Annotated in this window: 53 protein-coding genes (2 of these 53 running past the window's edge); 47 read left to right on the top strand and 6 right to left on the bottom strand. The window is 70.0% G+C overall.

The annotated features are described in order from the left end of the window. Window positions 1-510, top strand: partial view of an HIT domain-containing protein gene (locus ACH4YP_RS24115; RefSeq protein ID WP_327394906.1) — the 3' portion only. 51 nt of this gene lie to the left of the window's left edge; the window shows 510 of its 561 coding nt (coding positions 52-561); its start codon lies off the left edge, out of view; the stop codon is at window positions 508-510. A 143-nt stretch (window positions 511-653) separates the two neighbouring features. Here the strand turns inward: ACH4YP_RS24115 and ACH4YP_RS24110 are convergent, their stop codons facing one another. Then, window positions 654-2321 (bottom strand): hypothetical protein, encoded by a 1668-nt coding sequence (locus ACH4YP_RS24110; protein WP_398492396.1) that lies wholly within the window; start codon window positions 2319-2321, stop codon window positions 654-656. Window positions 2322-2490: 169 nt separating this feature from the next. Next, window positions 2491-4689: an elongation factor G-like protein EF-G2 gene (locus ACH4YP_RS24105; protein WP_398492394.1), complete on the bottom strand. Its 2199-nt coding sequence runs from the start codon at window positions 4687-4689 to the stop codon at window positions 2491-2493. A 217-nt stretch (window positions 4690-4906) separates the two neighbouring features. Here ACH4YP_RS24105 and pgsA point away from each other — a divergent pair, with 217 nt between their 5' ends. The 16 genes from pgsA (at window position 4907) to ACH4YP_RS24025 (ending at window position 20979) form a co-directional block, all read left to right on the top strand. Next, complete coding sequence (gene pgsA / locus ACH4YP_RS24100) at window positions 4907-5698, top strand: phosphatidylinositol phosphate synthase (RefSeq protein ID WP_361067759.1); 792 nt, start codon at window positions 4907-4909, stop codon at window positions 5696-5698. A gap of 5 nt (window positions 5699-5703) precedes the next feature. Then, window positions 5704-6630, top strand: a complete 927-nt coding sequence (locus ACH4YP_RS24095) for a phosphatidylinositol mannoside acyltransferase (RefSeq protein WP_398492605.1) — start codon at window positions 5704-5706, stop codon at window positions 6628-6630. Continuing rightward, window positions 6627-7796: a glycosyltransferase family 4 protein gene (locus ACH4YP_RS24090; RefSeq protein ID WP_361067734.1), complete on the top strand. Its 1170-nt coding sequence runs from the start codon at window positions 6627-6629 to the stop codon at window positions 7794-7796. Before ACH4YP_RS24095 ends, ACH4YP_RS24090 begins: the two co-directional genes overlap by 4 nt. A gap of 20 nt (window positions 7797-7816) precedes the next feature. Next, on the top strand, window positions 7817-8167 hold the full coding sequence (locus ACH4YP_RS24085; protein ID WP_398492392.1) for a hypothetical protein: 351 nt from the start codon (window positions 7817-7819) through the stop codon (window positions 8165-8167). A 107-nt stretch (window positions 8168-8274) separates the two neighbouring features. Further along, window positions 8275-8820 carry a hypothetical protein gene (locus tag ACH4YP_RS24080; protein ID WP_361067729.1) on the top strand — a complete coding sequence of 182 codons (546 nt, stop codon included), beginning with the start codon at window positions 8275-8277 and terminating at the stop codon, window positions 8818-8820. 233 nt (window positions 8821-9053) lie between these two features. Beyond that, window positions 9054-9977: a pyridoxal 5'-phosphate synthase lyase subunit PdxS gene (pdxS, locus tag ACH4YP_RS24075; protein ID WP_143635429.1), complete on the top strand. Its 924-nt coding sequence runs from the start codon at window positions 9054-9056 to the stop codon at window positions 9975-9977. A 6-nt stretch (window positions 9978-9983) separates the two neighbouring features. Beyond that, window positions 9984-10592: a pyridoxal 5'-phosphate synthase glutaminase subunit PdxT gene (pdxT, locus tag ACH4YP_RS24070; protein ID WP_398492390.1), complete on the top strand. Its 609-nt coding sequence runs from the start codon at window positions 9984-9986 to the stop codon at window positions 10590-10592. Between the two features lie 48 nt (window positions 10593-10640). Further along, window positions 10641-11393, top strand: coding sequence for a YebC/PmpR family DNA-binding transcriptional regulator (locus ACH4YP_RS24065; protein ID WP_361067722.1), 753 nt, complete (start codon window positions 10641-10643; stop codon window positions 11391-11393). Between the two features lie 164 nt (window positions 11394-11557). Continuing rightward, entirely contained in the window at window positions 11558-12175 is a 618-nt protein-coding gene (gene ruvC, locus ACH4YP_RS24060; RefSeq protein ID WP_398492387.1) for a crossover junction endodeoxyribonuclease RuvC, read from the top strand. Continuing rightward, the gene (ruvA, locus tag ACH4YP_RS24055) at window positions 12172-12780 is read left to right on the top strand and encodes a Holliday junction branch migration protein RuvA (RefSeq protein WP_361067716.1); all 609 of its coding nucleotides are present in this window, start codon (window positions 12172-12174) and stop codon (window positions 12778-12780) included. Before ruvC ends, ruvA begins: the two co-directional genes overlap by 4 nt. 157 nt (window positions 12781-12937) lie before the next feature. Then, window positions 12938-14008, top strand: coding sequence for a Holliday junction branch migration DNA helicase RuvB (gene ruvB, locus ACH4YP_RS24050; RefSeq protein WP_361067713.1), 1071 nt, complete (start codon window positions 12938-12940; stop codon window positions 14006-14008). 164 nt (window positions 14009-14172) lie between these two features. Then, on the top strand, window positions 14173-14670 hold the full coding sequence (gene yajC, locus ACH4YP_RS24045) for a preprotein translocase subunit YajC (protein WP_361067710.1): 498 nt from the start codon (window positions 14173-14175) through the stop codon (window positions 14668-14670). Between the two features lie 141 nt (window positions 14671-14811). Further along, on the top strand, window positions 14812-16581 hold the full coding sequence (gene secD / locus ACH4YP_RS24040; protein WP_361067707.1) for a protein translocase subunit SecD: 1770 nt from the start codon (window positions 14812-14814) through the stop codon (window positions 16579-16581). 1 nt (window position 16582) lies between these two features. Further along, window positions 16583-17713 (top strand): protein translocase subunit SecF, encoded by a 1131-nt coding sequence (gene secF, locus ACH4YP_RS24035; protein ID WP_398492384.1) that lies wholly within the window; start codon window positions 16583-16585, stop codon window positions 17711-17713. After that, a complete protein-coding gene (locus ACH4YP_RS24030; protein WP_361067701.1) occupies window positions 17710-18249 on the top strand; it encodes an adenine phosphoribosyltransferase in 540 nt (179 codons plus the stop codon). The genes secF and ACH4YP_RS24030 overlap by 4 nt, the downstream gene beginning before the upstream one ends. A gap of 204 nt (window positions 18250-18453) precedes the next feature. After that, window positions 18454-20979 carry a RelA/SpoT family protein gene (locus tag ACH4YP_RS24025; RefSeq protein WP_398492382.1) on the top strand — a complete coding sequence of 842 codons (2526 nt, stop codon included), beginning with the start codon at window positions 18454-18456 and terminating at the stop codon, window positions 20977-20979. Window positions 20980-21048: 69 nt separating this feature from the next. Here the strand turns inward: ACH4YP_RS24025 and ACH4YP_RS24020 are convergent, their stop codons facing one another. Together ACH4YP_RS24020 and ACH4YP_RS24015 are read right to left on the bottom strand one after the other, a co-directional pair. Beyond that, on the bottom strand, window positions 21049-22278 hold the full coding sequence (locus ACH4YP_RS24020; RefSeq protein ID WP_361073168.1) for a DUF349 domain-containing protein: 1230 nt from the start codon (window positions 22276-22278) through the stop codon (window positions 21049-21051). A gap of 135 nt (window positions 22279-22413) precedes the next feature. Continuing rightward, on the bottom strand, window positions 22414-23253 hold the full coding sequence (locus ACH4YP_RS24015) for a peptidylprolyl isomerase (RefSeq protein WP_361073171.1): 840 nt from the start codon (window positions 23251-23253) through the stop codon (window positions 22414-22416). Window positions 23254-23422: 169 nt separating this feature from the next. Here ACH4YP_RS24015 and ACH4YP_RS24010 point away from each other — a divergent pair, with 169 nt between their 5' ends. From ACH4YP_RS24010 to rpsD, 5 genes are all read left to right on the top strand, one after another. Next, window positions 23423-24139: an MBL fold metallo-hydrolase gene (locus tag ACH4YP_RS24010; protein WP_398492379.1), complete on the top strand. Its 717-nt coding sequence runs from the start codon at window positions 23423-23425 to the stop codon at window positions 24137-24139. Window positions 24140-24150: 11 nt separating this feature from the next. Continuing rightward, entirely contained in the window at window positions 24151-25413 is a 1263-nt protein-coding gene (gene hisS / locus ACH4YP_RS24005) for a histidine--tRNA ligase (RefSeq protein WP_398492377.1), read from the top strand. A gap of 416 nt (window positions 25414-25829) precedes the next feature. Then, window positions 25830-26477 (top strand): vitamin K epoxide reductase family protein, encoded by a 648-nt coding sequence (locus ACH4YP_RS24000; RefSeq protein WP_361069811.1) that lies wholly within the window; start codon window positions 25830-25832, stop codon window positions 26475-26477. A gap of 92 nt (window positions 26478-26569) precedes the next feature. Beyond that, a complete protein-coding gene (locus tag ACH4YP_RS23995; protein ID WP_398492375.1) occupies window positions 26570-27922 on the top strand; it encodes a replication-associated recombination protein A in 1353 nt (450 codons plus the stop codon). A 355-nt stretch (window positions 27923-28277) separates the two neighbouring features. Next, the gene (gene rpsD, locus ACH4YP_RS23990) at window positions 28278-28892 is read left to right on the top strand and encodes a 30S ribosomal protein S4 (protein WP_306940983.1); all 615 of its coding nucleotides are present in this window, start codon (window positions 28278-28280) and stop codon (window positions 28890-28892) included. A 33-nt stretch (window positions 28893-28925) separates the two neighbouring features. On the opposite strand, the gene ACH4YP_RS23985 is transcribed toward rpsD, so the two are convergent. Next, a complete protein-coding gene (locus ACH4YP_RS23985) occupies window positions 28926-31112 on the bottom strand; it encodes an ATP-binding protein (RefSeq protein WP_398492373.1) in 2187 nt (728 codons plus the stop codon). 126 nt (window positions 31113-31238) lie between these two features. On the opposite strand from ACH4YP_RS23985, the gene ACH4YP_RS23980 reads away from it, so the two are divergent. The 14 genes from ACH4YP_RS23980 to nusB all read left to right on the top strand — a co-directional run bounded on the left by ACH4YP_RS23980 (window position 31239) and on the right by nusB (window position 44738). After that, window positions 31239-31706 (top strand): DUF948 domain-containing protein, encoded by a 468-nt coding sequence (locus tag ACH4YP_RS23980; RefSeq protein WP_143635401.1) that lies wholly within the window; start codon window positions 31239-31241, stop codon window positions 31704-31706. 7 nt (window positions 31707-31713) lie between these two features. Beyond that, window positions 31714-32064, top strand: coding sequence for a DUF6167 family protein (locus tag ACH4YP_RS23975; RefSeq protein ID WP_143635400.1), 351 nt, complete (start codon window positions 31714-31716; stop codon window positions 32062-32064). Further along, window positions 32064-34736, top strand: a complete 2673-nt coding sequence (gene alaS / locus ACH4YP_RS23970) for an alanine--tRNA ligase (protein WP_398492371.1) — start codon at window positions 32064-32066, stop codon at window positions 34734-34736. Before ACH4YP_RS23975 ends, alaS begins: the two co-directional genes overlap by 1 nt. Before the next feature lie 17 nt (window positions 34737-34753). Continuing rightward, the gene (gene ruvX / locus ACH4YP_RS23965; RefSeq protein WP_266742349.1) at window positions 34754-35218 is read left to right on the top strand and encodes a Holliday junction resolvase RuvX; all 465 of its coding nucleotides are present in this window, start codon (window positions 34754-34756) and stop codon (window positions 35216-35218) included. Between the two features lie 125 nt (window positions 35219-35343). Next, the gene (mltG, locus tag ACH4YP_RS23960; RefSeq protein WP_398492369.1) at window positions 35344-37200 is read left to right on the top strand and encodes an endolytic transglycosylase MltG; all 1857 of its coding nucleotides are present in this window, start codon (window positions 35344-35346) and stop codon (window positions 37198-37200) included. Continuing rightward, window positions 37178-38029: a shikimate dehydrogenase gene (locus tag ACH4YP_RS23955; RefSeq protein ID WP_398492367.1), complete on the top strand. Its 852-nt coding sequence runs from the start codon at window positions 37178-37180 to the stop codon at window positions 38027-38029. Before mltG ends, ACH4YP_RS23955 begins: the two co-directional genes overlap by 23 nt. Window positions 38030-38098: 69 nt before the next feature. Then, a complete protein-coding gene (locus ACH4YP_RS23950; RefSeq protein ID WP_266741751.1) occupies window positions 38099-38368 on the top strand; it encodes a hypothetical protein in 270 nt (89 codons plus the stop codon). A 163-nt stretch (window positions 38369-38531) separates the two neighbouring features. Further along, entirely contained in the window at window positions 38532-39716 is a 1185-nt protein-coding gene (aroC, locus tag ACH4YP_RS23945) for a chorismate synthase (RefSeq protein WP_055618429.1), read from the top strand. 29 nt (window positions 39717-39745) lie between these two features. Then, window positions 39746-40228 (top strand): shikimate kinase, encoded by a 483-nt coding sequence (locus ACH4YP_RS23940; protein WP_361069814.1) that lies wholly within the window; start codon window positions 39746-39748, stop codon window positions 40226-40228. Next, window positions 40225-41316 carry a 3-dehydroquinate synthase gene (gene aroB, locus ACH4YP_RS23935; RefSeq protein ID WP_361069787.1) on the top strand — a complete coding sequence of 364 codons (1092 nt, stop codon included), beginning with the start codon at window positions 40225-40227 and terminating at the stop codon, window positions 41314-41316. The genes ACH4YP_RS23940 and aroB overlap by 4 nt, the downstream gene beginning before the upstream one ends. A gap of 184 nt (window positions 41317-41500) precedes the next feature. Further along, the gene (locus tag ACH4YP_RS23930; protein WP_361069785.1) at window positions 41501-42418 is read left to right on the top strand and encodes a Pro-rich N-terminal domain-containing protein; all 918 of its coding nucleotides are present in this window, start codon (window positions 41501-41503) and stop codon (window positions 42416-42418) included. A gap of 151 nt (window positions 42419-42569) precedes the next feature. Then, window positions 42570-43676, top strand: coding sequence for an aminopeptidase P family protein (locus tag ACH4YP_RS23925; RefSeq protein ID WP_361069782.1), 1107 nt, complete (start codon window positions 42570-42572; stop codon window positions 43674-43676). Window positions 43677-43734: 58 nt separating this feature from the next. Further along, window positions 43735-44301: an elongation factor P gene (gene efp, locus ACH4YP_RS23920; RefSeq protein WP_398399563.1), complete on the top strand. Its 567-nt coding sequence runs from the start codon at window positions 43735-43737 to the stop codon at window positions 44299-44301. A gap of 2 nt (window positions 44302-44303) precedes the next feature. After that, entirely contained in the window at window positions 44304-44738 is a 435-nt protein-coding gene (nusB, locus tag ACH4YP_RS23915) for a transcription antitermination factor NusB (protein ID WP_398492364.1), read from the top strand. Between the two features lie 270 nt (window positions 44739-45008). On the opposite strand, the gene bldD is transcribed toward nusB, so the two are convergent. Then, window positions 45009-45509: a transcriptional regulator BldD gene (gene bldD, locus ACH4YP_RS23910; protein ID WP_027751102.1), complete on the bottom strand. Its 501-nt coding sequence runs from the start codon at window positions 45507-45509 to the stop codon at window positions 45009-45011. Between the two features lie 243 nt (window positions 45510-45752). Here bldD and pyrR point away from each other — a divergent pair, with 243 nt between their 5' ends. The 11 genes from pyrR to rpoZ all read left to right on the top strand — a co-directional run. After that, window positions 45753-46343 carry a bifunctional pyr operon transcriptional regulator/uracil phosphoribosyltransferase PyrR gene (pyrR, locus tag ACH4YP_RS23905; protein ID WP_189839872.1) on the top strand — a complete coding sequence of 197 codons (591 nt, stop codon included), beginning with the start codon at window positions 45753-45755 and terminating at the stop codon, window positions 46341-46343. Between the two features lie 137 nt (window positions 46344-46480). Further along, window positions 46481-47458: an aspartate carbamoyltransferase catalytic subunit gene (locus ACH4YP_RS23900; RefSeq protein ID WP_361058219.1), complete on the top strand. Its 978-nt coding sequence runs from the start codon at window positions 46481-46483 to the stop codon at window positions 47456-47458. A 5-nt stretch (window positions 47459-47463) separates the two neighbouring features. After that, a complete protein-coding gene (locus ACH4YP_RS23895; protein ID WP_398492361.1) occupies window positions 47464-48750 on the top strand; it encodes a dihydroorotase in 1287 nt (428 codons plus the stop codon). Further along, complete coding sequence (locus ACH4YP_RS23890; RefSeq protein ID WP_398492359.1) at window positions 48747-49349, top strand: hypothetical protein; 603 nt, start codon at window positions 48747-48749, stop codon at window positions 49347-49349. Before ACH4YP_RS23895 ends, ACH4YP_RS23890 begins: the two co-directional genes overlap by 4 nt. Continuing rightward, window positions 49346-50530, top strand: a complete 1185-nt coding sequence (carA, locus tag ACH4YP_RS23885) for a glutamine-hydrolyzing carbamoyl-phosphate synthase small subunit (RefSeq protein ID WP_359944545.1) — start codon at window positions 49346-49348, stop codon at window positions 50528-50530. Before ACH4YP_RS23890 ends, carA begins: the two co-directional genes overlap by 4 nt. Next, window positions 50523-53831 carry a carbamoyl-phosphate synthase large subunit gene (gene carB / locus ACH4YP_RS23880; protein WP_398492357.1) on the top strand — a complete coding sequence of 1103 codons (3309 nt, stop codon included), beginning with the start codon at window positions 50523-50525 and terminating at the stop codon, window positions 53829-53831. Before carA ends, carB begins: the two co-directional genes overlap by 8 nt. An 81-nt stretch (window positions 53832-53912) precedes the next feature. Further along, complete coding sequence (locus ACH4YP_RS23875) at window positions 53913-55022, top strand: quinone-dependent dihydroorotate dehydrogenase (protein ID WP_361058227.1); 1110 nt, start codon at window positions 53913-53915, stop codon at window positions 55020-55022. Then, window positions 55019-55867, top strand: a complete 849-nt coding sequence (gene pyrF / locus ACH4YP_RS23870; RefSeq protein WP_398492355.1) for an orotidine-5'-phosphate decarboxylase — start codon at window positions 55019-55021, stop codon at window positions 55865-55867. The genes ACH4YP_RS23875 and pyrF overlap by 4 nt, the downstream gene beginning before the upstream one ends. Before the next feature lie 256 nt (window positions 55868-56123). After that, window positions 56124-56447 (top strand): integration host factor, encoded by a 324-nt coding sequence (locus tag ACH4YP_RS23865; protein WP_005319887.1) that lies wholly within the window; start codon window positions 56124-56126, stop codon window positions 56445-56447. A 38-nt stretch (window positions 56448-56485) separates the two neighbouring features. Beyond that, window positions 56486-57079: a guanylate kinase gene (gene gmk, locus ACH4YP_RS23860; protein WP_361058207.1), complete on the top strand. Its 594-nt coding sequence runs from the start codon at window positions 56486-56488 to the stop codon at window positions 57077-57079. 49 nt (window positions 57080-57128) lie between these two features. Then, window positions 57129-57287 carry the 5' portion of a DNA-directed RNA polymerase subunit omega gene (rpoZ, locus tag ACH4YP_RS23855; RefSeq protein ID WP_030610454.1) on the top strand. 114 nt of this gene lie beyond the right edge of the window, so only the first 159 of its 273 coding nucleotides appear in the window; its start codon is at window positions 57129-57131; the stop codon falls past the right edge of the window.

Here is a 57287-nt window from a genome sequence, read left to right as displayed (position 1 = left end):
CAGGACGCGTTCCAGCGCCTGTGGACGCCCCACCGGATGGCGTACATCCAGGGCGAGAACAAGCCCACCGGTCCCGGGGCCGACGACGGCTGCCCGTTCTGCTCGATCCCGGCCAAGTCCGACGAGGACGGCCTCGTCATCAAGCGTGGCGAGCAGGTCTACGCGGTGCTCAACCTGTACCCGTACAACGGCGGGCACCTGATGGTCGTGCCCTACCGGCACGTCGCGGACTACACCGACCTGACCGTGGCGGAGACCGCCGAGCTCGGCGAGCTGACCAAGCAGGCGATGACCGCGCTGCGGGCCGCCTCCGGCGCGCACGGGTTCAACATCGGGATGAACCAGGGCACGGTCGCGGGCGCCGGTATCGCCGCGCACCTGCATCAGCACCTCGTGCCCCGCTGGGGCGGCGACACCAACTTCATGCCGGTGGTCGGGCACACACGAGTGCTGCCCCAACTGCTCGCGGACACACGGAAGATGCTCGCGGAGGCCTGGCCGACGGCCTGATCCCCGCCCCGTAAGGGGCGCGGAGAACCGCGCGGTCAACCCCCACGGCCCGCACGATCTTCACGACCGCACGATCCACGACGCACCGGCCTCAACGACCCGCACGAACCGCCCACCCGCACGTCCGCCGAACCGCCGGGGGCTCACGCGTCGTACACGTCCGCCTTCCTGGGCGACGCGTCCTGGATCGCCGTGCTCAGGAACGACGAGCGGTTGCCGAACTTCTCGGTGTCGACGCCGTTCTCCTTGAGGACCTTGATGGACGCCGCGTGCACCACACGCAGCACGGGTGTGGCGGCCCGCAGCGCGTCGTCGGCCATGAAGCGGTGCCGCCAGGGCTGATCGGCCCACGCGTGCCGCAGACCGAACGGCTCCGGGAGCGCGAGGCTGCCGCCGAGCCAGTTGAGCAGCGGCGGGTACCAGGTGATCGGGGCGCGCACCGCGAGGCGCACCACCTCGTCCGTTTCGACGAGGGGCAGCTTCTTCGCGCGGGTCTCCCAGGGCTTGAAGGGCTTGGCGATCGGCTTCGTCTTCGCCGAGGGCTTGGTCGTGAACAGCGTGTGCACGGGCCCGAGCGCGTGGCCGGTGACCTCGATGCGCAGGGTCTCGTGCAGCACGGTCACCGTGATCAGCATGGTGATGACCAACTGGCCGTCCCAGAGCGTCCACTGGATCCCGAGGTAGTGCCGGTCGCCGCTGCCGAACTGCTGCTTGTTGCAGATGTCCTGGATGGCGTGGTTCTTCACCTGGTACGCGTCCACGTCCGTGCCGCCCGGCCGGGACACCGAACCCGCGTTCTCCCCGATCGGGGTGACCACCCAGTGCTTTATCGAGGGGCGCGGGAAGCCGCCGGTGTTGAGCGGGCCGCGCTCCAGCATGCGCAGTTGGTCGTGGATCGACCGGATGACGTCCCAGCTGCGGAAGGGGTGGATCTCCTTGCTCTCGTCGAGCGGCACCAGATCCTCGGCGAGCTGCCAGCTGCCCCAGCGTGTGCCCATGCCGAGTATGCCCTTGGGGCCCGCGTAGAAGACGGAGTTGGACTGCTGCTCGGCGCTCAGCTTGGCCAGGTTCTGGCGGAGCGACTCCGCCGCCGTCTCGCCGGGGCTGCCGGGCACCGCCTCGGGGATCTTGGCGCCCACGCCGCCGCCCGACAGCAGGCCCTCCCATCGGGCGCGCAGGTCCTTGGCCGTGCGCTCGCAGATCTGCTGGGCCCAGAACCAGCCGACGACCGGCATGACGATCGCCGCGCGTGCGTACCAGGCCCAGAAGCCGCCGAACGGCAGCCGGAGCAGGAAGACCACGGCGAGCGCGCCGAAGGCGATGAGGAGGGTGGTCGCGAGGGCGGAGGCGCGCTTGTCCTCACGCTTGGCGATCATCGTGCGGATCTGGAAGACCAGCAGCCAGGCGATGAGCCCGGGCAGGAAGATCAGCCCGCACAGCACCGTCACCGCCGTCAGCCAGTTGTCGCGCTCCCTGCGGATGCGGTTCGCGGCCAGGCAGTGCTCGACGACGACCTGCGGTTCGGTGCCGAACGACTGGATGAGCGCGCTCCGGCCGCTGCCCAGCATCCGGTCGTGCACGGCCCGCGAGAACGCCTCGCCGAGGTTGGGCACGAAGAGCTTGAGCTTGCCCTCCTTGACCGTCGACTTGTGCCGGTCGTTGTTGGCTTTGAGGATCTCCCCGATCTCGTTGTCCCGGTACGCCGCCGAGGCCAGGGCGAACGTCGCCGCTGTCTGGCCCGCGGCACCAGAGAGCGGGACCTGCGCTCCGGGCCTGAAATCGAATCCGTCGTCCGCCACTGCCGCCCCCATCGCCGCCGTGCTCCGCTCCTGCGGCTTTTCCCGACTTCCGTGCTCCGCACACCTGTTGATCAGGTCATCGTCTTGATCAGGTTCTCAGAGTATCCGCCGGGACCGACATCCGTCGGCGGACAGCCCAAGCTGCCCGCCGACCCGGAGGGGCTGTCGACCCGTGTCCCAACTAGGGATTTCCCTGCGCCTGTTCGCGGATCTTCTCCGCCAACTGTGCCGGCATCGGCTCGTGTCGGGCGTATGTGCGGTGGAAGCGCGCGGTGCCGTGCGAGAGGGACCGCAGGTCCACCCCGTACCGCCCGATCTCGATCTCGGGGACCTCGGCCCGTACGCGCGTGCGGTTGCCGCCGGCCTGCTCGGTGCCGACGACGCGACCGCGCCGCCCCGACAGGTCGCTCATCACCGCGCCCACGTACTCGTCGCCGACCAGGACCGTCACCTCGGCGACCGGCTCCAGAAGATGGATCCGGGCGTCGACCGCGGCCTCCCGCAGGGCGAGCGCTCCCGCCGTCTGGAACGCGGCGTCCGAGGAGTCCACCGAGTGCGCCTTGCCGTCGAGCAGCGTGATCCGGATGTCGATCAGGGCGTAGCCCGCGGCCACGCCCCTGGCGGCCTGCGCGCGCACGCCCTTCTCGACGGACGGGATGAACTGCCGGGGCACGGCCCCGCCGACGACCTTGTCGACGAACTCGATGCCGGAGCCCCCGGGCAGCGGCTCCACCTCGATCGCGCAGATCGCGTACTGCCCGTGCCCGCCCGACTGCTTCACATGACGGCCGCGCCCGGCCGACCTGTCGGCGAACGTCTCCCGAAGGGAGACCTTGTGCGGTACGACATCGACCTGGACGCCGTAGCGGCTGCGCAGCCGTTCCAGGGCGACGTCCGCGTGAGCCTCGCCCAGACACCACAGGACGACCTGGTGGGTGTCCTGGTTCTGTTCGAGCCGCATCGTCGGGTCCTCGGCGACCAGCCGGCCCAGGCCCTGCGACAGCTTGTCCTCGTCCGCCTTGCTGTGCGCCTGGATGGCGAGGGGCAGCAGCGGGTCGGGCATCTCCCACGGCTCCATGAGCAGCGGGTCGTCCTTGGAGGAGAGCGTGTCGCCGGTCTCGGCGCGGCTCAGCTTGGCCACGCAGGCGAGGTCGCCCGCGATGGCGTGCGTGAGGACGCGCTGCTGCTTGCCGAACGGCGCCGACAGGGCGCCGATGCGCTCGTCGACGTCGTGGTCCTCGTGGCCGCGGTCGGCGAGCCCGTGTCCGGAGACGTGCACCGTCTCGTCGGGGCGCAGCGTCCCGGAGAACACGCGGACCATCGACACCCGGCCGACGTACGGGTCGGACGCGGTCTTCACGACCTCGGCGACCAGCGGCCCGTCGGGGTCGCAGGCCTTCACCTGGCGTGCCCTGCCGTCCGGGGTGGTGACCGTCGGGGCCTCGCGCTCCAGCGGGGTCGGGAAACCCCCGGTGATCAGCTCAAGGAGCTCCACCGTGCCGAGGCCCTGTTTGGCTCCCTCGGCGGCGGGCGCGGCGGCCAGCACCGGGAAGAAGATCCCGCGCGCGACGGCCCGTTCCAGGTCCTGCACGAGTGTCGTGAAGTCGAGTTCCTCGCCGCCGAGGTAGCGGTCCATGAGGGTCTCGTCCTCGCTCTCGGCGATGATCCCCTCGATCAGCCGGTTGCGGGCCTCCTCGATGAGCGGCAGCTGCTCGGGGCCCGGCTCGGACTCCTTGCGCTCCCCGGAGGAGTAGTCGAACAACCGCTGCGACAGCAGCCCGGTCAGTCCCGTCACGTGAGCGTGCCCGTCGGGACCCTGCGGGCCGTGCAGCGGCAGGTACAGCGGCAGTACGGCGTCCGGGTCGTCGGCCCCGAAGGCCTCCGCGCAGGTCCGCGTCATCTGGTCGAAGTCCGCCCTGGCCGACTCCAGGTGCGTGATCACGATGGCCCGCGGCATACCGACCGCCGCGCACTCCTCCCACACCATGCGCGTCGAGCCGTCCACCCCGTCCGAGGCCGAGACGACGAAAAGGGCCGCGTCCGCCGCTCGCAGACCGGCCCTCAACTCGCCGACGAAATCGGCGTATCCAGGTGTGTCGAGAATATTGATCTTGTATCCGTCCCAGTCGACGGGTACCAGGGAGAGCTGTACCGAGCGTTGCTGCCGGTGCTCGATCTCGTCGTAGTCGGAGACGGTGCCGCCGTCCTCCACACGGCCCGCCCTGTTCACCGCCCCCGCCGTCAGCGCGAGAGCCTCCACCAGAGTCGTCTTGCCCGATCCGGAGTGGCCGACCAGCACCACATTCCGTACGGACGCGGGGTGGTCGGCCGCCGTAGCCCTGCCGGCGGCTCCGGGGTGTGCGTTCGCCTTGTCGCCCATGGCCTTGCCTCCCGTGCACGGTGAGGTCACTGTGGGCGCGGACGCGCGGCGCCGCGTGCGGTGGCGGCTCCGATGACGCCCGCGGTGTCTTCGAGCTTTGCACTCGTGTCACGGTGCGTCCATACAACGGACGCGATCGCGCCGTCCCACGGATGTCATCAGGACGTGACCCGGGGCGCGGGTGCCCGACCGTCGCACAAGCGCACGCGTGGCTACGATGGGCCAGCCGGTGGCCAGCAGGGGCCGCGCGGCCACACCGACCCTCGGGAAGGCCATGCTGAACAAGTACGCGCGTGCATTCTTCACGCGTGTCCTCACACCGTTCGCCGCGTTTCTCATCCGCCGGGGGGTAAGCCCCGACACGGTCACCATCCTGGGCACGGCCGGAGTGATGGCGGGCGCGCTGGTCTTCTTCCCCCGGGGAGAGCTCTTCTGGGGCACGATCGTCATCACGCTGTTCGTGTTCTCGGACATGGTCGACGGCAACATGGCCCGCCAGCTGGGCCGCTCCAGCCGCTGGGGCGCCTTCCTCGACTCGACGCTCGACCGGGTCGCCGACAGCGCGATCTTCGGCGGATTCGCACTCTGGTACGCGGGCGGGGGCGACGACAACGTCCTGTGCGCCGTCTCGATCTTCTGCCTGGCCAGCGGCCAGGTGGTCTCGTACACCAAGGCCCGCGGCGAGTCGATCGGACTGCCCGTCGCCGTCAACGGCCTCGTCGAGCGCGCCGAGCGCCTGGTGATCTCGTTGGTTGCGGCCGGTCTGGCGGGCTTCCACAAGACTTTCGGCGTGCCCGGTATCGAGATCCTGCTGCCCATCGCGCTGTGGATCGTCGCCGTCGGCAGTGTCGTCACGCTGATCCAGCGCGTCGTCACGGTCCGCCGGGAGTCCGCCGAGGCGGATGCCGCGGCCGACACCTCAGCCTCCGCCTCTCCATCACCTTCACCTTCTCCCTCCGCCACCGCCTCGCCGGACAACGCCTCGCGGAGCAGCGAGGCCACACCGTGAGCGGTCTGAGCGGTCTGAAGGGCCAGCTGACGTACGCGGCGTACGCGGCGGGCTGGGGAGCCGTCAAGAAGCTCCCCGAGCCCGTCGCCGTACGCCTGGGCCGGACCATCGCCGACATCACCTGGAAGCGGCGCGGCAAGGGCGTACGACGCCTCGAATCCAACTACGCGCGCGTGCTGCCCGACGCGAGCCCGGAGCGGCTCACCGAGCTCTCCAGGGCCGGCATGCGCTCGTACCTGCGCTACTGGATGGAGTCCTTCCGGCTGCCCGCCTGGAGCAGGGAGCGCATCAAGGGCGGCTTCGTCGCGAAGGACATCCACTACCTCACCGACGGGCTCGCCTCCGGCAAGGGCGTCATCATCGCGCTGCCGCACCTGGCCAACTGGGACCTCGCCGGCGCCTGGGTCACCACCAAGCTGGAGACGCCGTTCACGACGGTCGCCGAGCGGCTGGAGCCGGCGAAGCTGTACGACCGGTTCGTCGCCTACCGCGAGAGCCTCGGCATGGAGGTCCTGCCGCACAGCGGCGGCACCGCGTTCGGCACGCTGGCCCGGCGGCTGCGCGACGGCGGCCTCGTCTGTCTGGTCGCCGAGCGCGATCTGTCGGCCTCCGGGGTCGAGGTCAAGTTCTTCGGAGACGCCACCCGGATGCCCGCGGGCCCGGCGCTGCTCGCCCAGCAGACCGGTGCGCTGCTGCTGCCGGTGACGCTCTGGTACGACGACTCGCCCGTGATGCGGGGCCGGATCCATCCGCCCGTCGACGTCCCCGAGTCAGGTACCCGGGCCGAGAAGACGTCTGCCATGACACAGGCGATGGCCGACGCCTTCGCCACGGGTATCGCCGACCATCCGGAGGACTGGCACATGCTGCAGCGCTTGTGGCTCGCCGACCTGGAGCCCCGCTCCGGGCCGGCAGAGGGGGAACAGCCGTGAGAATCGGCATCGTCTGCCCGTACTCCTGGGACGTGCCCGGGGGAGTCCAGTTCCACATCCGCGATCTGGCGGACCACCTCATCGGCCTCGGGCACGACGTGTCCGTCCTCGCCCCGGCCGATGACGACACCCCCCTTCCGCCGTACGTCGTCTCGGCGGGCCGTGCTGTCCCGGTGCCGTACAACGGGTCGGTCGCCCGCCTCAACTTCGGGTTCCTGTCGGCCGCGCGGGTGCGGCGCTGGCTGCACGACGGCACGTTCGACGTGATCCACATCCATGAGCCGGCCTCGCCGTCGCTGGGCCTGCTGGCCTGCTGGGCCGCACAGGGGCCGATCGTGGCCACCTTCCACACGTCGAACCCGCGGTCCCGGGCGATGATCGCCGCGTACCCGATCCTGCAGCCCGCCCTGGAGAAGATCAGGGCACGCATCGCGGTGAGCGAGTACGCGCGACGCACCCTCGTCGAGCACCTGGGCGGTGACGCCGTCGTCATCCCGAACGGTGTCGACGTGGACTTCTTCGCGAAGGCGGAGCCCAAGGCCGAGTGGCAGGGGGACACGATCGGCTTCATAGGGCGCATCGACGAGCCCCGCAAGGGCCTGCCGGTCCTCATGAAGGCGCTGCCGAAGATCCTCGCCGAGCGGCCGGGGACGCGGCTCCTGGTCGCCGGTCGCGGTGACGAGGAGGAGGCCGTCGAGAAGCTCCCCGCGGAGCTGAGGTCGCGCGTCGAGTTCCTCGGCATGGTGAGCGACGAGGACAAGGCACGGTTCCTGCGCAGCGTCGACCTGTACGTCGCGCCCAACACCGGCGGCGAGAGCTTCGGGATCATCCTCGTCGAGGCCATGTCGGCGGGCGCGCCCGTGCTCGCCTCCGACCTCGACGCGTTCGCGCAGGTACTCGACCAGGGCGCGGCGGGCGAGCTGTTCGCCAACGAGGACGCCGACGCGCTGGCCGCCTCGGCGCTGCGGCTGCTCGGCGACCCGGCACGCCGCGCGGAACTGCGCGCGCGGGGGAGCGCGCATGTGCGGCGCTTCGACTGGTCGACGGTCGGCGCGGACATCCTGTCCGTCTACGAGACGGTCACCGACGGCGCCGCAGCGGTCGCCGCCGACGAGCCCCACGAGCCGGGCGGGCTGCTGGCCCGACTCGGCCTGGTACGGGACTGAGAGCGGGAGGGAAACGCGCGGTGCGGGACGCGAATGGCGCGGAGGGTGTACGTGATGTCCGGGAGGTGTCCCTGGAGGCATCCAGGGACACCTCCCGGACGCCTCTGACGGCCGACGAGGAGCTCCGCTGCCGTTCGGTCTTCGCCACCGAGATCGGCGCGCAGCTGGCCCGCCAGGGCTGGGCCGTCTTTCCGGCGCACACGCCGGAGGAGCGCATCCGGCTCTTCGCGGTGGCGCGGATCATCGAGCAGCGGCTCGGGTGCCGGGTCGAGGCCGTACCGCAGGACATCGTGTCCATGCGGTTCACGGTGGCGGGCGCTGCCCCTGAGGTCGGTCGGGCGGCCGACGCCTCCGGGCAGTTGCCCGACTGACGCCCGCGGCGACGCCCGGTACCGCCTTTGTGCGGTTCGGCCCCTGATCGTCGTGCGGGGCCGTGCCGGGGCGGGCGGTCGGGTGCGCACCGGTAGCGTGTGCGCCCGTGACCTCCACACTGATCTGGATCGTGGTCGCCCTCGTGGCGATCGGCCTCTACCTGAGCTGGACCGCGGGACGGCTCGACCGGCTGCACTCGCGGATCGACGCGGCGCGGGCCGCGCTCGACGCGCAGTTGCTCCGCAGGGCGTCGGTGGCACAGGAACTGGCCACCTCCGGAGTGCTCGACCCGGCCGCCTCGATCGTGCTCTACGAAGCGGCGCACGGGGCCCGCCAGGCCGAGGAGGACAACAGGGAGGTCGCCGAGAGCGACCTCAGCCAGGCACTGCGGGCCGTGTTCGGAGAGGTCCAGCAGGTCGAGGCGGTGCAGGCGGTCCCCGGCGGCGAGGACGCGGCGCGTGAACTCGCCCAGGCCGTCCGCCGGGTGCCGATGGCCCGGCGCTTCCACAACGACGCCGTACGGGCGGCCCGCGCCCTGCGCCGCCACCGCAAGGTGCGCTGGTTCCGGCTGGCCGGCCACGCGCCCTTCCCGCTGGCCTTCGAGATGGACGACGAGGCTCCGGTCGCCCTCGCGGACCGCCCGGGAACGTAGTCCACGCGCGCGTGGACCCCGGACAACCCTTCCGGCCACGGGATCCGACGCTGCCGGGCACAGCACACGACGTCGCTGGTCACAGCCCCGGCCGCCCCGACCTGGCCACGGGAAACCCGCCCGCAGGCCCCGAAAATGAGCCACCGCCTCCCCATTGGCCCTTGCAGTGGCCTGGTCCTCAAGCGTTTCCTCGGTATCTGCAGAAGCCCTCTTTCACCGAGTGAGGTCAACCCTTGTCCAGCACGCTCTCCACTCCCGCCCAGCCCACCGACACCCCTGCCACCGGCACCGCGCGTGTGAAGCGCGGCATGGCCGAGCAGCTCAAGGGCGGCGTGATCATGGACGTCGTCACGCCGGAGCAGGCGAAGATCGCCGAGGACGCGGGCGCCGTGGCCGTCATGGCCTTGGAGCGGGTGCCCGCCGACATCCGCAAGGACGGCGGCGTGGCGCGCATGTCCGACCCCGACATGATCGAGGGCATCATCGAGGCCGTCTCGATCCCGGTGATGGCCAAGTCGCGCATCGGCCACTTCGTGGAGGCCCAGGTCCTGCAGTCCCTCGGCGTCGACTACATCGACGAGTCCGAGGTCCTCACCCCCGCGGACGAGGTCAACCACTCCGACAAGTGGGCCTTCACGACCCCCTTCGTCTGCGGCGCCACCAACCTGGGCGAGGCCCTGCGCCGGATAGCCGAGGGCGCCGCCATGATCCGCTCCAAGGGCGAGGCCGGCACCGGCAACGTCGTGGAGGCCGTTCGTCACCTGCGCCAGATCAAGAACGAGATCGCCCGGCTGCGCGGCTACGACAACAACGAGCTGTACGCCGCCGCCAAGGAGCTGCGCGCCCCGTACGAGATCGTCAAGGAGGTCGCCGAGCTCGGCAAGCTCCCGGTCGTGCTGTTCTCCGCCGGTGGCGTGGCCACCCCGGCCGACGCCGCGCTGATGCGCCAGCTCGGGGCCGAGGGCGTCTTCGTCGGCTCCGGCATCTTCAAGTCCGGCGACCCGGCCAAGCGCGCCGCCGCCATCGTGAAGGCCACCACCTTCTACGACGACCCGAAGATCATCGCGGAGGCGTCCCGCAACCTCGGCGAGGCCATGGTCGGCATCAACTGCGACACCCTCCCCGAGGCCGAGCGCTACGCGAACCGCGGCTGGTAACCACCCATGACCGATGTACCTGTCGTAGGTGTCCTGGCTCTCCAGGGCGACGTACGGGAGCACCTGGTCGCCCTGGCCTCGGCGGACGCCGTGGGCAGGGCGGTGCGGCGCCCCGAGGAACTCGCCGAGGTCGACGGACTCGTCATCCCCGGCGGCGAGTCCACCACCATCTCCAAACTGGCCGTCCTCTTCGGCCTGATGGAACCCCTCCGCGCGCGCGTGCGGGCCGGTATGCCCGTCTACGGCACCTGCGCGGGCATGATCATGCTCGCCGACAAGATCCTCGATCCGCGCTCGGGCCAGGAGACCATCGGCGGCATCGACATGATCGTGCGCCGCAACGCCTTCGGACGGCAGAACGAATCCTTCGAGGCGACGGTCGACGTGAGGGGCGTGGAGGGCGATGCTGTAGAAGGCGTCTTCATCCGCGCCCCCTGGGTCGAGTCGGTGGGCGCGGAGGCGGAGGTGCTGGCCGAGCACGAGGGCCACATCGTCGCCGTACGTCAGGGCAACGCGCTCGCCACGTCGTTCCACCCGGAACTGACCGGCGACCACCGCGTGCACGGCCTGTTCGTCGAGATGGTGCGCGCGAACCGGGCGGCGGAGTCCTTGTAGGATCTCTGGCGTTCGTATCTGGATGGGTTACGCGAGGGAGACAGGCAGATGTCCGGCCACTCTAAATGGGCTACGACGAAGCACAAGAAGGCCGTGATCGACGCCAAGCGCGGGAAACTCTTCGCGAAGATGATCAAGAACATCGAGGTCGCCGCCCGTACGGGCGGCGCCGACGTGTCCGGTAACCCGACGCTCTTCGACGCCATCCAGAAGGCCAAGAAGAGCTCGGTCCCGAACAAGAACATCGACTCCGCGGTCAAGCGTGGCGCCGGTCTCGAAGCCGGTGGCGCCGACTACGAGACGATCATGTACGAGGGTTACGGCCCGAACGGTGTCGCGGTGCTCATCGAGTGCCTCACCGACAACCGCAACCGCGCCGCCTCGGACGTACGCGTCGCCATGACCCGCAACGGCGGCAACATGGCCGACCCGGGTTCCGTCTCGTACCTCTTCAACCGCAAGGGTGTCGTCATCGTCCCCAAGGGCGAGCTGGGCGAGGACGACGTCCTGGGTGCCGTGCTCGACGCGGGTGCCGAGGAGGTCAACGACCTGGGCGAGTCCTTCGAGGTCATCTCCGAGGCCACCGACCTGGTCGCGGTGCGCACCGCCCTCCAGGACGCGGGCATCGACTACGACTCCGCCGACGCCAACTTCGTCCCGACCATGCAGGTCGAGCTGGACGAGGAGGGCGCCAAGAAGATCTTCAAGCTCATCGACGCCCTCGAGGACAGCGACGACGTGCAGAACGTCTTCGCCAACTTCGACGTGAGCGACGAGGTCATGGAGAAGGTGGACGCGTAGCGCTGCCGCGAGCCGCACGGGTTCAACGGGCCGACGGGACACACTCCGTCGGCCCGTCGCTTTGTCGGGCGTCGCTGGCGGTCGATGTCGGTGGCACCCGATAGCCTGCACGAACTGGGGGCACCTCCCAGCGGTGGCTGGGGGAGAACGAAGGAGGGGCAGGGGTGCGGGTACTGGGCGTTGACCCCGGACTGACCCGATGCGGTGTCGGTGTCGTCGAGGGCGTGGCGGGCCGGCCGCTCGCCATGCACGGCGTCGGTGTCGTACGGACGCCCGCCGACGCGGAGTTGGGGCAGCGCCTCGTCGCCATCGAGCAGGGCATCGAGCAGTGGCTCGACGAGTACCGGCCCGAACTCGTCGCGGTGGAGCGGGTGTTCAGCCAGCACAACGTGCGTACGGTGATGGGCACGGCCCAGGCCAGCGCGGTCGCCATGCTGTGCGCGGCCAGGCGCGGGATTCCCGTGGCCCTGCACACGCCCAGCGAGGTCAAGGCAGCCGTCACTGGGAACGGCCGGGCGGACAAGGCCCAGGTCGGCGCCATGGTCACCAGGCTGCTCCGGCTCGACGCGCCCCCGAAGCCCGCCGACGCGGCGGACGCCCTCGCCCTCGCGATCTGCCACATCTGGCGCGCACCCGCCCAGAACCGCCTGCAGCAGGCGGTCGCGCAGAACCGGTTCCAGCAGGCCGCCGCCCTGCACGCGTCGAAAGCCGCGGCGCAACAAGCACCGAGCCAAGCACCGAAACCGGCACCGAACCACGCACCGAAAGGCCGTACCGCATGATCGCCTTCGTCAGCGGCCCCGTCGCCGCCCTCGCGCCAGACTCCGCGGTGGTCGAGGTGGGCGGCATCGGCATCGCGGTCCAGTGCACGCCGAACACGCTCTCCGGACTCCGCATGGGCCGGCAGACCAAGCTCGCCACCTCCCTCGTCGTACGGGAGGACTCGCTGACGCTGTACGGCTTCGCCGACGACGACGAGCGGGGGACCTTCGAGCTGCTGCAGACCGCGAGCGGCGTCGGCCCGCGGCTGGCCCAGGCCATGCTCGCGGTGCACAGCCCCGACGCCCTGCGCCGCGCGGTGTCCACCGGCGACGAGAAGACCCTCACCGCCGTACCGGGCATCGGCAAGAAGGGAGCCCAGAAGCTCCTCCTGGAGCTCAAGGACCGTCTCGGCGAGCCGCTCGGCACCGGGGGCCCCGCCATCGGCACACCCGTCACGGCCGGGTGGCGCGAGCAGCTGCACGCCGCGCTGATCGGCCTCGGGTACGCGACCCGCGAGGCCGACGAGGCGGTCTCCGCGGTGGCACCGCAGGCCGAGGCGGCCGGGACGCCTCAGGTGGGCCAGTTGCTGAGGGCGGCCCTCCAGACCCTCAACAGAGCGCGCTGAGCGCTCTACCGGAGGCGTCGGTGATGAACCTGCGGGTCCGTTGTGGCTGGTCGCGCCCACGCGGCGGAGCCGCAGTCGACACAGCCCCGCGCCCCCACGGGGCACCGCCCACCCCATGCCCGTACGACCCCGACCCACCACACCGCGAGGCACACCGATGAACTGGGACGACACGGCCGACGACGACACCGCCGAGCGGCTCGTCGGTGCGTCCGCCGACCACGAGGAGCAGGCCGTCGAGGCCGCCCTGCGCCCCAAGGACCTCGACGAGTTCATCGGCCAGGAGAAGGTCCGCGAGCAGCTCGACCTGGTCCTGCGGGCCGCACGCGCGCGTGGCGCCACCGCCGACCACGTCCTGCTCTCCGGCGCCCCCGGCCTCGGCAAGACCACCCTCTCGATGATCATCGCCGCCGAGATGGAAGCCCCCATCCGCATCACCAGCGGCCCCGCCATCCAGCACGCGGGCGACCTCGCCGCGATCCTCTCCTCCCTCCAGGAGGGCGAGGTCCTCTTCCTCGACGAGATCCACCGCATGTCGCGGCCCGCCGAGGAGATGCTCTACATGGCGATGGAGGACTTCCGCGTCGACGTGATCGTCGGCAAGGGGCCGGGCGCCACCGCCATCCCGCTCGAACTGCCCCCTTTCACGCTCGTCGGCGCCACCACGCGCGCGGGCCTGCTGCCGCCCCCGCTGCGGGACCGCTTCGGTTTCACCGCCCACATGGAGTTCTACGAGCCCGCCGAGCTGGAGCGCGTCATCCACCGCTCGGCGAACCTGCTGGACGTCGAGATCGACACCGCGGGCGCCGCCGAGATCGCGGGCCGCTCCCGAGGCACACCCCGTATCGCCAACCGGCTCCTGCGCCGCGTCCGCGACTACGCCCAGGTCAAGGCCGACGGCTTCGTCACGCGAGAGATCGCGGGCGCCGCCCTCGCCGTCTACGAGGTGGACAGCCGCGGCCTCGACCGTCTGGACCGAGGGGTCCTCGAAGCGCTGATCAAGCTCTTCGGCGGCGGCCCGGTCGGTCTGTCGACGCTCGCCGTCGCCGTGGGGGAGGAGCGCGAGACCGTGGAGGAGGTCGCCGAGCCCTTCCTCGTCCGTGAGGGACTACTGGCCCGTACGCCCCGCGGGCGGGTGGCCACACCGGCGGCGTGGGCCCATTTCGGCCTCGCCCCGCCCCGCCCGTCAACCGGTGGAAACGGACAACAGGACCTGTTCGGGGCGTGACGGCGAGGGGGCTCGCGGGGTCAGGAACCCCGGTGCCATGCTGAGCGTTGTTCCTTGACGGCGGACTCGCTTAGACTCCGCCGATGCCGCCTTTGTCGGCGGCGTACATACCCCCATCCATCAGGCCGCTCACCATCGCGGTCGAATGAAGGAAGTTCCGTCCCGTGAGTCTCGTGACCCTCCTCCCGTTCATCGTGCTCATCGGGGCCATGTTCCTGATGACCCGGTCGGCCAAGAAGAAGCAGAATGCGGCCGCGCAGATGCGCAACGACATGCAGCCCGGCTCCGGCGTCCGCACGATCGGTGGCATGTACGCAACGGTGAAGGAGGTCAACGAGGACACGGTCCTCCTTGACGCGGGCCCGGGCGTCGACCTGCTCTTCGCGAAGAACGCGATCGGCGCGGTCCTCAGCGACGACGAGTACAACCGCCTTGTTCACGGCATCGAGCACGACCTGAAGGAAGACGAATCCGTCGTCCCGGACGACGCCTCCTCCCTCACCGAGACCGACGAGCCCGCCGACGCTTCCGACGACAAGCCCATCGACCTCGGCAAGAAGGACGCGGCCGACGAGCCCGTCGAGGAGTCCGCCGACGCGGAGCCGAAGAAGGCCGATCAGGCTGACCTGAAGAAGTCCGACGGCGAGCCCGACGCGAAGTAGTCATGACCGGGGACCGCGGAGTGCGCCGCTCGCGCGCCGCGGTCCCCGGGACGTGTGGCTTCGCACGGAATCTCGACACCATTCATGCCCGTCCGCGCAGGTACTTCGGTCACCGGGCGGACGAAGAGGGAGAACGAGAAGGTGGCAGCACCTAAGAAGGGCCGACAGGGCACCCAGGGCAGGCCGGGGCGCACCTTGGCCCTGATCCTGATCGCCATCGTGGCGCTCACCGGCGGCATGTTCGCCTCCGGACACACGACGCCGCGCCTCGGCATCGACCTCGCCGGCGGTACGAGCATCACGCTCCAGGCGAAGAACGAGCCGGGCCAGAAGAACGCGATCAACCCGACCAACATGAACACCGCGGTCGACATCATGAACCGCCGTGTCAACGGTCTGGGCGTCACCGAGGCGGAGGTGCAGACCCAGGGCGAGAGCAACATCATCGTCAACATCCCCAAGGGCACCAACTCCGAGCAGGCCCGGGAACAGGTCGGCACCACCGCCAAGCTCTACTTCCGTCCCGTCCTGACCACCGAGGTTTCCGGTGGGGACCCGGCGGCCAGCCCCTCGCCGAGCGCCTCCAGCAGCGCCTCCTCGGGTTCGGGCAAGGACAGCGACAAGGACAAGGCCACCGACAAGGCCACCTCGTCCTCGTCACCCTCCACGTCCCCCTCGGCCAGCTCCAGCACGCAGGGCCGCGCGGTCACCGACGCGCTGAAGGCCGACCCCACCCCGTCCGGGAGCGGTTCCGCCGCGTCCAGCCCGTCCGCCTCGCCGTCCGCGAGCACCGACCCGGCGACCGCCAAGCTCCAGGCGGCGTACACCGCGCTCGACTGCTCCAAGAAGACGGTCCGCGCGAAGGCCGGTGACGGCGTCAAGGCCACCGACCCGACCGTGGCCTGCGGTCAGAACTCCCAGGGCCAGTGGCAGAAGTACATCCTCGGCCCGGCCGAGGTCGAGGGCACCGACGTCGACAAGGCCTCGGCCCTGTTCGACACCCAGGGTGCCGCGGGCTGGAAGGTCACCATGGACTTCACGTCCAAGGGAGCCAAGAAGTTCGCGAGCATCACGGGCAAGCTGGCGCAGAACCAGTCCCCGCAGAACCAGTTCGCCATCGTCCTCGACGGTGAGGTCGTCTCCGACCCGTACGTCAGCCAGGCGCTGACCGGCGGCAGCGCGGAGATCTCCGGCAGCTTCAAGCAGCAGGAGGCCGAGGACCTGGCCAACATGCTGTCGTACGGCGCGCTGCCGCTCACCTTCACGGAGGCGAGCGTCACCACCGTCACCGCCGCGCTCGGCGGCGAGCAGCTGGAGGCCGGTCTGATCGCCGGCGCCATCGGTCTGGCGATGGTCATCATCTACCTGGTGGCCTACTACCGGGGCCTGTCGCTCATCGCCATCGCGTCGCTGCTGGTCTCCGCGGTCATGACCTACGTGATCATGGCGCTGCTCGGCCCGACCATCGGCTTCGCGCTGAACCTGCCGGCGGTCTGCGGCGCCATCGTGGCCATCGGCATCACGGCGGACTCGTTCATCGTGTTCTTCGAACGCATCCGTGACGAGATCCGCGAAGGCCGTACGCTGCGGCCCGCGGTCGAGCGCGGCTGGCCGCGTGCCCGGCGCACCATCCTGGTCTCCGACTTCGTGTCGTTCCTCGCCGCGGCCGTGCTCTTCGTCGTCACGGTCGGCAAGGTCCAGGGCTTCGCGTTCACGCTGGGTCTGACCACCCTGCTCGACGTGGTCGTCGTCTTCTTCTTCACCAAGCCGCTGATGACGATCCTCGCCCGCAAGAAGTTCTTCGCGGAGGGCCACAGCTGGTCCGGCCTCGACCCGAAGCGACTGGGCGTCCAGCCGCCGCTGCGCCGCACCCGTCGCGTGTCCGCTCCCGTCGACACGAAGGAGGCCTGAGATGTCGAAACTCGGCACCCTCGGCGCCCGGCTCCACCGCGGCGAGATCGGCTACGACTTCGTCGGCAAGCGCAAGATCTGGTACGGCGTCTCGATCCTGATCACCATCACGGCGATCGTCGGCCTGGCGGTGCGGGGCCTGAACATGGGCATCGAGTTCCAGGGCGGCGCCGTCTTCACCACCGAGAGGACCAGCATCTCGGTCAGCCAGGCCGAGACGTACGCGGAAGAGGCCTCCGGCCACGACGCGATCGTCCAGAAGCTCGGTAACGGCGGACTGCGCATCCAGATCGCCGGCATCGACACCGGCAAGTCCGACCAGATCAAGCAGGAGCTCGCCAAGGACCTGAAGGTCGACGCGGAGAAGATCAACGCCGACCTGGTCGGCCCCAGCTGGGGTGATCAGGTCGCCAACAAGGCCTGGCAGGGTCTGGCGATCTTCATGGTCCTGGTGGTGATCTATCTGGCGATCGCCTTCGAGTGGCGCATGGCGGCGGCCGCGCTCGTGGCGCTCATCCACGACATCACCATCACCGTCGGCGTCTACGCCCTGGTCGGCTTCGAGGTCACCCCCGGCACGGTGATCGGTCTGCTCACGATCCTCGGTTACTCGCTCTACGACACGGTCGTCGTCTTCGACAGTCTCAAGGAGCAGACGAAGGACATCACCAAACAGACCCGCTGGACCTACAGCGAGATCGCGGACCGCTCGATCAACGGCACCCTGGTGCGTTCCATCAACACCACGGTGGTCGCGCTGCTCCCGGTCGGCGGCCTGCTGTTCATCGGTGGCGGTGTGCTCGGCGCGGGCATGCTCAACGACATCTCGCTGTCGCTGTTCGTCGGCCTCGCGGCCGGTGCGTACTCCTCGATCTTCATCGCCACGCCGCTCGTCGCCGACCTCAAGGAGCGCGAGCCGCAGATGAAGGCCCTCCGCAAGCGCGTGCTCGCCAAGCGGGCCGCGGCCGCCGCGAAGGGCGAGTCCCTGGAGGCCCCGGTCGTCGACGAGCGCTACAACGACGAGGACCGCGAAGACGACGACGCGACGCCCGCGGTCGTCGGACCGCGCGTCCAGCGTGCCCAGCCGTCGTCCCGCGGCAGGCGCGGCCGGCCGTCGGGGAAGCGTCGATGACAGGTATCGAAGAACTGCTGCTCAGCCGTATCCGTGACGTCCCGGACCACCCGGAGCCGGGAGTGATGTTCAAGGACATCACCCCGCTCCTGGCCGACCCGGCGGCGTTCACGGCGCTCACCGACGCGCTGGCCGAGATCAGTGTCCGCAGCGGCGCCACGAAGATCGTCGGCCTGGAGGCCCGCGGCTTCATCCTGGGCGCGCCCGTCGCGGTCCGCGCGGGGCTCGGCTTCATCCCCGTACGCAAGGCGGGCAAGCTCCCCGGAGCGACCCTCGGCCAGACGTACGACCTGGAGTACGGCTCCGCCGAGATCGAGGTGCACGCCGAGGACCTGAGCGGGGACGACCGCGTCATGGTCGTCGACGACGTCCTCGCCACGGGCGGCACCGCCGAGGCCTCGCTCCGGCTGATCCGCCGGGCCGGTGCCCGGGTCGCCGGTGTCGCCGTCCTCATGGAGCTCGGCTTCCTGGGCGGCCGTGCCCGGCTGGAGCCGGCCCTGGACGGAGCCCCGCTGGAGGCGCTGCTCAAGGTCTGAGCAACCCCCCAGGCCCCCGTACGACACGTCCGGGGCACCTGTAGGACACCGCGGAGGCGGGCCCGGAGGAATCCGGTGCCCGCCTCCCGCGTTCCTCCCGTAGAAGGCGGTCTCACCGGCCGAAGGCGAGTCCGGAGCCCAGGATCGCTACCATGGGGTCTCCGGAGCCTGACCGGGGACCCGGATCGCGCACGAGGAGTCCTCTTGCCAGACGAGGCCCAGCCACTCACCGCCGCCAAGCCCGAGAAGTCCGCGGCGCCCGCAGGCACGCCCGCACCGCCCGCGAGCGCGCCCGCGAAGAACGGCTCCGCCGAGCCCGCGGCCGGAGCCAAGGCGGCTGAGCAGCCACGTCCCGAGCCGGCCGCCCCCGAGCGCCAGGCACCCGCGTCCGCGGCCCGCCCCACGGCCGGACAGCCCGCACGCTCCGGCGGCGGCTCCTCCAACCGTGTACGTGCCCGGCTGGCCCGTCTCGGCGTCCAGCGGTCCAACCCGTACAACCCGGTCCTGGAGCCCCTGCTGCGGATAGTGCGCAGCAACGACCCGAAGATCGAGACGGCCACGCTCCGCCAGGTCGAGCGCGCCTACCAGGTCGCCGAGCGCTGGCACCGCGGCCAGAAGCGCAAGAGCGGCGACCCGTACATCACGCACCCGCTCGCCGTGACGACGATCCTCGCCGAGCTGGGCATGGACCCGGCCACGCTCATGGCGGGCCTGCTGCACGACACCGTCGAGGACACCGAGTACGGCCTGGACACCCTCAAGCGGGACTTCGGCGACCAGGTCGCCCTGCTCGTCGACGGCGTCACCAAGCTCGACAAGGTCAAGTTCGGCGAGGCCGCACAGGCCGAGACCGTCCGCAAGATGGTCGTCGCCATGGCCAAGGACCCGCGCGTCCTGGTCATCAAGCTCGCCGACCGCCTGCACAACATGCGCACCATGCGCTACCTCAAGCGCGAGAAGCAGGAGAAGAAGGCCCGCGAGACGCTGGAGATCTACGCTCCGCTGGCGCACCGCCTGGGCATGAACACCATCAAGTGGGAGCTGGAGGACCTCGCCTTCGCGATCCTCTACCCCAAGATGTACGACGAGATCGTGCGCCTGGTCGCCGAGCGCGCCCCCAAGCGCGACGAGTACCTCGCCATAGTGACCGACGAGGTCCAGTCCGACCTGCGCGCGGCCCGCATCAAGGCGACCGTCACCGGCCGCCCGAAGCACTACTACAGCGTCTACCAGAAGATGATCGTCCGTGGCCGTGACTTCGCGGAGATCTACGACCTGGTGGGCATCCGCGTCCTCGTCGACACGGTCCGCGACTGCTATGCGGCACTGGGCACCGTCCACGCCCGCTGGAACCCGGTTCCGGGGCGGTTCAAGGACTACATCGCGATGCCCAAGTTCAACATGTACCAGTCGCTGCACACGACGGTGATCGGTCCGAACGGCAAGCCGGTCGAACTCCAGATCCGTACGTTCGACATGCACCGCCGCGCCGAGTACGGCATCGCCGCGCACTGGAAGTACAAGCAGGAGCCCTCCGCCGGCGCCTCCAAGGTGCGCACGGACGCGCCCAGGGGCCTCGGCAAGGACAAGGACGCCGTCAACGACATGGCGTGGCTGCGCCAGTTGCTCGACTGGCAGAAGGAGACCGAGGACCCCAGCGAGTTCCTGGAGTCCCTGCGCTTCGACCTGTCCCGCAACGAGGTCTTCGTCTTCACGCCGAAGGGCGACGTCATAGCGCTCCCGGCCGGGGCGACACCGGTGGACTTCGCGTACGCGGTCCACACGGAGGTCGGCCACCGGACCATAGGAGCGAGGGTCAACGGACGCCTCGTACCGCTCGAATCGAGCCTGGACAACGGCGACCTGGTCGAGGTCTTCACCTCGAAGGCGGCCGGCGCGGGCCCGTCCCGCGACTGGCTGGGCTTCGTGAAGTCCCCGCGCGCCCGCAACAAGATCCGCGCCTGGTTCTCCAAGGAGCGCCGCGACGAGGCGATCGAGCAGGGCAAGGACGCCATCGCGCGCGCCATGCGCAAGCAGAACCTGCCGATCCAGCGCATCCTCACCGGCGACTCGCTGGTCACGCTCGCGCACGAGATGCGCTACCCCGACATCTCGTCCCTGTACGCGGCGATCGGCGAGGGCCACGTGGCCGCGCAGGGTGTCGTGCAGAAGCTCGTCCAGGCGCTCGGCGGCGAGGAGGCGGCCACCGAGGAGATCGACGAGAGCGTCCCGCCGGCGCGCGGCCGCGGCCGCAAACGCCGGTCGAACGCCGACCCGGGTGTCGTCGTCAAGGGCGTCGACGACGTGTGGGTCAAGCTCGCCCGCTGTTGTACGCCCGTCCCCGGCGACCCGATCATGGGCTTCGTGACGCGCGGCAGCGGGGTGTCGGTCCACCGCAACGACTGCGTCAACGTCGACTCGCTGTCCCGTGAGCCCGAGCGCATCCTCGAGGTCGAGTGGGCGCCCACCCAGTCCTCGGTCTTCCTCGTCGCCATCCAGGTCGAGGCCCTGGACCGCTCGCGGCTCCTGTCGGACGTCACGAGGATCCTGTCCGACCAGCACGTCAACATCCTGTCGGCGGCCGTCCAGACGTCCCGCGACCGGGTGGCCACCTCCCGCTTCACCTTCGAGATGGGCGACCCGAAGCACCTGGGCCACGTCCTGAAGGCGGTCAGGGGAGTCGAGGGCGTGTACGACGTGTACCGGGTGACATCGGCGCGCAGGCCGTAATCGGGCACTACGTAGAGGGGCTTCCGTACGTCACGTACGGAAGCCCCTCTACGTAGAAGCGGAAAACCCCTAGCCGCCGAACTCCTGCAGACCCTTCAGCGCCTGCTCAAGGAGTGCCTGGCGGCCGTCGAGCTCCTTCTGGAGCTTGTCGGCCCGCGCGTTGTTGCCGGAGGACCGTGCCGACTCGATCTGGCCCCGCAGCTTGTCCACGGCCGCCTGGAGCTGCCCGGTCAGGCCCTCGGCACGCGCGCGTGCCTCCGGGTTCGTCCGGCGCCACTCGGTCTCCTCGGACTCCTGGAGGGCCCGCTCCACCGTGTGCATCCGGCCCTCGACCTTCGGGCGGGCGTCACGCGGTACGTGGCCGATGGCCTCCCACCGCTCGTTGATCGAGCGGAAGGCGGCCCGCGCCGCCTTCAGGTCCTGCACCGGGACGAGCTTCTCGGCCTCCTCGGCCAGCTCCTCCTTGAGCTTCAGGTTCTCCGTCTGCTCCGCGTCCCGTTCGGCGAAGACCGAGCTGCGCGCCGCGAAGAACACGTCCTGGGCGCCGCGGAAACGGTTCCACAGGTCGTCCTCGTGCTCGCGCTGGGCGCGGCCCGCGGCCTTCCAGTCCGCCATCAGCTCGCGGTAGCGGGCGGCCGTCGGACCCCAGTCCGTCGAGGCGGACAGCGACTCGGCCTCCGCGACCAGCTTCTCCTTGGTCTTGCGGGCCTCCTCGCGCTGCGCGTCGAGCGACGCGAAGTGCGCCTTGCGGCGCTTGGAGAACGCCGAGCGCGCGTGCGAGAAGCGGTGCCACAGCTCGTCGTCGGACTTCCGGTCGAGCCGCGGCAGACCCTTCCAGGTGTCCACGAGCGCCCGCAGCCGCTCACCGGCTGCCCGCCACTGGTCGGACTGGGCCAGCTCCTCCGCCTCGACGACCAGCGCCTCCTTGGAGTGCCGGGCCTCGTCGGACTGCTTCGCCCGCTGCGCCTTGCGCTCCTCGCGGCGTGCCTCGACCGTCTCGACGAGCTTGTCCAGCCGCACCTTCAGCGCGTTCAGATCCCCGACCGCGTGGTGGGCGTCCACCTGCTCGCGAATGTGGTCGATCGCGATCTGGGCGTCCTTCGCGGACAGGTCGGTGGTCTTCACTCGTCGTTCGAGGAGGCCGATCTCGACGACCAGGCCCTCGTACTTGCGCTCGAAGTAGGCCAGTGCCTCGTCGGGAGAACCGGCCTGCCAGGAACCGACGACCTGCTCGCCGTCGGCCGTACGCACGTACACGGTCCCCGTCTCGTCGACGCGGCCCCACGGGTCGCTGCTCACAGCGCCTCCTCCACATGATGCCTGCGTGGGGCTGCTTTGCCCCCGGGCATCGTCCACAGTTTCGTCACGGCCAACATAGGCGACCGGCGGGGCGGCTGTCCGCATCCCGCGCGACCGAAATTTCGCTGCTGGAGGTCAGGATTTCGTCACGGTCGCCTTGTCGATCACGACGGTCGCATTGGGTGCGCCGTCGCCCTGGCCAGTGCTCTCGCCGGCCTTGGCGATTTTCTCCATGACCTTCATGCCCGATTCGGAAATAGTCCCGAACGGTGTGTAGTTGGCCGGCAACGGACTGTCCTGGTACACGAGGAAGAACTGGCTGCCGCCGGAGTTGCGGCCTTCCTTCGTCTGGGCGTTGTACTGGTTGGCCATCGCCACCGTGCCCGCCGGGTACGTGTCGCCCTTGAGGCGCTTGTCCTTGAGGTTCTCGTCCGGAATCGTGTAGCCGGGGCCGCCCATACCGGTGCCCTGTGGGTCGCCGCACTGCAGCACGTAAATGCCGTTCGTGGTCAGGCGGTGGCACTTGGTGTGGTCCAGATAGCCCTTGCCCACCAGGAAGTTGAACGAGTTCACGGTGTGCGGGGCCTTCGAGGCCGGCATGTCGATGTCTATCGTGCCGCAGGTCGTCTGCAGCTTCATCGTGTAGTCCGCCGACTTGTCGACGGTCATCGCCGGCTCCTTCTTGTAGCTCAGCGACTTCACCTTGCCCGCCGCGGCCTTCTCGCAGGGGTCCGGTGCCTTGCTGGGCGCGGAGGGGCTCGGGCTCGCCTCGGCCGCCGCGTCCGACTTGTTGTCGTCGTTCTTGAAGACCCCGGTCGCGTACGACACCACGCTGCCCACGACGACCACGCCGAGGACCGACGCGATCACCGCGTTGCGAGCGTGGGCCTTGCGCCGAGCGGACGTGCGCCGCTGCTGTTGCCGCAAGAACTTCTCCCGGGCGAGCTGACGCCGCCGCTGTTCCTGGGTGACCACCGGGTTATCTCCTCATGCGTCTCGTACGTCAGGTGGGACGCGTGCGTCTGTTGAGCCGACCGCCTGCGTGTGACCCGTACCGTATATGGGTTCGCTGTGGTTCCGGCAGCGCCGGTAGGCTCTGATCCACAGCCAGGCCATTCCCCGTACGACATACCGAAGGACGAACGTGCTCATTGCCGGGTTCCCCGCCGGGGCCTGGGGCACCAACTGTTATCTGGTCGCCCCCGCCGCAGGCGAGGAGTGCGTGATCATCGACCCGGGCCACCAGGCCGCCCAGGGAGTCGAGGAAGCGCTCGCCAAGCATCGGCTCAAGCCCGTCGCCGTCGTCCTCACGCACGGCCACCTCGACCATGTCGCCTCGGTCGTCCCGGTGTGCGGCGCGCACGACGTGCCCGCGTGGATCCACCCCGAGGACCGGTACATGATGAGCGACCCCGAGCGGGCGCTCGGCCGCTCCATCGGGATGCCGCTGATGGGCGAGCTGACCATCGGGGAGCCGGACGACGTGAAGGAGCTGACGGACGGCGCCGCGCTGAAGCTGGCCGGCCTCGACTTCTCCGTCGCGCACGCGCCTGGCCATACGAAGGGGTCGGTGACGTTCCGGATGCCCGAGAACACGGAGATCCCGTCCGTGTTCTTCTCCGGGGATCTGCTCTTCGCCGGCTCCATCGGACGCACCGACCTGCCCGGCGGCTCCCACGCCGAGATCCTCGACTCGCTGGCCCGTGTGTGCCTGCCGCTCGACGACTCGACCGTGGTGCTGTCCGGCCACGGCCCCCAGACGACCATCGGCCAGGAGCGCGCCACCAACCCGTACTTGCGGCAGGTGGCGGCGGACGGCCCGGGAGCGGATCCGACCTCCGCTCCTCGACGAGGAATGTGACGAGACTTCCCGTGAGCACCTTCAAGGCCCCCAAGGGCACGTACGACCTGATTCCGCCGGACAGCGCGACGTTCCTCGCGGTGCGCGAGGCGATCGCCGCACCGCTGCGCAACTCCGGTTACGGATACGTCGAGACGCCCGGATTCGAGAACGTCGAACTGTTCGCGCGCGGGGTCGGTGAGTCCACCGACATCGTGACGAAGGAGATGTACGCCTTCGAGACCAAGGGCGGCGACCAGCTGGCGCTGCGCCCCGAGGGCACGGCCTCCGTGCTGCGCGCCGCCCTGGAAGCCAACCTGCACAAGGTGGGCAACCTCCCCGTCAAGCTCTGGTACTCGGGCTCGTACTACCGCTACGAGCGCCCCCAGAAGGGCCGTTACCGCCACTTCTCGCAGGTCGGAGCCGAGGCGATCGGAGCCGAGGACCCGGCTCTGGACGCCGAGTTGATCATCCTGGCCGACCAGGCCTACCGCTCGCTCGGGCTGCGGAACTTCCGGATCCTCCTCAACTCGCTGGGCGACCAGGAGTGCCGTCCCGTCTACCGGGCCGCGCTCCAGGACTTCCTGCGAGGGCTGGACCTGGACGAGGAGACTCTCCGCCGGGCCGAGATCAACCCGTTGCGGGTTCTCGACGACAAGCGCGACGACGTCCAGAAGAAGCTGGTCGGGGCTCCCTTGCTGCGGGACTATCTCTGCGACGCGTGCAAGGCGTACCACGAGGAGGTCCGCGAGCTGATCACGGCCGCCGGGGTCTCCTTCGAGGACGATCCGAAGCTGGTCCGGGGTCTTGACTACTACACCCGCACCACTTTCGAGTTCGTGCACGACGGTCTCGGTTCGCAGTCCGCGGTCGGTGGCGGCGGTCGCTATGACGGCCTGTCCGAGATGATCGGCGGTCCCGCGCTGCCGTCCGTCGGCTGGGCGCTCGGCGTCGACCGTACGGTCCTCGCGCTGGAGGCCGAGGGTGTGTCCCTCGAACTTCCCGCGCCCACCAGTGTGTTCGCGGTGCCGCTCGGGGACGAGGCTCGGCGGGTGCTCTTCCGGGTGGTGACCGAGTTGCGCCGGAACGGGGTCGCGGCCGACTTCTCCTACGGGGGCAAGGGGCTCAAGGGCGCGATGAAGAACGCCAACCGCAGCGGCGCCCGCTACACCGTCGTCGCCGGCGAGCGCGACCTCGCCGAGGGTGTCGTCCAGCTCAAGGACATGGAGTCCGGCGAGCAGGTTGCCGTCGGCGTGAACGAGATCGTGGCGGAACTGGAGTCCCGGCTTAGCTGAGCGGCCTGACCGGGGCGTTTCTCGCCCCCGCCGCCCCTTCCCGTCCCGTCCCCTGGGGGCTGCCGCCCCCAGACCCCCGCTATCGCGCTGACGCGCTCGTCCTCAAACGCCGGACGGGCTGAAATTCAGCCCCTCCGGCGTTTGAGGAGCGGGGGTTCGGGTGCGGAGCCCCCGGTGCATCGTCAACTCGGTGAGTGTCGATTCGTCCTGGCAGATGATGGCGATGCGCGAGGGTCACGGATGGGTGGCCCTGGAGCGGCTGCGCCTGTGCTGGCATGCCGTCGAGCGTCCTGCCGAGGCGAACGTTCCGGGGCCGTCGCGCGTACTTCCTTATGTCCATCGAACGGTGGACACGCGCGCGTGTGCGGCACAATGACCGTGCCCGGAAGGCCCCCTCAAGCTACGGAAACGGCGTGATGAGCAAGACGACAGTCAGGGAAGGCATCAGCACCGACTCCCACGACCAGGAACGTGCCGAGGCCCCACGGTCCGTGGGCGGCGGCCGGTTCCTCGCTCTTCTGCTGGTGATCACGGGCGCGGCCGGACTGCTGGCCTCCTGGGTCATCACCATCGACAAGTTCAAGCTGCTGGAGGACCCGAACTTCACCCCGGGCTGCAGCCTGAACCCGGTTGTCTCCTGCGGCAACATCATGAAGAGCGAGCAGGCCTCCGCCTTCGGGTTCCCGAACCCGATGATGGGCCTCGTCGCCTACGGCATCGTGATCTGCGTCGGCATGAGCCTGCTCGGCCGCGCCACCTTCCCGCGCTGGTACTGGCTGACCTTCAACGCGGGCACGTTGTTCGGCGTCGGCTTCTGCACCTGGCTGCAGTACCAGTCGCTGTACAACATCAACTCGCTGTGCCTGTGGTGCTCCCTCGCCTGGGTCGCGACGATCATCATGTTCTGGTCCGTGACCTCGCACAACGTCCGCAACGGCTTCCTGCCCGCGCCGGGCTGGGTCAAGGGCTTCCTCGGCGAGTTCGCCTGGGTGCTGCCGGTCATGCACATCGGGATCATCGGCATGCTGGTCCTGACGCGCTGGTGGGACTTCTGGACCAGCTGACGGGCCGCCGCCCGTTGAGGAGCGGACCGGCGGAACCGGTGGATTCCACCGGGCCGACGGCGTTGTCAGTGGCGTGACATAGGGTTTTGGACGTGGAGCCCGACCTGTTCACCGCCGCAGCCGAAGAACGCCAGGAGAAGGACCCGTCCAGCAGCCCCCTGGCCGTACGGATGCGCCCGCGCACCCTCGACGAGGTGGTGGGCCAGCAGCACCTGCTGAAGCCGGGCTCACCCCTGCGCAGACTGGTCGGCGACGGCGGAGGCCCGGCGGGCCAGTCCTCGGTCATCCTCTGGGGACCGCCGGGAACCGGCAAGACGACCCTGGCGTACGTGGTCTCCAAGGCCACCGACAAACGCTTCGTGGAGCTCTCCGCGATCACCGCCGGCGTCAAGGAGGTCCGCGCGGTCATCGAGGGCGCCCGTCGGGCCGCCGGAGGCTTCGGCAAGGAGACCCTCCTCTTCCTCGACGAGATCCACCGCTTCAGCAAGGCCCAGCAGGACTCCCTGCTCCCGGCCGTCGAGAACCGCTGGGTGACGCTGATCGCCGCGACCACCGAGAACCCGTACTTCTCGGTGATCTCCCCGCTGCTGTCCCGCTCGCTGCTCCTGACCCTCGAACCGCTCACGGACGACGACCTGCGCGGACTGCTCCGCCGGGCCCTCACCGACGAGCGGGGCCTCAAGGACGCCGTCACGCTCCCCGAGGACACCGAGGAGCACCTGCTGCGGATCGCCGGTGGCGACGCCCGCCGCGCGCTGACCGCGCTGGAGGCCGCGGCCGGGTCCGCGCTCGACAAGCGCGAGCCGGAGATCACCCTCCAGACCCTGGAGGAGACGGTCGACCGGGCCGCCGTGAAGTACGACCGCGACGGCGACCAGCACTACGACGTGGCGAGCGCGCTGATCAAGTCCATCCGCGGCTCGGACGTGGACGCCGCGCTGCACTACCTCGCCCGGATGATCGAGGCCAGCGAGGACCCCCGGTTCATCGCCCGCCGACTGATGATCTCCGCCAGCGAGGACATCGGCCTGGCCGATCCGAACGCGCTGCCGACAGCGGTCGCCGCCGCCCAGGCCGTGGCCATGATCGGCTTCCCCGAGGCCGCGCTCACCCTCAGCCACGCCACGATCGCCCTGGCCCTGGCCCCGAAGTCGAACGCGGCGACGACGGCGATCGGCGCCGCCATGGAGGACGTACGCAAGGGCCACGCGGGCCCGGTGCCGATGCACCTGCGCGACGGGCACTACAAGGGCGCGGCCAAGCTCGGTCACGCGCAGGGGTACGTGTACCCGCACGACCTGCCCGAGGGAATCGCCCCCCAGCAATACGCGCCGGAGGAGCTCAAGGACCGCGAGTACTACACCCCGACCCGCCACGGAGCCGAGGCGCGCTACGCGGACGCGGTGGAATGGACCAGGAAGCACCTCGGTCGAGGGCGGTCCTGACCGGTCCTGACCACCCTGTAGACTCCTCGAAGCGCTGCGTCCCGTGTCCGGCCTCCTCTAACAAGGAAGCCGACATCACCAGAACGGGACATCCAGCCGGAACCCTCACCGCAAGGCGGGGATTCCAGGAGCGTCGCGCACCGTCGAAGGTGTCGCGGGCAGCCCATCACCCTCCCGGTTCTCCGGGAATCGGTCGGTGGGCCTCTCGCGTGCTGCACGTATGTGCCCAGACCAGGGAGCGGCTGCCCCGCGGGTTCGACCGACCGGACCCGCAGGGTTTCCCAGGCTGCGGATTGCGACCTCCCCTAACCCTGGTGAAGCCGTATTCGCATCAGAAACATGAGGTGTTTGGTTCATGCCGAACCAGTCCCGCCCCAAGGTCAAGAAGTCGCGTGCCCTCGGCATCGCGCTGACCCCGAAGGCTGTCAAGTACTTCGAGGCCCGCCCCTACCCGCCGGGCGAGCACGGCCGTGGCCGTAAGCAGAACTCGGACTACAAGGTCCGTCTGCTCGAGAAGCAGCGTCTGCGCGCGCAGTACGACGTGTCCGAGCGCCAGCTCGTCCGCGCCTACGAGCGTGCCGCCAAGACGCAGGGCAAGACCGGTGAGGCTCTGGTCATCGAGCTGGAGCGTCGTCTCGACGCCCTGGTTCTGCGTTCGGGCATCGCCCGCACGATCTACCAGGCCCGCCAGATGGTCGTTCACGGCCACATCGAGGTCAACGGTGGCAAGGTCGACAAGCCGTCGTTCCGCGTCAAGCCCGACGACGTCGTGATGGTCCGCGAGCGCAGCCGTGAGAAGACGCTGTTCCAGGTGTCCCGCGAGGGCGGCTTCGCCCCCGACGGCGAGACCCCGCGTTACCTCCAGGTGAACCTCCGCGCCCTGGCCTTCCGCCTGGACCGCGAGCCGAACCGCAAGGAGATCCCGGTGATCTGCGACGAGCAGCTCGTCGTCGAGTACTACGCCCGCTGATCACCCTCAGCCGGATGTAGCACCACCTGTGCGTCAGCCCGTCGTCTCCCCGCCCTTCCGGGTGGGCGAGGCGGCGGGTTTTCGCATGTCCGGGGGCTCCGGCAGGCCGCGCGGCGGCGGCAGCGCACCCAGCAGCCGCGGCCGGGTGTGCCCGAGTGCCCGGCCCACCGCCGCCTGCCGGCCGAGCCGCTCACCGGCCCGTACGCACTCCTCGTACCGCTCGTCACCCAGCCGTTCCCGGGCCGTCGCCTCGCACTGCTCGTGCGGGGCGTTGTAGTAGGCGGAGCCGAACAGCGGCAGGCCCACCGACGGCCACATCCGGGACGCGGAGCCCTGGAGGACCGCGGCCTCGGCCGCGTCGCCCTCCGCCGCCGTGACCAGCGCGAGCAGCTCCATCGCCAGGACCGTGCCGAGCAGGTCGTTGAAGACGTGGTTGATGTCCAGACACTCGGCCAGCAACCGCCGGGCCCCGGGCAGATCGCCCTCGGTCCAGGCCGCGTACGCCAGGACGTACAGCGCGTACGCGAGGGTCCAGCGCTCGCCGTGGTCCAGGCAGACCCGGCGCACGTCCTCGCACAGCCGGACCGCGCCCGGCAGATCACCCTGGAAGGCCAGCGTCATCGCCAGCTCGACCTGGCCCATCAGGACGTTGCTGTTGAGCTCGCCGATCTCGTGATAGCGGTCGAGCGCCGAACGCAGCAGTGTCTCCGCACGGGCCATGTCGTCGGTGACCAGGGCCAGACAGCCGGTGCGGTGCTCGGCGTAGGCCACCGCGAGGGGGTTGCCGCTGTGCTCCGCCCTCTCCCGGCACTCGGCGAGCGCGGCGAGCGCCGCCACGGTGTCGCCCTGGAGGATCGCCACATAGCCGAGCACCCACAGCGCCTTCAGCCGCGAGCGCTCGTGGTCGGTGTCGAGGAGAACCGTCCGCTCCAGCCAGTGCCGCCCCTCCGACAGCCGGCCGCAGCCGACCCAGTAGAACCAGAGCGTGCCCGCGAGGTACTGGCCGAGATGGCCGCCGCCCGGCTCGGACAGGCACTGCTCCATGGCACAGCGCAGATTCGGCAGCTCCGCCTCCACGCGCGCGGCCACCTCGCGCTGCCGGGGCGAGAACCAGTCCAGCTCGCACCAGGTGGCGAGCCCCATGTACCAGTCGCGGTGGCGCCGCCGCAGCCGGGCCGTGTCGCCCGTCGCCCCCAGCCAGTCGGCGCCGTACGCGCGGACCGTGTCCAGCATGCGGTAGCGCACGCCCGCCGGGCCCTCCTCACGGGTGACCACCGACTGCGCCAGTAACTCGCCCAGCACGTCGAGGATGTTGTCGGGATGCAGGCCGTCGCCCCCGCACACGTACTCCACTGCCTCCAGGTCGAACTGCCCGGCGAACACCGAGAGCCGCGACCACAGCAGCCGTTCCTCCGGCGTGCACAGTTCATGGCTCCAGCCGATGGCCGTCCGCAGCGTCTGGTGGCGCGGGAGCGCGTCGCGCCCGCCGCCCGTCAGCAGCCGGAAACGGTCGTCGAGCCGCAGCAGCAGCTGCGCGGGGGAGAGGGCCCGCAGCCGTCCCGCCGCCAACTCGACCGCGAGCGGGATGCCGTCCAGCCGCCGGCACAGTTCGTGCACGTCCGCGCGGTTGCCGTCATGCAGGGTGAACCCCGGTGTGCTCGCGGCCGCCCGGTCCGCGAACAGCTCGGCGGCCTCCCGCTCGGTCAGCGGCGCCAGCGGGAACAGCCGCTCGCCCTCCACCGCCAGCGGCCTGCGCCCCACGGCGAGCACCCGCAGCCCCGGCGCCCGCCGCAGCAGCTCGCCGACCAGCGAGGCACACACGTCCACCAGATGCTCGAACCCGTCCAGTACGAGCAGGAGTTGGCGTTTGGACAGATGGTCGAGCAGCACCTGACGCGGCGGCCGGGACGTGTGATCCGTCAGACCGAGGGCCTCGACGACCGCGTACTCGACGAGTTCCGCCTCCCGCACCGCGGCCAGCTCCACGCGCCACACCCCGTCGCGGGGCCGGGTTCTGGCCGCCGCGCGCGCCGCGAGCCGGGACTTGCCGACCCCGCCGAGACCCGTCACGGTCACCAGTCGTGCCGCGCCGAGGGCCGCACCCAGTTGGGTCAGTTCGGCCGCGCGGCCCACGAACGCGTTGAGCTCCAGGGGCAGATTCCCGGCGCGGTGACCGCCGGCCCCCGCACCGGAACGCTGAGAACCCTGAGAACGCCTCATGGGGAACGGAGCGTACTCAGCCGTAAGCACTCCGTACAATCGCTTCGCGCAACTCCGGCTCCGGCGGGCGGTAATCCGGTACGGAGCGGCAGCCCCGGCGCGATAGGCTCGGGGGACGACTTTTCGATGTTGAGGCACGATCCAGGGAGCGGGTGCGCAGTGTCCGGTGGAGAGGTGGCCGGGATCCTGGTGGCCGTCTTCTGGGCGATCCTGGTCTCCTTCCTCGCGGTGGCACTCGCGAGGCTGGCCCAGACGCTCAGGGCGACCACCAAGCTCGTCGCGGACGTGACCGACCAGGCCGTCCCGCTCCTGGCAGACGCCTCCTCGGCCGTGCGCTCCGCACAGACCCAGATCGACCGGGTGGACGCCATCGCGTCGGACGTCCAGGAGGTCACGTCGAACGCGTCGGCGCTCTCCACGACCGTCGCCTCCACCTTCGGCGGCCCCCTCGTGAAGGTCGCGGCGTTCGGCTACGGCGTACGCCGGGCCATCGGCGGCCGCCGCGAGGACGCACCCGCCAAGCCCGCGCGACGCACCGTGATCGTGGGCCGCACCGTCCCGTCGGCGCGACGGGGAAAGCGGAAGAAGGACTGACGCAGCGATGTTCCGCCGTACGTTCTGGTTCACCGCGGGCGCAGCCGCCGGTGTGTGGGCCACCACCAAGGTCAACCGCAAGCTCAGGCAGCTGACACCCGAGAGCCTCGCGGCCCAGGCAGCCAACAAGGCGGTCGAAGCGGGCCACCGCATCAAGGACTTCGCACTCGACGTCCGCGACGGCATGGTCCAGCGGGAGGCCGAACTCGGCGAGGTGCTCGGGCTGAACGCCGACCCGGAACTGCCCTCCCCGCGCCGCGTCGCCGCCATCGAGAACAGCAACGACCCGAAGTACAGCAAGAACCCGACGTATGTCGAGAGGTCGACGTACTCGTACAACCGGAATGAGGACCACTGATGGAGTCGGCCGAGATTCGTCGCCGCTGGTTGAGCTTCTTCGAGGAGCGCGGTCACACCGTCGTCCCTTCGGCGTCGCTCATCGCGGACGACCCGACTCTGCTCCTGGTCCCGGCCGGCATGGTGCCCTTCAAGCCCTACTTCCTGGGTGAGGTCAAGCCGCCGTTCGACCGCGCCACGAGCGTCCAGAAGTGCGTCCGTACGCCGGACATCGAAGAGGTCGGCAAGACCACCCGGCACGGCACGTTCTTCCAGATGTGCGGCAACTTCTCCTTCGGCGACTACTTCAAGGAAGGCGCCATCAAGTACGCCTGGGAGCTGCTCACCAGCCCCCAGGACAAGGGCGGTTACGGTCTGGAGCCGGAGAAGCTCTGGATCACCGTGTACCTGGAGGACGACGAGGCCGAGCGCATCTGGCACGACGTCGTCGGCGTGCCCAAGGAGCGCATCCAGCGCCTCGGCAAGAAGGACAACTACTGGTCCATGGGCGTCCCGGGCCCCTGCGGCCCGTGTTCCGAGATCAACTACGACCGCGGCCCCGAGTTCGGCGTCGAGGGCGGCCCCGCCGTCAACGACGAGCGGTACGTGGAGATCTGGAACCTCGTCTTCATGCAGTACGAGCGTGGCGAGGGCAGCTCGAAGGAGGACTTCGAGATCCTCGGCGACCTGCCGAGCCAGAACATCGACACGGGCCTCGGCCTGGAACGCCTCGCCATGATTCTGCAGGACGTGCAGAACCTGTACGAGATCGACACCTCCATGGCCGTCATCAAGAAGGCCACCGAGCTGACCGGCGTCCAGTACGGCAGCGGCAAGGACTCCGACGTCTCCCTGCGCGTGGTCACCGACCACATGCGCACGTCCGTGATGCTCATCGGCGACGGTGTCACCCCGGGCAACGAGGGCCGCGGCTATGTGCTGCGCCGCATCATGCGCCGCGCCATCCGCAACATGCGGCTGCTGGGTGCCACGGGTCCGGTGGTCAAGGACCTCGTCGACACCGTCATCGAGATGATGGGCCAGCAGTACCCGGAACTCGTCACCGACCGCAAGCGCATCGAGACCGTGGCCGTCGCCGAGGAGAACGCCTTCGTCAAGACGCTGAAGGCCGGCACGAACATCCTCGACACCGCCGTCACGGAGACCAAGGCCGCCGGCGGCCAGGTCCTCGCCGGCGACAAGGCCTTCCTGCTCCACGACACCTGGGGCTTCCCGATCGACCTCACCCTGGAGATGGCCGCCGAACAGGGCCTCTCAGTGGACGAGGACGGCTTCCGGCGCCTGATGAAGGAGCAGCGGGAGCGCGCCAAGGCCGACGCCAAGTCAAAGAAGACCGGCCACGCCGACATGGGCGCCTACCGCGAGATCGCGGACGCCGCCGGCGAGACCGACTTCATCGGCTACTCGGACACCGAGGGCGAGTCCACGGTCGTCGGCATCCTCGTGGACGGCGTCTCCTCGCCGGCCGCCACCGAGGGCGACGAGGTCGAGATCGTCCTCGACCGCACCCCGTTCTACGCCGAGGGCGGTGGCCAGATCGGCGACACCGGCCGCATCAGGGTCGACACCGGTGCTGTCGTCGAGATCCGCGACTGCCAGAAGCCCGTCCCGGGGGTGTACGTCCACAAGGGCGTCGTCCAGGTCGGCGAGGTGACCGTCGGCGCCAAGGCCCAGGCCGTCATCGACGTACGCCGCCGCACTGCCATCGCCCGTGCCCACTCGGCCACCCACCTCACGCACCAGGCCCTGCGCGACGCCCTCGGCCCGACGGCCGCCCAGGCCGGTTCCGAGAACCAGCCCGGCCGGTTCCGCTTCGACTTCGGCTCCCCGGCCGCCGTGCCCACGGCCGTGATGACGGACGTCGAGCAGAAGATCAACGAGGTGCTCGCCCGCGACCTGGACGTGCACGCCGAGATCCTGAGCATCGACGAGGCCAAGAAGCAGGGCGCCATCGCCGAGTTCGGCGAGAAGTACGGCGAGCGCGTCCGGGTCGTCACCATCGGCGACTTCTCCAAGGAGCTGTGCGGCGGCACGCATGTGCACAACACCGCCCAGCTGGGCCTGGTGAAGCTGCTCGGCGAGTCGTCGATCGGTTCCGGCGTACGCCGTATCGAGGCCCTGGTCGGTGTCGACGCCTACAACTTCCTCGCCCGTGAGCACACGGTCGTCGCCCAGCTCCAGGAGCTGATCAAGGGACGTCCGGAGGAGCTCCCGGAGAAGGTCTCCGCCATGCTCGGCAAGCTGAAGGACGCCGAGAAGGAGATCGAGAAGTTCCGCGCCGAGAAGGTGCTGCAGGCCGCCGCCGGTCTCGCCGGCTCCGCCAAGGACGTGCAGGGCATCGCACTTGTCACCGGCCAGGTGCCGGACGGCACGACCGCCGACGACCTGCGCAGGCTGGTCCTCGACGTCCGTGGCCGTATCCAGGGCGGACGCGCCGCCGTGGTGGCCCTGTTCACGACGGTCAACGGCAAGCCGCTGACGGTCATCGCCACCAACGAAGCCGCCCGCGAGCGCGGCCTCAAGGCCGGTGACCTGGTGCGTACGGCCGCCAAGACCCTCGGCGGCGGCGGTGGCGGCAAGCCGGACGTCGCCCAGGGCGGTGGCCAGAACCCGGCCGCCATCGGTGACGCCGTCGATGCCGTCGAACGCCTCGTGGCCGAGTCGGCCAAGTGAGCGAGGGCGAGCGGGTCATGCGCCGCGGCCGCCGGCTCGCCATCGACGTCGGGGACGCCCGGATCGGGGTCGCCTCGTGCGACCCCGACGGGATCCTCGCCACTCCGGTGGAGACCGTGCCGGGACGCGATGTCCCCGCCGCCCACCGGCGCCTGAAGCAACTCGTCGAGGAGTACGAGCCGATCGAGGTCGTCGTCGGCCTCCCGCGCTCCCTCAAGGGGGGCGAGGGCCCGGCCGCCGTCAAGGTTCGGGCCTTCGCGCAGGTCCTCGCCCGGGGGATCGCACCCGTTCCGGTGCGGCTCGTGGACGAGAGGATGACCACAGTGACGGCCAGTCAGGGACTGCGCGCCTCGGGCGTGAAGTCCAAGAAGGGCAGATCGGTCATCGACCAGGCAGCGGCCGTGATCATCCTCCAGCAGGCACTGGAGTCCGAACGGGCGTCAGGTACATCTCCGGGCGAGGGCGTCGAAGTGGTCATCTGATCGCGGTACGGTAACGTTCCGCGCGATGCGGTGGTGTTCGAATACCCTCCGCACAGGAGAGAGGCGGACGGGAGCCGAGCCGAGTTAAGCCACCGCGACCGCCGCCTCGCGGCTCTAGGGGATCGATGACTGAGTATGGCCGGGGCCCAGGCTCCGAACCGTGGCATCCGGAGGACCCGTTGTACGGGGACGGCGGATGGGGAGGACAGGAGGCCAACACGGCCCAGTCCCCCTACGGCGGCCAGCCGCAGCAGCACCCGCAGGAGCCGCAGCAGCAGTACGGCGACTGGGGAGCCGCCCAGCAGCCCGGATACGACCAGGGCCAGCAGCAGTACTACGCCCAGGGTCACCAGCAGCAGTACGTCCAGGATCACCAGTACGGCGGGCAGGCTCCGCAGCAGTACAGCAACGGTCAGGGTGGGCAGGGCTACCACGACCAGGGTGGGCAGCAGTACAACGGCGGTCAGCAGTACGGCGACGGCCAGCAGTACAACGATGGTCAGCAGTACAACAACGGCCAGCAGTACAACGGCCAGCAGTACGACGGTGGTTGGGGCAACACGGGGCAACAGCATCAGCAACACCAGCAGCAGCCCCAGGTCCCGTACGGCGTCGATCCGAACGATCCCTACGGCGGCCAGGCTGCCGCGTACGGCGGTCAGCAGGCCGACTACTACGGGACTCCCGACGCGTATCCGCCGCCGGAGCCGCCGAGCCGCCGTGGAGTCGAGCCGGAACCGCCGCAGACCGACTGGGACCCGGGCCCCGACCAGGGCGAGCACGCGTTCTTCGCGGGCGGCAACGACGACGACGATGACGACGACTTCGAGGACGAGGCCAAAGGCCGTCGGCGCGGCAAGGCCGGCAAAGGCGACAAGGAGAACAAGGGCAAAGGCGAGAAGAAGAGCCGGAGCGGCAGTGCCTGCCTGGTTGTGACGCTCGTCCTCACCGGAGTGGTCGGCGGCGTCGGCTATTTCGGCTACCAGTTCTATCAGGATCGTTTCGGCTCGGCGCCGGACTACGCGGGCGACGGTACGAGCGACCGGGTGACCGTCGTGATCCCCAAGGGCTCCTTCGGGTCGGTGATCGGCCAGAAGCTCAAGGCAGCGGGCGTGGTCAAGAGTGTGGACGCCTTCGTGTCGGCCCAGGGTAAGAATCCGGACGGGGGCAAGATCCAGGCGGGCTCCTATCTGCTCAAGAAGGAGATGTCCGCCGAAAGCGCTGTCGCGCTGATGCTCGACCCCAAGAGCCAGAGCAGCCTGGTCGTCAAGGAAGGCGAGCGGAACGTCACGGTCTACGCGGCCATCGACAAACAGCTGGGGCTTTCCAAGGGCACCACCGCGGGCGTCGCGAAGAAGAAGTACGAGAGCCTCGGACTTCCGGACTGGGCGAACACCGAAAGCGACATCAAGGACCCGCTGGAAGGATTCCTCTATCCGGCGACCTATCCCGCCGCCAAGGGAATGAAGCCCGAGGCGGTCCTGAAGGAAATGGTGTCGCAGGCCAAGCAAGAGTACGTCAAGTACGACCTGGAGGACAAGGCCAAGGAACTCAACCTGAACGACCCGTTGCAGGTCATCACGGTCGCGAGCCTTGTCCAGGCCGAGGGAATCACGCACGACGACTTCAAGAAGATGGCCGCCGTCGTCTACAACCGCCTGAAGTCGACGAACGACGTCACCAACCAGAAGCTCGAATTCGACTCGACGTACAACTACCTCAAGGGTCAGAGCAAGATCGACATTGCGACGAGCGAGATCCGCAACTACGACGACCCGTACAACACGTACTTCTACAAGGGTCTTCCGCCCGGGCCGATCGGAAATCCGGGCCAGGACGCGCTGAAGGCGTCGGTGAGTCCGGACGGCGGTGCGTGGATGTTCTTCATCTCCATCGACGGTAAGAAGACGGACTTCACCAAGACCTTGAGTGAGCACGAGAAACTGGTTAAGGAATTCAATGAGCGGCGCAACAAGGACTGACGGAGACCGGAGAAACCGAGCCGCCGTACTCGGTTCCCCGATCGCCCATTCCCTCTCTCCGGTGCTGCACCGTGCCGCGTACGACGAACTGGGCCTGGACGACTGGTCGTACGACCGTTTCGAGGTCGACGAGGCGGCTCTGCCGGGATTCGTCGGGAAACTCGGTCCCGAATGGGCCGGGCTGTCGCTGACGATGCCGCTGAAGCGGGCGGTCATTCCGCTGCTCGACGAGATCAGCGGGACCGCGTCCGCCGTCGAGGCCGTGAACACGGTGGTGTTCACCGAGGACGGGCGGCGCCTCGGCGACAACACCGACGTCCCCGGGATGGTCGCCGCCCTGCGTGAGCGGGGGATCGAGCAGGTGGACTCCGCGGCGATCCTCGGCGCGGGCGCCACCGCCTCCTCCGCGCTGGCCGCCCTCGCGCGGATCTGCACGGGCGAGGTCGTCGCATACGTCCGCAGCCGGGCCCGCGCCGCCGAGATGCGGCAGTGGGGCGAGCGGCTCGACGTAGAGGTGCGTACGGAGGATTGGGCGGACGCGGAGCATGCCCTGCGCGCGCCGCTCGTCATCGCCACCACCCCGGCGGGTACCACCGATGTCCTCTCCTCCGTGGTCCCCGAGCGGCCCGCCACGCTCTTCGACGTGCTGTACGACCCGTGGCCCACCGCGCTCGCCGCGCGCTGGTCGGCGTACGGAGGAGCCGTCGTCAGCGGCCTCGACCTGCTGGTGCACCAGGCGGTGCTCCAGGTCGAGCAGATGACCGGGCGTGCTCCGGCCCCGCTGGACGCCATGCGGACAGCGGGCGAGAAGGCCCTCGCGAGCAGGTAGGACCGGCCTATACGATTCGGCCTTCGGTTCCGCAGGGGGCGGAACTCGGGGGAGCCGGGGGGCTGATCCATGCATGTGACGCTGGCGTCGTGGAAGTCGGAGATATTCGAGGCCGTGCTCGGCTTCCTGCCGGACTGGGCGCAGATGACCGGGCTCGGGCTCGTGGTGGTCGCCGTTCTCGCGACCTGGGCCTACAAGCTGAAGCGCAAGCTCGCCTACCGACGGGCGCTGCGCACGGGGCAGCCCGTCCACGCGGCGGCGCAGTACGGGCAGGGCCGCGGCGCCGACTACCTCGGTGCCTACGCACCCCAGACCCGCCAGGACGACGCCACGACCTGACCACGTCGCCGTCCGCCTGATGGACCTGCGGCGGGGCGGGCGGCGCGGACGTGGGAGGATCGTGACTGGCGGGCCAGGGCCGCGCACCCGGTCGCGCCGTACGCGAGGACGCGCGTACGCAAAGGCAGTACGCAGTACCAGGGCGCGAGCATGAGGAGCACCGTTGAGCAGGTTGCGCTGGCTGACCGCGGGGGAGTCCCACGGTCCCGCACTAGTCGCGACGCTGGAGGGACTTCCCGCCGGCGTGCCGATCACCACGGAGATGGTGGCGGACCACCTGGCCAGGCGTCGCCTCGGGTATGGACGCGGCGCGCGCATGAAGTTCGAGCGCGACGAGATCACCTTCCTGGGCGGCGTACGGCACGGTCTCACCCTGGGCTCCCCGGTCGCGATCATGGTGGGCAACACCGAGTGGCCCAAGTGGGAGCAGGTCATGGCGGCCGACCCCGTCGACCCGCAGATCCTCGCCGAACTGGCCCGCAACGCCCCGCTGACCCGGCCCCGCCCCGGTCACGCCGACCTCGCCGGTATGCAGAAGTACGGCTTCGACGAGGCCCGGCCGATCCTGGAGCGTGCCTCCGCGCGGGAGACCGCGGCCCGGGTGGCGCTGGGCGCCGTGGCGCGTTCGTACCTGAAGGAGACGGCGGGCATCGAGGTCGTCTCGCACGTCGTCGAGCTGGCCGCCGCGAAGGCTCCGTACGGCGTCTACCCGACCCCCGCCGATGTGGAGAGGCTCGACGCCGATCCCGTGCGCTGCCTCGACGCCGACGCGTCGAAGGCGATGGTCGCGGAGATCGACCAGGCCCACAAGGACGGCGACACGCTCGGTGGCGTGGTCGAGGTCCTCGCGTACGACGTGCCGGTGGGCCTCGGCTCGCACGTGCACTGGGACCGGCGGCTGGACGCCCGGCTCGCGGCCGCTCTCATGGGCATCCAGGCCATCAAGGGTGTCGAGGTCGGTGACGGCTTCGACCTGGCGCGGGTGCCCGGCTCCAAGGCGCACGACGAGATCGTGCGGACCGACGAGGGCATCAAGCGGACGTCCGGGCGCTCCGGCGGCACCGAGGGCGGCCTGACGACCGGCGAACTCCTGCGCGTACGGGCCGCCATGAAGCCCATCGCGACCGTGCCGCGCGCGCTGGCCACCATCGACGTGGCGACCGGCGAGGCGACCAAGGCGCACCACCAGCGCTCGGACGTGTGCGCGGTCCCGGCCGCGGGCATCGTCGCCGAGGCCATGGTGGCGCTGGTCCTCGCGGACGCGGTGGCGGAGAAGTTCGGCGGCGACTCCGTGCCCGAGACGCGGCGCAACGTCGAGTCGTACCTCCAGAACCTGGTCGTGCGGTGAGCGCTCCGCGCGTGATCCTGGTCGGCCCCATGGGGGTCGGCAAGTCCACCGTGGGCGAACTGGTCGCCGAGCGGCTCGGCTGCGCCTACCGGGACACCGACGGCGACATCGTGGCCGAGCAGGGCCGCACCATCGCCGACATCTTCGTCGACGACGGCGAGCCCGCCTTCCGCGAGATCGAGAAGCAGGCGGTGCACCGGGCCCTGGCCGGGCACGACGGCGTGCTGGCACTCGGCGGCGGTGCGATCCTCGACGCGGACACCCGGGCGCTGCTGGCCGGACAGCCCGTCGTGTACCTCTCGATGGACGTCGAGGAGGCGGTGAAGCGCACGGGTCTGAACACCGCACGGCCGCTGCTCGCCGTGAACCCGCGCCGGCAGTGGCGCGAGCTGATGGACGCCCGCCGCCACCTCTACACCGAGGTCGCGACCGCCGTGGTGGCCACCGACGGCCGAACCCCCGAAGAGGTCGCCCAAGCGGTCCTCGACGCACTGGAGTTGAAGGAAGCATGAGCGAGGCAGTGACGCGGATCCACGTCGGCGGCACGGCGGGCAGCGAGCCGTACGAGGTGCTGGTCGGCCGCCAACTGCTCGGCGAGCTGGGCACGTTGGTCGGGGAGCGGGCCAAGCGGGTCGCGGTGATCCACCCCGAGGCGCTCGCCGAGACCGGCGAGGCGCTGCGGGCCGACCTGGCCGGACAGGGCTTCGACGCCGTCGCCATCCAGGTGCCCAACGCCGAGGAGGCCAAGACCGCCGAGGTCGCCGCGTACTGCTGGAAGGCGCTCGGACAGTCCGGCTTCACCCGCACCGACGTGATCGTCGGCGTGGGCGGCGGGGCGACCACCGACCTCGCCGGATTCGTGGCGGCGACCTGGCTGCGCGGAGTGCGCTGGATCGCCATCCCGACCACCGTGCTCGCCATGGTGGACGCGGCGGTCGGCGGCAAGACCGGCATCAACACCGCCGAGGGCAAGAACCTCGTCGGCGCCTTCCACCCGCCCGCCGGTGTGCTGTGCGACCTGGCCGCCCTCGAATCGCTGCCGGTCAACGACTTCGTGTCCGGGCTCGCCGAGATCATCAAGGCCGGCTTCATCGCCGACCCGGCGATCCTCGAACTCATCGAGGCCGACCCGCAGGGCGCCCGCACCCCCGAGGGGCCGCACACCGCCGAGCTCATCGAGCGCTCCATCAAGGTCAAGGCCGAGGTCGTCTCGTCCGACCTCAAGGAGTCCGGGCTGCGCGAGATCCTCAACTACGGGCACACCCTCGCCCACGCCATCGAGAAGAACGAGCGCTACGAGTGGCGGCACGGCGCGGCGGTCGCGGTGGGCATGCACTTCGCGGCCGAGCTGGGACGGCTGGCGGGGCGCCTCGACGACGCGACCGCGGACCGGCACCGCACGATCCTGGAGTCGGTCGGGCTCCCGCTGAGCTACCGCTACGACCAGTGGCCCAAGCTCCTGGAGACCATGAAGGTCGACAAGAAGTCCCGCGGCAACCTCCTCCGCTTCATCGTCCTCGACGGCCTGGGCAAGCCCACCGTCCTGGAAGGCCCCGACCCGGCGGTGCTCCTCGCCGCCTACGGCGAAGTGGGCGAATAGCTCCCTCCGGCGAAACTTGGTCTGATTTGCCTTGTGCGGAGGGGCACTTCGGACCGTCCCCCGCCGTTCACCAAACGGCGGCCGGGGACGGTACCGTTCGGTAGGGAGTGGGGCGGGTGCCCCGCTCCCAGCGCCAGATTGCCTGCGGCGAGTGAGCCAAAGACACGAGACGGAGTGGCACCGGATGCAGCACGCAGTGGGGTCTCCGCTGCCGCCGCCCCACCAGCCGGGGCACGGACCGGCCGCCGGCTGGTCGCCGGCCGCACAACACCCGGGACCGCACCACCCGGGCACGCACCCGGGCTCCGCGCCTGCGCCCCAGGGTCCCGCGCCCGTGGGCCCGCCCCCCGGCTTCGCCGGAGCGCCCGCCGGGCCCCCCGCCCCCCATCCGCCGGGCCACGCGCCCGCCCCGCATCACACGGTCCCGCACCACGCTCCGCCGCCACCGCCGACGCCGGACACCACGGGCCACGTACAGCTGCCGCCGGGCGGTCCCGTCCCGATGCCGAGCGCGCCGCCCGCCGCGGGCACGCCCGATCCGACGTCCACCACCCTCGCCGTCCTGCTCATCGGACCCGCGGGCGCCGGCAAGACCAGCGTCGCCAAGTTCTGGGCCGACCACCGCAGGGTGCCCACCGCGCACATCAGCCTGGACGACGTACGCGAATGGGTGCGCTCGGGCTTCGCGGACCCGCAGTCGGGGTGGAACGACCACTCGGAGGCGCAGTATCGTCTCGCCCGCCGCACCTGCGGCTTCGCGGCCCGCAACTTCCTGGCCAACAACATCTCCTGCATCCTCGACGACGCGGTCTTCCCCGACCGGCCCGTCGTCGGCCTCGGCGGCTGGAAGCGGCACGTCGGTCCCGGCCTGCTGCCGGTCGTCCTCCTGCCGGGCCTGGAGATAGTCCTGGAGCGCAACGCCGAGCGCTCCGGAAACCGCCGCCTCACCGACGAGGAGGTCGCCCGCATCCACGGCCGCATGGCGGGCTGGTACGGCTCGGGCCTCCCGATCATCGACAACTCCCAACTGGACGTCCCCCAGACGGCCCGAGTCCTGGACGACGTACTGGCAAGGTCGATCGCGAGCCCGCCGCAGTGGTAGGGAACGTCTGAGAGGGGCTGGTCCCCTCCCACCCCAGGGGCGCGGGGAACTGCGCGCCCAGCCCCGACCCACCCGCACCCGGCACAAAACGGTCACCCCCACTCGGCCGCCCCAACCGGCGCAAAACCGGCGGAGCTCATACGCTCGGGTCATGTCAGAGGCGTACGCGGCCCGCCGCGACCGGCTGAGAGAGCGCTGCGCGGCAGGCGGCAGCGCAACCGCGCTGATCTCCCGCCCCGCCAACGTCCGCTACCTCGCGGGCGTGGCCCCCCACGGCGCCGTCCTCCTGCTGGGCAGGACCGAGGACCTGCTCGTGTACGGGGGTCCCCCCGAATCCCCGCTCGACGAGGGCCGGCCGGACGAGGCCCTCCGGGTGCACACGCTGGCGAGTCCCGGCGGCGACCCCGCCGTCGCCGCGGCTGACCTCGCCGCGGCCCAGGGCGCCGACTCCCTCGCCGTCGAGGAGCACCACCTGACCGTGACCCGGCACCGGGCGATCGGCTCGGTGGCGCCCCGGCTGCGTCTCGGCGACCTCGGCGCGGCCGTCGAGCAGCTGCGTGTCATCAAGGACGAGGAGGAGATCTCCTGCCTGCGCATCGGCGCGGAGATCGCCGACCAGGCGCTGAGCGAGCTCCTGGAGTCCATCCTCGTCGGCCGCACCGAACGCCATCTCGCCCTGGAACTCGAACGCCGCCTGGTCGACCACGGCGCCGACGGCCCGGCCTTCACCACCTCGGTCGGCACGGGCCCGAACTCCGGGCGCCGGAGCCACCGCCCGAGCGACCGCCGGGTCGAAGAAGGAGATTTCCTCTCCGTCTGCCTCGGCGCGACCTACCGCGGGTACCGCTGCGAGATCGGCCGCACCTTCGTCATCGGGACCTCGCCCGCCGACTGGCAGATCGAGCTGTACGACCTCGTCTTCGCATCCCAGCGGGCCGGCCGCGAGGCCCTCGTGCCCGGCGCCGCCTACCGTGACGTGGACCGTGCGGCCCGCCAGGTTCTCGACTCCGCGGGGTACACGGAAGGCCTTCCTCCGCTGACTGGACACGGTGTGGGGCTCGAAATCGACGAGGACCCGCAGCTGGCCCCCGCGGCCATGGGTAAACTGGACGCTTGCGTGCCGGTCACCGTCGAACCGGGGGTCCACATCCCGGGCCGGGGCGGTGTCCGGATCGATGACACGCTCGTCGTGCGCCCCGAGGCGGACGGCGGACCCGAGCTACTCACCATCACGACCAAGGAGCTGCTCGCGCTCTAGCTTCCCGCTGTGCGCGTGTTCCGGGGTCGTCCACGTCAGTCCAGGAGATTCCGCAACCGTGGCTTCCACGAACGACCTCAAGAACGGCCTGGTGCTCAAGCTCGACGGAGGCCAGCTCTGGTCCGTCGTCGAGTTCCAGCACGTCAAGCCCGGCAAGGGCCCGGCCTTCGTGCGCACCAAGCTGAAGAACGTGCTTTCCGGCAAGGTCGTCGACAAGACGTTCAACGCCGGCGTCAAGGTCGAGACGGCCACTGTCGACAAGCGTGACATGCAGTTCTCGTACATGGACGGCGAGTACTTCGTCTTCATGGACATGGAGACCTACGACCAGCTCATGGTCGACCGCAAGGCCGTCGGCGACGCCGCCAACTTCCTGATCGAGGGCTTCACCGCCACCGTCGCCCAGCACGAGGGCGAGGTGCTCTTCGTCGAGCTGCCGGCCGCCGTCGAGCTGGTCATCCAGGAGACCGAGCCCGGCGTCCAGGGCGACCGTTCCACCGGCGGCACCAAGCCCGCCACGCTGGAGACGGGCCACCAGATCAACGTCCCGCTCTTCATCACCACCGGTGAGAAGATCAAGGTCGACACCCGCACGAGCGACTACCTCGGCCGGGTGAACAGCTAACCGTGGCTGCCCGCAACACGGCCCGCAAGCGCGCCTTCCAGATCCTCTTCGAGGGTGACCAGCGCGGCGTGGACGTCCAGACGGTCCTGGGTGACTGGATCCGGCACTCCCGGACCGACACCCGGCAGCCGCCGGTGAGCGAGTACACCATGCAGCTCGTAGAGGGCTACGCGACGTACGCGAAGCGCATCGACGAGCTGATCTCGCAGTACGCGGTGAGCTGGACGCTCGACAGGATGCCGGTCGTCGACCGCAACATCCTGCGTCTCGGCGCCTATGAGTTGATCTGGGTCGACGAGACCCCGGATGCCGTGGTGCTCGACGAGGCCGTGCAGCTCGCCAAGGAGTTCTCCACGGACGAGTCGCCCGCCTTTGTGAACGGCCTGCTCGGCCGTTTCAAGGAGCTCAAGTCGTCGCTTCGGCGCGACGACACCTGAGGCGGGCCTCAGCACGGTTCGATGTGACGCGCGGGCCGTGGAGGCAGGTCGCGCCGCGGCGGAGCCGCACAATGTCACAGCCCCGCGTCCCTCAGGGGGCCGGGCGCGCAGGACACACGAACGCCGGAGGGCCCCCAGCATCTCGCTGGGGGCCCTCCGGCGTTCCCGTACCTCTGACGTCCCTGAGGCCCGCAGAAAGCCGCCGGGGCGGCCGGAACCGTCTGGTTCCGGCCACCCCGGCGGCACGTTTCTTCTCAGTCCCGGTACGGGTCAGGCGTCCTCGTGGGAGACCGCGCGGCGCGCGTCGGCGTCCAGGACGCCCCAGCTGATCAGCTGCTCGGTGAGGACCGAGGGGGACTGGTCGTAGATGACGGCGAGCGTGCGCAGGTCGTCCTGGCGGATCGACAGCACCTTGCCGTTGTAGTCGCCGCGCTGGGACTGGATCGTCGCCGCGTAGCGCTGCAGGGGGCCTGCCTTCTCGGCCGGCACATGGGCCAGCCGCTCCAGGTCGAGGACCAGCTTCGGCGGCGGCTCGGCGGCGCCGCCCGGGGTGGTGCCCGGCAGCAGTTCCTGCACCGGCACGCCGTAGAAATCCGCCAGCTCGGCGAGGCGCTGCACGGTCACGGCGCGGTCGCCGCGCTCATAGGAACCGACCACGACCGCCTTCCAGCGGCCCTGGGACTTCTCCTCGACGCCGTGGAGGGAAAGGCCCTGCTGGGTGCGGATGGCGCGGAGCTTGGCCCCGAGCTGTTTGGCGTATTCGCTGGACATATAGCTCCCCGGCACTGTGTCGACGTGCGGCTCGGCCGCGCGGCTGGTGACTCACTGTGAGGTTACGCAGCGTGACTCTGCCTCGTCAAGCCGAATGGTCCGGACCGACCCTTCCGTGGGAGCCCGGTACGGCTGGTGCCAAGGGGGTGATCAGGGGCGTTGCCGGGCTGGTACCGTGGTTGGCGCAATTCCGACGTCCTTTAATGATCCGTCCCGTGAGGCGGAGAAGGAGGTCCGTTTCGTATGGACTCAGAGCAGGACAAGCAGCAGTACGAGGCCGGCGCACGGCCCGTTCTGGAAGCCCCCGACATCGCGCGGGTGCTGACCCGCATCGCCCACGAGATCGTCGAACGCGCCAAGGGCGCCGACGACGTGGTGCTCCTCGGCATTCCGACCAGAGGCGTCTTCCTCGCCCAGCGGCTGGCCGCCAAGCTCGAAGAGATCACCGACCGAAAGATCCCGGTCGGCTCCCTCGACATCACCATGTACCGCGACGACCTGCGCATGCACCCGCCGCGTGCGCTGGCCCGTACCGACATTCCCGGTGACGGCATCGACGGCCGCCTGGTCGTCCTCGTCGACGACGTGCTCTTCTCGGGCCGCACCATCCGGGCCGCCCTCGACGCGCTGAACGACATAGGGCGTCCGCGTGCGGTACAGCTCGCGGTCCTCGTCGACAGAGGGCACCGCGAACTCCCGATCCGCGCCGACTACGTCGGCAAGAACCTCCCCACGTCGTTGCGGGAGACGGTCAAGGTCCAGCTCGCCGAGGAGGACGGTCGCGACACCGTGCTGCTCGGTGCGAAGCGGACCGCCCGGCCCGGCGAGCAGTAGCGGCACACAGCCGTACGTCCGCTCGTACGACCCCGAGTGCGCTCACGCGCGCCCGCGTCCGCCCGGCTGTGCCCTTCCGAGGGGACACCTCCCGGGCCCTCGCTTCCCGACCTGAACTGCCTTACGGAGCCTGACAGATGCAGCGTCATCTCATCTCGGCCGCCGACCTCACCCGCGACGACGCCGTCCTGATCCTCGACACCGCCGAGGAGATGGCCCGGGTCGCCGACCGGCCGATCAAGAAACTGCCGACCCTGCGCGGCCGCACCGTCGTCAACCTCTTCTTCGAGGATTCCACCCGGACGAGGATCTCGTTCGAGGCGGCGGAGAAGCGGCTCTCCGCCGACGTGATCAACTTCACCGCCAAGGGATCCAGCGTCTCCAAGGGCGAGTCCCTGAAGGACACCGCGCAGACCCTCGAAGCCATGGGCGTCGACGCCGTCGTCATCCGGCACGGCGCCTCCGGAGCCCCGTACCGGCTCGCCACCTCCGGCTGGATCGACGCCGCCGTCATCAACGCGGGCGACGGCACCCACCAGCACCCCACGCAGGCCCTGCTCGACGCCTTCACGATGCGCCGCCGGCTCGTCGGCCGGGACGCGGGCCTCGGCCAGGACCTGGCAGGCAAGCGCATCACGCTCGTCGGCGACATCCTGCACAGCCGCGTCGCCCGCTCGAACGTCGACCTGCTGCACACCCTCGGCGCCGAGGTCACCCTCGTGGCCCCGCCGACCCTGGTACCGGTCGGCGTCGGGTCCTGGCCCTGCGAGGTCTCGTACGACCTGGACAGCACGCTCTCCAAGTCCGACGCCGTGATGCTGCTGCGCGTGCAGCGCGAGCGGATGAACGCGGCGTTCTTCCCGACCGAGCGCGAGTACTCGCGGCGCTACGGGCTCGACGGGGACCGGATGGCGAAGATGCCCGAGCACGCCATCGTGATGCACCCCGGGCCGATGGTCCGCGGCATGGAGATCACCGCGGAGGTCGCCGACTCCGAGCGCTGCACCGCCATCGAGCAGGTCACCAACGGCGTCTCGATCCGGATGGCCGTGCTCTACCTGCTTCTGGGCGGCAACGAGCCCGCCGTCACCCACACCCGTACCGAGGAGAAGTAAGTCACATGAGCAAGATCCTTATCCGTGGTGCGAAGGTGCTCGGCGGCGAGCCGCAGGACGTCCTGATCGACGGCCAGACGATCGCCGAGGTCGGTGCGGGGCTGTCCGCCGAGGGTGCCGAGGTCGTCGAGGCCGACGGCAAGGTGCTCCTGCCGGGGCTCGTGGACCTGCACACCCACCTGCGTGAGCCCGGCCGTGAGGACTCCGAGACCGTCCTGACCGGTACGCGCGCGGCGGCCGGTGGCGGCTACACCGCCGTGTTCGCCATGGCCAACACCTTCCCGGTCGCCGACACCGCCGGTGTCGTCGAGCAGGTCTACCGGCTCGGCCAGGAGCACGGCTACTGCGATGTGCAGCCCATCGGCGCCGTCACCGTCGGCCTTGAGGGCAAGAAGCTCGCCGAGCTGGGCGCGATGCACGAGTCGGCCGCCGGCGTCACCGTCTTCTCCGACGACGGCAAGTGCGTCGACGACGCCGTGATCATGCGGCGCGCGCTCGAATACGTGAAGGCCTTCGGCGGGGTCGTCGCCCAGCACGCGCAGGAGCCCCGGCTCACCGAGGGCGCCCAGATGAACGAGGGCGTCGTCTCCGCCGAGCTGGGACTCGGCGGCTGGCCCGCGGTGGCCGAGGAGTCGATCATCGCCCGGGACGTCCTGCTCGCCGAGCACGTCGGATCGCGCGTGCACATCTGCCACCTGTCGACCGCCGGATCGGTGGAGATCGTCCGCTGGGCCAAGTCCCGCGGCATCGACGTCACCGCCGAGGTCACCCCGCACCACCTTCTCCTCACCGACGAGCTGGTGCGCTCGTACAACCCCGTCTACAAGGTCAACCCGCCGCTGCGCACCGAGCGCGACGTGATGGCCCTGCGTGAGGCGCTCGCCGACGGCACGATCGACATCGTCGCCACCGACCACGCCCCGCACCCGCACGAGGACAAGGACTGCGAGTGGGCCGCGGCCGCCATGGGCATGGTGGGCCTGGAGACCGCGCTGTCCGTCGTCCAGCAGACGATGGTCGAGACCGGGCTCCTCGACTGGGCCGGGGTCGCCGACCGCATGTCGATCAAGCCCGCCGGCATCGGCCGGGCACAGGGCCACGGCCGTCCCGTCTCGGCAGGCGAGCCCGCCAACCTCACCCTCGTCGACACGGCATACCGTGGAGCCGTGGACCCCGCGGGCTTCGCTTCGCGCAGCCGCAACACTCCGTACGAGGGTCGTGAGCTGCCGGGCCGTGTCACGCACACGTGGCTCCGGGGCAGGGCCACGCTCGTCGACGGGAAGCTCGCGTGACATCACTCACCCCCATTGCAGCGCAGATCACGGCGGACATCGCCGCGGAACAGAAGTCCGCGGAGGTGACCGACTGGGCCGCCCGGATCGGCTGGCTCGTCGGCCTCGTCCTGTTCGTCGCGCTCGTCTACTGGCTGATGCGCGAGGGCTGGAAGTGGCGCGGCGCGCTCCAGGGCGACCTTCCCGAGCTGCACACCGCGCCGGAAGAGCCCGGCGAGGCCACACTGACGATGAGTGGCCGCTACCACGGCTCGACCACCGCCGGGCAGTGGCTCGACCGCATCGTGGCGCACGGCCTGGGCACCCGCAGCCGGGCCGAGGCCACGCTGACGGACGCGGGCCTCGATGTCGTACGCCCCGGAGCGGCCGACTTCTTCGTGCCCGCCGCGCAACTGCGTGAGGCCCGGCTCGACAAGGGCATCGCGGGCAAGGTCCTCACCGAGGGCGGGCTCCTGGTCATCACCTGGGAGCACGGCGACCGGCTGATCGACTCGGGCTTCCGCTCCGACCACGCGGCCGAGCACAACGAGTGGGTCACCACCCTGAACAACATGATCAACACGAGCGACAAGAGCGACAAGACGGAAGGCGCACGATGACGACCTCCATCCAGGGAACCGCCTCCCAGAGGCGAAAGGCGGCTCCCGCCGTACTCGTCCTGGAGGACGGCCGGACCTTCCGCGGCCGCGCCTACGGGGCCGTGGGGGTGACCTTCGGCGAAGCGGTGTTCTCCACCGGCATGACCGGCTACCAGGAGACCCTCACCGACCCGTCGTACCACCGCCAGGTCGTCGTGATGACCGCCCCGCACGTTGGCAACACCGGCGTGAACGACGACGACCCCGAGTCGAAGCGCATCTGGGTCGCCGGCTATGTCGTACGGGACCCCGCGCGCGTGCCCTCCAACTGGCGCTCCCGGCGCTCGCTCGACGAGGAGCTCGTCCAGCAGGGCGTCGTGGGCATCAGCGGGATCGACACCCGCGCGCTCACCCGCCACCTGCGCGAGCGCGGCGCCATGCGCGTCGGCATCTTCTCCGGCAACGCGCTGCCCGACGAGGGCACCATGCTCGCCGAGGTGCGCCAGGCCCCCGAGATGAAGGGCGCCAGCCTCTACGAGGAAGTGGCCACCAAGGAGACGTACGTCGTCCCCGCGATCGGCCCCGACGGCGAAGCCGTCCCGATCGGTGCCGCGAAGTACACCGTCGCCGCCGTGGACCTCGGCATCAAGGGCATGACCCCGCACCGCATGGCCGAGCGCGGCATCGAGGTGCACGTGCTGCCCGCGACGGCGAGCGTCGAGGACATCTACGCGGTCGAGCCGGACGGCGTGTTCTTCTCCAACGGTCCCGGCGACCCGGCGAAGGCCGAGCACCCGGTCTCCGTGATGCGTGCCGTGCTGGAGCGGAAGACGCCGCTCTTCGGCATCTGCTTCGGCAACCAGATCCTCGGCCGCGCCCTCGGCTTCGGCACGTACAAGCTGAAGTACGGCCACCGGGGCATCAACCAGCCCGTGCAGGACCGTACGACCGGCAAGGTCGAGGTCACCGCGCACAACCACGGCTTCGCCGTCGACGCGCCGCTCGACAAGGTCTCCGAGACCCCCTACGGGCGTGCCGAGGTCTCGCACGTCTGCCTGAACGACCAGGTCGTCGAGGGGCTGCAGCTGCTCGACCAGCCGGCGTTCAGCGTCCAGTACCACCCCGAGGCGGCGGCGGGTCCGCACGACGCGGCCTACCTGTTCGACCGCTTCGTAGAGCTCATGGAGGGCCAGCGTGCCTAAGCGCACCGATATCCAGTCCGTCCTGGTCATCGGCTCCGGCCCGATCGTCATCGGCCAGGCCGCCGAGTTCGACTACTCCGGCACCCAGGCCTGCCGCGTCCTCAAGGCCGAGGGCCTGCGGGTGATCCTGGTCAACTCCAACCCGGCGACGATCATGACCGACCCGGAGATCGCCGACGCGACGTACGTCGAGCCGATCACCCCGGAGTTCGTCGAGAAGATCATCGCCAAGGAGCGGCCGGACACCCTGCTGCCGACGCTCGGCGGCCAGACCGCCCTCAACACCGCGATCTCCATGCACGAGCAGGGTGTGCTGGAGAAGTACGGTGTCGAGCTGATCGGCGCCAACGTCGAGGCGATCAACAAGGGCGAGGACCGCGACCTCTTCAAGGGCGTCGTCGAGGCCGTCCGCGCGAAGATCGGGCACGGCGAGTCCGCCCGCTCGGTCATCTGCCACTCCATGGACGACGTGATCCAGGGCGTCGAGACGCTCGGCGGCTACCCCGTCGTCGTCCGGCCCTCCTTCACCATGGGCGGCGCCGGCTCCGGCTTCGCGCACGACGAGGAGGAGCTGCGCCGGATCGCGGGGCAGGGCCTCACGCTCTCGCCGACCACCGAGGTGCTCCTGGAGGAGTCCATCCTCGGCTGGAAGGAGTACGAGCTGGAGCTGATGCGCGACAAGAACGACAACGTCGTGGTCGTCTGCTCCATCGAGAACTTCGACCCGATGGGCGTCCACACCGGTGACTCGATCACCGTCGCGCCCTCGATGACGCTGACCGACCGCGAGTACCAGCGCCTGCGCGACATCGGCATCGCGATCATCCGCGAGGTCGGCGTCGACACCGGCGGCTGCAACATCCAGTTCGCGGTGAACCCGGACGACGGCCGCATCATCGTCATCGAGATGAACCCGCGGGTGTCGCGCTCCTCGGCCCTCGCGTCGAAGGCTACCGGCTTCCCGATCGCCAAGATCGCCGCCAAGCTGGCCGTCGGCTACACCCTCGACGAGATCCCGAACGACATCACGGAGAAGACCCCGGCGTCCTTCGAGCCCACGCTCGACTACGTGGTCGTCAAGGCCCCGCGGTTCGCCTTCGAGAAGTTCCCGTCCGCTGACTCCACGCTGACCACCACCATGAAGTCGGTCGGTGAGGCCATGGCGATCGGCCGCAACTTCACCGAGGCGCTGCAGAAGGCGCTGCGGTCGCTGGAGAAGAAGGGCAGCCAGTTCACGTTCGTCGGCGAGCCCGGCGACAAGGCCGAGCTGCTGGCGGAGGCCGTCCGGCCGACCGACGGGCGCATCAACTCCGTCATGCAGGCCATCCGCGCGGGCGCCACGCCCGAGGAGGTCTTCGACGCCACGAAGATCGACCCGTGGTTCGTGGACCAGCTGTTCCTGATCAAGGAGATCGCGGACGAGCTGGCCGCCGCCGACAAGCTGGACCCGGAGCTGCTCGCCGAGGCCAAGCGCCACGGCTTCTCCGACGTCCAGATCGGCGAGATCCGCGGCCTGCGCGAGGACGTCGTACGCGAGGTGCGCCACGCGCTGGGCGTGCGCCCGGTCTACAAGACGGTCGACACCTGCGCCGCCGAGTTCGCGGCCAAGACGCCGTACTTCTACTCCTCGTACGACGAGGAGACCGAGGTCGCCCCGCGCGAGAAGCCCGCGGTCATCATCCTGGGCTCCGGCCCCAACCGCATCGGCCAGGGCATCGAGTTCGACTACTCCTGCGTCCACGCCTCCTTCGCGCTCAGCGACGCGGGCTACGAGACCGTGATGGTCAACTGCAACCCCGAGACCGTCTCCACGGACTATGACACCTCCGACCGGCTGTACTTCGAGCCGCTCACCCTGGAGGACGTGCTGGAGATCGTCCACGCGGAGACGCTCGCCGGACCGATCGCGGGTGTGATCGTCCAGCTCGGCGGACAGACCCCGCTGGGCCTGTCGCAGGCGCTCAAGGACAACGGCGTGCCGGTCGTGGGCACTCCGCCCGAGGCGATCCACGCCGCCGAGGACCGCGGTGCCTTCGGCCAGGTGCTGGCGGAGGCGGGCCTCCCGGCTCCGAAGCACGGCACGGCCACCACCTTCGCGGGCGCCAAGGCCATCGCCGACGAGATCGGCTACCCCGTCCTCGTCAGGCCGTCGTACGTCCTCGGCGGGCGCGGCATGGAGATCGTGTACGACGAGACGCGGCTGGCCTCGTACATCGAGGAGTCGACCGAGATCAGCCCGTCCCGGCCGGTCCTGGTCGACCGCTTCCTGGACGACGCGATCGAGATCGACGTGGACGCGCTGTACGACGGCCACGAGCTGTACCTCGGCGGTGTCATGGAGCACATCGAGGAGGCCGGCATCCACTCCGGCGACTCGGCGTGCGCACTGCCGCCGATCACGCTCGGCGGCTTCGACATCAAGCGCCTGCGTGCCTCGACGGAGGCCATCGCGAAGGGTGTCGGGGTCCGCGGACTGATCAACATCCAGTTCGCGATGGCGGGCGACATCCTGTACGTCCTCGAAGCCAACCCGCGTGCCTCGCGCACGGTTCCCTTCACCTCGAAGGCGACCGCGGTGCCGCTGGCGAAGGCCGCCGCCCGGATCTCGCTGGGCGCGACCGTCGCCGAGCTGCGCGCCGAGGGGCTGCTGCCGGCCGTCGGCGACGGCGGTGAACTGCCCCTGGACGCACCGATCTCCGTCAAGGAGGCCGTGATGCCGTGGTCGCGCTTCCGCGACATCCACGGCCGCGGCGTCGACACGATCCTCGGCCCGGAGATGCGCTCCACCGGCGAGGTCATGGGCATCGACTCGGCGTTCGGCACGGCGTACGCCAAGTCCCAGGCGGGCGCGTACGGTCCGCTGCCGACCAAGGGCCGCGCCTTCATCTCGGTCGCCAACCGGGACAAGCGCTCGATGATCTTCCCGGCGCGTGAACTGGTCGCCCACGGCTTCGAGTTGCTCGCCACGTCCGGCACGGCAGAGGTGCTCAAGCGCAACGGCATCAACGCCACCGTCGTCCGCAAGCAGTCCGAGGGCGAGGGGCCGAACGGCGAGAAGACGATCGTCCAGCTCATCCACGAGGGCGAGGTCGACCTCATCGTCAACACGCCGTACGGCACCGGCGGCCGCCTCGACGGCTACGACATCCGTACGGCGGCCGTGGCCCGCTCCGTGCCCTGCCTGACGACGGTCCAGGCGCTCGCCGCCGCCGTCCAGGGCATCGACGCGCTCAACCACGGTGACGTGGGCGTGCGTTCACTCCAGGAACACGCCGAGCATCTGACCGCGGCCCGCGACTAGCAGCCCCGAGGGGGACACCGGAAACGGTGTCCCCCTCTTCATGAGCCTTCATCCATGAGGCTCTTCGTGAGGACACTGATCATGTACAAGCTCTTCTTCCGGCTCGTGTTCAAGCGCATGGACCCCGAGCAGGCCCACCACCTCGCCTTCCGCTGGATCCGGCTCGCCGTCCGTGTTCCCGTCCTGCGGACCTTCGTCGCCGCCGTGCTCGCGCCCCGGTACAAGGAGCTGCGGACCGAGGCGTTCGGGCTGCGGATGCACGGGCCGTTCGGGCTCGCGGCCGGCTTCGACAAGAACGCGGTCGCCGTCGACGGGATGTCGATGCTCGGCTTCGACCACGTCGAGATCGGCACGGTCACGGGGGAGGCGCAGCCGGGCAACCCCAGGAAGCGCCTGTTCCGCCTTGTGCCGGACCGCGCGCTGATCAACCGCATGGGGTTCAACAACGAGGGCTCCGAGGCCGTGGCGGGGCGCCTGGCGGCCCGTACGCCCGTCTTCAGGACCGTCCTGGGCGTCAACATCGGCAAGACCAAGGTCGTTCCGGAGGCCGAGGCCGCCGCCGACTACGTGAAGTCCACCGAACGGCTGGCCGCGTACGCCGACTACCTCGTCGTCAACGTCAGCTCACCGAACACGCCCGGGCTGCGCAACCTCCAGGCCACGGAGTCGCTGCGGCCGCTGCTGACCGCCGTCCGTGAGGCCGCCGACCGGACGGTGACCACGCGCCGCGTTCCGTTGCTGGTGAAGATCGCGCCCGACCTGGCCGACGAGGACGTCGACGCCGTCGCGGACCTCGCCGTCGAACTCGGCCTGGACGGGATCATCGCCACGAACACCACCATCGCGCGCGAGGAACTCGGTTTGAAGTCCGAACCCACCTTGGTCGCAGAGATGGGCGGACTCTCGGGTGCCCCGCTGAAGGCACGCTCCCTGGAGGTGCTGCGCCGCCTCTACGCGCGCGTGGGGGACCGGATCACCCTCGTGGGCGTCGGCGGGATCGAGAACGCCGAGGACGCCTGGCAGCGGATCCTCGCGGGCGCCACGCTCGTCCAGGGCTACAGCGCCTTCGTCTACGAAGGCCCCTTCTGGGGCCGCGCCGTCCACAAGGGCCTCGCCGCCCGCCTGCGCACCAGCCCGCACGCCACCCTCGCCGACGCGGTCGGCGCCGACGTAAGGAAGACGACGGTATGACTGAGCCCTTCGGATCGCGGCTGCGCCGCGCCATGGACGAGCGTGGGCCGCTGTGCGTCGGGATCGACCCGCACGCCTCCCTGCTCGCCGACTGGGGTCTGAACGACGACATCGCCGGTCTTGAGCGCTTCAGCCGCACCGTCGTCGAGGCCCTGGCCGACCGGGTCGCCGTGCTCAAGCCCCAGATCGCGTTCTTCGAGCGCTTCGGGTCGCGCGGCATCGCCGTACTGGAGAAGTCGGTCGAGGAGGCGCGGGCGGCCGGGGCGCTGGTCGTAATGGACGCCAAGCGCGGCGACATCGGCTCGACCATGGCGGCGTACGCCTCCGCCTTCCTGGAGAAGGGCTCGCCGCTGTTCTCCGACGCGCTCACCGTCTCGCCGTACCTCGGCTACGGATCGCTGAAGCCGGCGGTCGACCTCGCGCGGGAGAGCGGCTCGGGGCTGTTCGTGCTCGCGCTGACCTCCAACCCGGAGGGCGGCGAGGTGCAGCACGCGGTACGCCCCGATGACACGGCCCTGCGCAACGTGGGCGCGACCATGCTGGCCCATCTCGCCGAGGAGAACGCGGGGGAGACCCCGATGGGCTCCTTCGGGGCGGTCGTCGGCGCCACGCTCGGCGATCTGTCCTCGTACGACCTCGACATCAACGGCCCGCTCCTCGCGCCCGGAATCGGCGCTCAGGGGGCCACGCCGGCGGATCTGCCGGGCGTGTTCGGCGCGGCGGTGCACCAGGTGGTCCCGAATGTCAGCCGGGGTGTTCTGCGTCACGGTCCCGACATCGGCTCGCTACGCGCGTCATCGGACCTCTTCGCCGAGCAGATCAGGGCGGCCGTGGCGTCTGCCTAGCGCTTTTCTCGGGCGTCCGTCAGGCGTCCCGCGTCTGAATACATCCTCAAATCCGGGGCATTTTGTCCGGAATGTCGGACTCGATGGAGGCTGACCAGGACTTTTCCGCTGTTCTCGCTGACTCCGGCGGACTTGCCCGCTAGTCTCCGACGCAGAGTGAACGGGCAAGAGCGTTGCTCGTTGCTCCCCAGGTGTGGGGCGACTAGGTTCCTCACCGGTCCGTATCCGACAGTTCGACATCCGAGGTGACGTAGGCGTGGCTCTTCCGCCCCTTACCCCTGAACAGCGCGCAGCCGCGCTCGAAAAGGCCGCCGCGGCTCGCCGGGAGCGGGCCGAGGTCAAGAATCGACTCAAGCACTCCGGCGCCTCCCTTCACGAGGTCATCAAGCAGGGCCAGGAGAACGACGTCATCGGCAAGATGAAGGTCTCCGCCCTCCTGGAGTCCCTGCCGGGCGTGGGCAAGGTCCGCGCCAAGCAGATCATGGAGCGACTTGGCATCTCCGAAAGCCGCCGTGTGCGCGGTCTCGGCTCCAACCAGATCGCGTCTCTGGAGCGCGAGTTCGGCGGCGGTGCCGCCTGACGTTCTCGGGCACCCCTGAGAACCTGGATAATCACCGCATGGCTGCAACACCCCGGGGGACGACCCCCGTACCCCCGGACGTACGTCCGCGGCTGACCGTGCTCTCCGGCCCCTCAGGGGTCGGCAAGAGCACGGTCGTCGCCCATATGCGCAAGGAACACCCCGAGGTCTGGCTCTCGGTGTCGGCCACGACCCGCAAGCCGCGCCCCGGGGAGAAGCACGGTGTCCACTACTTCTTCGTCAGCGACGAGGAGATGGACAAGCTGATCGCCAACGGCGAGCTGCTCGAATGGGCGGAGTTCGCGGGCAACCGCTACGGGACACCGCGCAAGGCCGTGCTCGAACGGCTGGAGTCGGGTGAGCCGGTCCTCCTGGAGATCGATCTCCAGGGAGCCCGGCAGGTCCGCGAGTCCATGTCCGACGCTCTGCTGGTGTTCCTGGCTCCTCCCTCCTGGGAGGAGCTCGTGCGCAGACTCACCGGGCGGGGCACCGAGCCGCCCGACGTGATCGAGCGCCGGCTGGAGGCCGCCAAGATCGAACTGGCGGCCGAGCCGGAGTTCGACGTGACCCTGGTCAACACCTCCGTCGAGGACGTGGCGCGCGAGCTGCTAGCCTTGATGGAAGTTGTTTGATCTTTCAGGTCTCTGTCAGGTCAATTTTCCACCTTTCGGAAGGCAGAGCGTGTCCTCTTCCATCACCACGCCCGAGGGCATCATCAACCCTCCGATCGACGAGCTCCTCGAAGCCACCGACTCGAAGTACAGCCTGGTGATCTACGCGGCCAAGCGGGCCCGTCAGATCAACGCGTACTACTCGCAGCTCGGTGAGGGCCTTCTTGAG

Source organism: Streptomyces sp. NPDC020747, from assembly GCF_044334695.1.
Classification (GTDB): Bacteria; Actinomycetota; Actinomycetes; order Streptomycetales; family Streptomycetaceae; genus Streptomyces.
This window is presented reverse-complemented; position numbering and strand designations above follow the sequence as displayed.

What these genes read in the sequence shown, in the direction of transcription:
- ACH4YP_RS23875 (WP_361058227.1), top strand. Translation starts at nt 53,913, where the DNA reads ATGTACAAGCTCTTCTTCCGGCTCGTGTTCAAGCGCATGGACCCCGAG.
- bldD (WP_027751102.1), bottom strand. Translation starts at nt 45,509, where the DNA reads ATGTCCAGCGAATACGCCAAACAGCTCGGGGCCAAGCTCCGCGCCATC.
- alaS (WP_398492371.1), top strand. Translation starts at nt 32,064, where the DNA reads ATGGAGTCGGCCGAGATTCGTCGCCGCTGGTTGAGCTTCTTCGAGGAG.
- ACH4YP_RS23940 (WP_361069814.1), top strand. Translation starts at nt 39,746, where the DNA reads ATGGGGGTCGGCAAGTCCACCGTGGGCGAACTGGTCGCCGAGCGGCTC.
- rpsD (WP_306940983.1), top strand. Translation starts at nt 28,278, where the DNA reads ATGCCGAACCAGTCCCGCCCCAAGGTCAAGAAGTCGCGTGCCCTCGGC.
- ACH4YP_RS24065 (WP_361067722.1), top strand. Translation starts at nt 10,641, where the DNA reads ATGTCCGGCCACTCTAAATGGGCTACGACGAAGCACAAGAAGGCCGTG.
- gmk (WP_361058207.1), top strand. Translation starts at nt 56,486, where the DNA reads ATGGCTGCAACACCCCGGGGGACGACCCCCGTACCCCCGGACGTACGT.
- pgsA (WP_361067759.1), top strand. Translation starts at nt 4,907, where the DNA reads ATGGGCCAGCCGGTGGCCAGCAGGGGCCGCGCGGCCACACCGACCCTC.
- ruvX (WP_266742349.1), top strand. Translation starts at nt 34,754, where the DNA reads ATGCGCCGCGGCCGCCGGCTCGCCATCGACGTCGGGGACGCCCGGATC.
- ACH4YP_RS23895 (WP_398492361.1), top strand. Translation starts at nt 47,464, where the DNA reads ATGAGCAAGATCCTTATCCGTGGTGCGAAGGTGCTCGGCGGCGAGCCG.
- ACH4YP_RS24030 (WP_361067701.1), top strand. Translation starts at nt 17,710, where the DNA reads ATGACAGGTATCGAAGAACTGCTGCTCAGCCGTATCCGTGACGTCCCG.
- ACH4YP_RS23930 (WP_361069785.1), top strand. Translation starts at nt 41,501, where the DNA reads ATGCAGCACGCAGTGGGGTCTCCGCTGCCGCCGCCCCACCAGCCGGGG.
- ACH4YP_RS23985 (WP_398492373.1), bottom strand. Translation starts at nt 31,112, where the DNA reads ATGAGGCGTTCTCAGGGTTCTCAGCGTTCCGGTGCGGGGGCCGGCGGT.
- ACH4YP_RS23900 (WP_361058219.1), top strand. Translation starts at nt 46,481, where the DNA reads ATGCAGCGTCATCTCATCTCGGCCGCCGACCTCACCCGCGACGACGCC.
- ruvB (WP_361067713.1), top strand. Translation starts at nt 12,938, where the DNA reads ATGAACTGGGACGACACGGCCGACGACGACACCGCCGAGCGGCTCGTC.
- ACH4YP_RS24000 (WP_361069811.1), top strand. Translation starts at nt 25,830, where the DNA reads ATGAGCAAGACGACAGTCAGGGAAGGCATCAGCACCGACTCCCACGAC.
- ACH4YP_RS23925 (WP_361069782.1), top strand. Translation starts at nt 42,570, where the DNA reads ATGTCAGAGGCGTACGCGGCCCGCCGCGACCGGCTGAGAGAGCGCTGC.
- ACH4YP_RS23950 (WP_266741751.1), top strand. Translation starts at nt 38,099, where the DNA reads ATGCATGTGACGCTGGCGTCGTGGAAGTCGGAGATATTCGAGGCCGTG.
- ACH4YP_RS24110 (WP_398492396.1), bottom strand. Translation starts at nt 2,321, where the DNA reads ATGGGGGCGGCAGTGGCGGACGACGGATTCGATTTCAGGCCCGGAGCG.
- carA (WP_359944545.1), top strand. Translation starts at nt 49,346, where the DNA reads ATGACGACCTCCATCCAGGGAACCGCCTCCCAGAGGCGAAAGGCGGCT.
- mltG (WP_398492369.1), top strand. Translation starts at nt 35,344, where the DNA reads ATGACTGAGTATGGCCGGGGCCCAGGCTCCGAACCGTGGCATCCGGAG.
- pdxT (WP_398492390.1), top strand. Translation starts at nt 9,984, where the DNA reads ATGACCGATGTACCTGTCGTAGGTGTCCTGGCTCTCCAGGGCGACGTA.
- ACH4YP_RS23980 (WP_143635401.1), top strand. Translation starts at nt 31,239, where the DNA reads ATGTTGAGGCACGATCCAGGGAGCGGGTGCGCAGTGTCCGGTGGAGAG.
- ruvA (WP_361067716.1), top strand. Translation starts at nt 12,172, where the DNA reads ATGATCGCCTTCGTCAGCGGCCCCGTCGCCGCCCTCGCGCCAGACTCC.
- ACH4YP_RS23955 (WP_398492367.1), top strand. Translation starts at nt 37,178, where the DNA reads ATGAGCGGCGCAACAAGGACTGACGGAGACCGGAGAAACCGAGCCGCC.
- ACH4YP_RS24105 (WP_398492394.1), bottom strand. Translation starts at nt 4,689, where the DNA reads ATGGGCGACAAGGCGAACGCACACCCCGGAGCCGCCGGCAGGGCTACG.
- ACH4YP_RS23975 (WP_143635400.1), top strand. Translation starts at nt 31,714, where the DNA reads ATGTTCCGCCGTACGTTCTGGTTCACCGCGGGCGCAGCCGCCGGTGTG.
- pyrR (WP_189839872.1), top strand. Translation starts at nt 45,753, where the DNA reads ATGGACTCAGAGCAGGACAAGCAGCAGTACGAGGCCGGCGCACGGCCC.
- aroB (WP_361069787.1), top strand. Translation starts at nt 40,225, where the DNA reads ATGAGCGAGGCAGTGACGCGGATCCACGTCGGCGGCACGGCGGGCAGC.
- pyrF (WP_398492355.1), top strand. Translation starts at nt 55,019, where the DNA reads ATGACTGAGCCCTTCGGATCGCGGCTGCGCCGCGCCATGGACGAGCGT.
- secF (WP_398492384.1), top strand. Translation starts at nt 16,583, where the DNA reads ATGTCGAAACTCGGCACCCTCGGCGCCCGGCTCCACCGCGGCGAGATC.